The sequence below is a fragment of the Streptomyces sp. NPDC004065 genome, assembly GCF_044903565.1.
Lineage (GTDB): Bacteria > Actinomycetota > Actinomycetes > Streptomycetales > Streptomycetaceae > Streptomyces.
In genome coordinates, this window is sequence record NZ_JBJDQT010000022.1 from 1 (window position 1) to 56,120 (window position 56,120).

At 73.5% G+C, this 56,120-nt stretch carries 49 protein-coding genes, 1 tRNA gene and 2 riboswitches (1 of these 52 running past the window's edge); of the genes, 26 read left to right on the top strand and 24 right to left on the bottom strand.

The genetic code is table 11. The features are described 5' to 3' along the window. Positions 1-189: 189 nt before the first annotated feature. The 3 genes from ACI2LW_RS22305 to ACI2LW_RS22315 are packed head-to-tail and all read right to left on the bottom strand — an operon-like array spanning position 190 to position 3,508. The gene (locus ACI2LW_RS22305) at positions 190-1,260 is read right to left on the bottom strand and encodes a prenyltransferase/squalene oxidase repeat-containing protein (RefSeq protein ID WP_404732959.1); all 1,071 of its coding nucleotides are present in this window, start codon (positions 1,258-1,260) and stop codon (positions 190-192) included. Then, entirely contained in the window at positions 1,257-1,991 is a 735-nt protein-coding gene (locus tag ACI2LW_RS22310) for a methyltransferase domain-containing protein (protein ID WP_404732960.1), read from the bottom strand. Before ACI2LW_RS22310 ends, ACI2LW_RS22305 begins: the two co-directional genes overlap by 4 nt. Beyond that, positions 1,985-3,508: a glycosyltransferase family 4 protein gene (locus ACI2LW_RS22315; RefSeq protein WP_404732961.1), complete on the bottom strand. Its 1,524-nt coding sequence runs from the start codon at positions 3,506-3,508 to the stop codon at positions 1,985-1,987. Before ACI2LW_RS22315 ends, ACI2LW_RS22310 begins: the two co-directional genes overlap by 7 nt. Positions 3,509-3,716: 208 nt before the next feature. Between ACI2LW_RS22315 and ACI2LW_RS22320 the strand changes: the two genes are divergently transcribed. From ACI2LW_RS22320 to ACI2LW_RS22360, 9 genes are all read left to right on the top strand, one after another. Further along, positions 3,717-4,343 (top strand): TetR family transcriptional regulator, encoded by a 627-nt coding sequence (locus ACI2LW_RS22320; protein WP_404732962.1) that lies wholly within the window; start codon positions 3,717-3,719, stop codon positions 4,341-4,343. A gap of 97 nt (positions 4,344-4,440) precedes the next feature. After that, a riboswitch (TPP riboswitch) is annotated at positions 4,441-4,615 on the bottom strand. Between the two features lie 227 nt (positions 4,616-4,842). After that, a riboswitch (cobalamin riboswitch) is annotated at positions 4,843-4,913 on the top strand. A 123-nt stretch (positions 4,914-5,036) separates the two neighbouring features. Then, on the top strand, positions 5,037-6,272 hold the full coding sequence (locus tag ACI2LW_RS22325; protein ID WP_404732963.1) for a prenyltransferase/squalene oxidase repeat-containing protein: 1,236 nt from the start codon (positions 5,037-5,039) through the stop codon (positions 6,270-6,272). A gap of 92 nt (positions 6,273-6,364) precedes the next feature. Beyond that, positions 6,365-7,144: an SCO2322 family protein gene (locus ACI2LW_RS22330; RefSeq protein WP_404733067.1), complete on the top strand. Its 780-nt coding sequence runs from the start codon at positions 6,365-6,367 to the stop codon at positions 7,142-7,144. 200 nt (positions 7,145-7,344) lie between these two features. Further along, positions 7,345-8,529 carry an energy-coupling factor transporter transmembrane protein EcfT gene (locus ACI2LW_RS22335; RefSeq protein ID WP_404732964.1) on the top strand — a complete coding sequence of 395 codons (1,185 nt, stop codon included), beginning with the start codon at positions 7,345-7,347 and terminating at the stop codon, positions 8,527-8,529. Then, a complete protein-coding gene (locus ACI2LW_RS22340) occupies positions 8,526-10,265 on the top strand; it encodes an ABC transporter ATP-binding protein (protein WP_404732965.1) in 1,740 nt (579 codons plus the stop codon). The genes ACI2LW_RS22335 and ACI2LW_RS22340 overlap by 4 nt, the downstream gene beginning before the upstream one ends. Then, on the top strand, positions 10,262-11,266 hold the full coding sequence (locus tag ACI2LW_RS22345; RefSeq protein WP_404732966.1) for an ECF transporter S component: 1,005 nt from the start codon (positions 10,262-10,264) through the stop codon (positions 11,264-11,266). Before ACI2LW_RS22340 ends, ACI2LW_RS22345 begins: the two co-directional genes overlap by 4 nt. A 346-nt stretch (positions 11,267-11,612) precedes the next feature. Further along, complete coding sequence (locus tag ACI2LW_RS22350; protein ID WP_404732967.1) at positions 11,613-12,029, top strand: transglycosylase SLT domain-containing protein; 417 nt, start codon at positions 11,613-11,615, stop codon at positions 12,027-12,029. 589 nt (positions 12,030-12,618) lie between these two features. After that, complete coding sequence (gene proP / locus ACI2LW_RS22355; protein WP_404732968.1) at positions 12,619-13,953, top strand: glycine betaine/L-proline transporter ProP; 1,335 nt, start codon at positions 12,619-12,621, stop codon at positions 13,951-13,953. A gap of 204 nt (positions 13,954-14,157) precedes the next feature. Next, a complete protein-coding gene (locus ACI2LW_RS22360) occupies positions 14,158-14,832 on the top strand; it encodes an O-methyltransferase (protein WP_404732969.1) in 675 nt (224 codons plus the stop codon). A 73-nt stretch (positions 14,833-14,905) separates the two neighbouring features. Here the strand turns inward: ACI2LW_RS22360 and ACI2LW_RS22365 are convergent, their stop codons facing one another. Beyond that, a complete protein-coding gene (locus ACI2LW_RS22365) occupies positions 14,906-15,298 on the bottom strand; it encodes a hypothetical protein (RefSeq protein WP_404732970.1) in 393 nt (130 codons plus the stop codon). A gap of 103 nt (positions 15,299-15,401) precedes the next feature. Between ACI2LW_RS22365 and ACI2LW_RS22370 the strand changes: the two genes are divergently transcribed. After that, a complete protein-coding gene (locus tag ACI2LW_RS22370) occupies positions 15,402-15,848 on the top strand; it encodes a DUF1992 domain-containing protein (RefSeq protein WP_404732971.1) in 447 nt (148 codons plus the stop codon). Here the strand turns inward: ACI2LW_RS22370 and ACI2LW_RS22375 are convergent. Both ACI2LW_RS22375 and ACI2LW_RS22380 read right to left on the bottom strand, forming a co-directional pair. Next, on the bottom strand, positions 15,835-16,788 hold the full coding sequence (locus ACI2LW_RS22375) for a hypothetical protein (protein WP_404732972.1): 954 nt from the start codon (positions 16,786-16,788) through the stop codon (positions 15,835-15,837). The genes ACI2LW_RS22370 and ACI2LW_RS22375 overlap by 14 nt on opposite strands. 5 nt (positions 16,789-16,793) lie before the next feature. Beyond that, positions 16,794-17,450, bottom strand: a complete 657-nt coding sequence (locus ACI2LW_RS22380; protein WP_404732973.1) for a hypothetical protein — start codon at positions 17,448-17,450, stop codon at positions 16,794-16,796. 169 nt (positions 17,451-17,619) lie between these two features. Between ACI2LW_RS22380 and ACI2LW_RS22385 the strand changes: the two genes are divergently transcribed. Continuing rightward, positions 17,620-18,141 (top strand): GNAT family N-acetyltransferase, encoded by a 522-nt coding sequence (locus ACI2LW_RS22385; protein WP_404732974.1) that lies wholly within the window; start codon positions 17,620-17,622, stop codon positions 18,139-18,141. A gap of 122 nt (positions 18,142-18,263) precedes the next feature. Here ACI2LW_RS22385 and ACI2LW_RS22390 read toward each other — a convergent pair whose 3' ends face one another. After that, complete coding sequence (locus ACI2LW_RS22390; protein ID WP_404732975.1) at positions 18,264-20,363, bottom strand: DHA2 family efflux MFS transporter permease subunit; 2,100 nt, start codon at positions 20,361-20,363, stop codon at positions 18,264-18,266. Positions 20,364-20,573: 210 nt separating this feature from the next. Here ACI2LW_RS22390 and ACI2LW_RS22395 point away from each other — a divergent pair, with 210 nt between their 5' ends. Continuing rightward, a complete protein-coding gene (locus ACI2LW_RS22395; RefSeq protein WP_404732976.1) occupies positions 20,574-21,647 on the top strand; it encodes a peptidoglycan-binding protein in 1,074 nt (357 codons plus the stop codon). A gap of 177 nt (positions 21,648-21,824) precedes the next feature. Here ACI2LW_RS22395 and ACI2LW_RS22400 read toward each other — a convergent pair whose 3' ends face one another. After that, the gene (locus ACI2LW_RS22400; protein ID WP_404732977.1) at positions 21,825-22,487 is read right to left on the bottom strand and encodes an HAD-IA family hydrolase; all 663 of its coding nucleotides are present in this window, start codon (positions 22,485-22,487) and stop codon (positions 21,825-21,827) included. A 433-nt stretch (positions 22,488-22,920) separates the two neighbouring features. Between ACI2LW_RS22400 and ACI2LW_RS22405 the strand changes: the two genes are divergently transcribed. From ACI2LW_RS22405 to ACI2LW_RS22415, 3 genes are all read left to right on the top strand, one after another. Beyond that, positions 22,921-23,565 (top strand): HNH endonuclease family protein, encoded by a 645-nt coding sequence (locus tag ACI2LW_RS22405; protein WP_404732978.1) that lies wholly within the window; start codon positions 22,921-22,923, stop codon positions 23,563-23,565. A gap of 67 nt (positions 23,566-23,632) precedes the next feature. After that, positions 23,633-25,294, top strand: coding sequence for an alkaline phosphatase D family protein (locus ACI2LW_RS22410; protein WP_404732979.1), 1,662 nt, complete (start codon positions 23,633-23,635; stop codon positions 25,292-25,294). Positions 25,295-25,585: 291 nt separating this feature from the next. Then, positions 25,586-26,239, top strand: a complete 654-nt coding sequence (locus ACI2LW_RS22415) for a DedA family protein (RefSeq protein ID WP_404732980.1) — start codon at positions 25,586-25,588, stop codon at positions 26,237-26,239. Positions 26,240-26,338: 99 nt separating this feature from the next. On the opposite strand, the gene ACI2LW_RS22420 is transcribed toward ACI2LW_RS22415, so the two are convergent. Further along, positions 26,339-26,563, bottom strand: a complete 225-nt coding sequence (locus tag ACI2LW_RS22420) for a DUF2277 domain-containing protein (protein ID WP_404732981.1) — start codon at positions 26,561-26,563, stop codon at positions 26,339-26,341. Between the two features lie 64 nt (positions 26,564-26,627). Between ACI2LW_RS22420 and ACI2LW_RS22425 the strand changes: the two genes are divergently transcribed. Beyond that, positions 26,628-27,398 carry an MBL fold metallo-hydrolase gene (locus ACI2LW_RS22425; protein WP_404732982.1) on the top strand — a complete coding sequence of 257 codons (771 nt, stop codon included), beginning with the start codon at positions 26,628-26,630 and terminating at the stop codon, positions 27,396-27,398. 79 nt (positions 27,399-27,477) lie between these two features. On the opposite strand, the gene ACI2LW_RS22430 is transcribed toward ACI2LW_RS22425, so the two are convergent. Continuing rightward, positions 27,478-27,987 (bottom strand): GNAT family N-acetyltransferase, encoded by a 510-nt coding sequence (locus tag ACI2LW_RS22430; RefSeq protein ID WP_404732983.1) that lies wholly within the window; start codon positions 27,985-27,987, stop codon positions 27,478-27,480. Between the two features lie 115 nt (positions 27,988-28,102). Here ACI2LW_RS22430 and ACI2LW_RS22435 point away from each other — a divergent pair, with 115 nt between their 5' ends. From ACI2LW_RS22435 to ACI2LW_RS22450, 4 genes are all read left to right on the top strand, one after another. After that, the gene (locus ACI2LW_RS22435; protein ID WP_404732984.1) at positions 28,103-28,453 is read left to right on the top strand and encodes a hypothetical protein; all 351 of its coding nucleotides are present in this window, start codon (positions 28,103-28,105) and stop codon (positions 28,451-28,453) included. A 155-nt stretch (positions 28,454-28,608) separates the two neighbouring features. Next, positions 28,609-28,683 (top strand) — tRNA-Val (locus ACI2LW_RS22440). A 198-nt stretch (positions 28,684-28,881) separates the two neighbouring features. After that, positions 28,882-29,655 (top strand): DUF4097 family beta strand repeat-containing protein, encoded by a 774-nt coding sequence (locus ACI2LW_RS22445; RefSeq protein ID WP_404732985.1) that lies wholly within the window; start codon positions 28,882-28,884, stop codon positions 29,653-29,655. Between the two features lie 75 nt (positions 29,656-29,730). Beyond that, positions 29,731-31,215 carry a hypothetical protein gene (locus ACI2LW_RS22450; RefSeq protein ID WP_404732986.1) on the top strand — a complete coding sequence of 495 codons (1,485 nt, stop codon included), beginning with the start codon at positions 29,731-29,733 and terminating at the stop codon, positions 31,213-31,215. Positions 31,216-31,248: 33 nt separating this feature from the next. Here the strand turns inward: ACI2LW_RS22450 and ACI2LW_RS22455 are convergent, their stop codons facing one another. From ACI2LW_RS22455 to ACI2LW_RS22465, 3 genes are all read right to left on the bottom strand, one after another. Beyond that, a complete protein-coding gene (locus ACI2LW_RS22455) occupies positions 31,249-32,364 on the bottom strand; it encodes an amidase domain-containing protein (RefSeq protein WP_404733068.1) in 1,116 nt (371 codons plus the stop codon). A 176-nt stretch (positions 32,365-32,540) separates the two neighbouring features. Continuing rightward, entirely contained in the window at positions 32,541-33,824 is a 1,284-nt protein-coding gene (locus ACI2LW_RS22460; protein ID WP_404732987.1) for a hypothetical protein, read from the bottom strand. Between the two features lie 66 nt (positions 33,825-33,890). After that, a complete protein-coding gene (locus ACI2LW_RS22465; RefSeq protein WP_404733069.1) occupies positions 33,891-36,185 on the bottom strand; it encodes a transglycosylase domain-containing protein in 2,295 nt (764 codons plus the stop codon). 722 nt (positions 36,186-36,907) lie between these two features. Between ACI2LW_RS22465 and ACI2LW_RS22470 the strand changes: the two genes are divergently transcribed. After that, positions 36,908-37,132 (top strand): zinc ribbon domain-containing protein, encoded by a 225-nt coding sequence (locus tag ACI2LW_RS22470; protein WP_404732988.1) that lies wholly within the window; start codon positions 36,908-36,910, stop codon positions 37,130-37,132. Between the two features lie 119 nt (positions 37,133-37,251). On the opposite strand, the gene ACI2LW_RS22475 is transcribed toward ACI2LW_RS22470, so the two are convergent. The 3 genes from ACI2LW_RS22475 to ACI2LW_RS22485 are packed head-to-tail and all read right to left on the bottom strand — an operon-like array spanning position 37,252 to position 41,833. After that, entirely contained in the window at positions 37,252-38,085 is an 834-nt protein-coding gene (locus ACI2LW_RS22475) for an HAD family hydrolase (RefSeq protein WP_404732989.1), read from the bottom strand. After that, complete coding sequence (locus ACI2LW_RS22480; protein WP_404732990.1) at positions 38,085-40,616, bottom strand: phosphoribosyltransferase; 2,532 nt, start codon at positions 40,614-40,616, stop codon at positions 38,085-38,087. Before ACI2LW_RS22480 ends, ACI2LW_RS22475 begins: the two co-directional genes overlap by 1 nt. A 50-nt stretch (positions 40,617-40,666) precedes the next feature. Next, positions 40,667-41,833, bottom strand: coding sequence for an HpcH/HpaI aldolase/citrate lyase family protein (locus ACI2LW_RS22485; protein WP_404732991.1), 1,167 nt, complete (start codon positions 41,831-41,833; stop codon positions 40,667-40,669). A 210-nt stretch (positions 41,834-42,043) separates the two neighbouring features. Between ACI2LW_RS22485 and ACI2LW_RS22490 the strand changes: the two genes are divergently transcribed. Further along, positions 42,044-42,832 carry a TerD family protein gene (locus tag ACI2LW_RS22490; RefSeq protein ID WP_404732992.1) on the top strand — a complete coding sequence of 263 codons (789 nt, stop codon included), beginning with the start codon at positions 42,044-42,046 and terminating at the stop codon, positions 42,830-42,832. A 102-nt stretch (positions 42,833-42,934) separates the two neighbouring features. Here the strand turns inward: ACI2LW_RS22490 and ACI2LW_RS22495 are convergent, their stop codons facing one another. The 6 genes from ACI2LW_RS22495 to ACI2LW_RS22520 form a co-directional block, all read right to left on the bottom strand. Beyond that, positions 42,935-43,669 (bottom strand): Tellurium resistance, encoded by a 735-nt coding sequence (locus ACI2LW_RS22495; RefSeq protein WP_404732993.1) that lies wholly within the window; start codon positions 43,667-43,669, stop codon positions 42,935-42,937. A gap of 133 nt (positions 43,670-43,802) precedes the next feature. Next, positions 43,803-44,948 carry a DUF475 domain-containing protein gene (locus tag ACI2LW_RS22500; RefSeq protein ID WP_404732994.1) on the bottom strand — a complete coding sequence of 382 codons (1,146 nt, stop codon included), beginning with the start codon at positions 44,946-44,948 and terminating at the stop codon, positions 43,803-43,805. 75 nt (positions 44,949-45,023) lie between these two features. Then, a complete protein-coding gene (locus tag ACI2LW_RS22505) occupies positions 45,024-45,602 on the bottom strand; it encodes a TerD family protein (protein ID WP_404732995.1) in 579 nt (192 codons plus the stop codon). Positions 45,603-45,777: 175 nt separating this feature from the next. Next, complete coding sequence (locus tag ACI2LW_RS22510) at positions 45,778-46,353, bottom strand: TerD family protein (protein WP_404732996.1); 576 nt, start codon at positions 46,351-46,353, stop codon at positions 45,778-45,780. Between the two features lie 113 nt (positions 46,354-46,466). Next, positions 46,467-46,925: a peroxiredoxin gene (locus ACI2LW_RS22515; protein WP_404732997.1), complete on the bottom strand. Its 459-nt coding sequence runs from the start codon at positions 46,923-46,925 to the stop codon at positions 46,467-46,469. A gap of 267 nt (positions 46,926-47,192) precedes the next feature. Next, a complete protein-coding gene (locus tag ACI2LW_RS22520; protein ID WP_404732998.1) occupies positions 47,193-47,630 on the bottom strand; it encodes a DUF3052 domain-containing protein in 438 nt (145 codons plus the stop codon). A 389-nt stretch (positions 47,631-48,019) separates the two neighbouring features. Here ACI2LW_RS22520 and aceE point away from each other — a divergent pair, with 389 nt between their 5' ends. After that, on the top strand, positions 48,020-50,767 hold the full coding sequence (gene aceE, locus ACI2LW_RS22525) for a pyruvate dehydrogenase (acetyl-transferring), homodimeric type (RefSeq protein ID WP_404732999.1): 2,748 nt from the start codon (positions 48,020-48,022) through the stop codon (positions 50,765-50,767). A 311-nt stretch (positions 50,768-51,078) separates the two neighbouring features. Here aceE and ACI2LW_RS22530 read toward each other — a convergent pair whose 3' ends face one another. Beyond that, positions 51,079-51,423 (bottom strand): small hydrophobic protein, encoded by a 345-nt coding sequence (locus tag ACI2LW_RS22530; RefSeq protein WP_404733000.1) that lies wholly within the window; start codon positions 51,421-51,423, stop codon positions 51,079-51,081. A gap of 320 nt (positions 51,424-51,743) precedes the next feature. Then, positions 51,744-53,363, bottom strand: a complete 1,620-nt coding sequence (locus ACI2LW_RS22535; protein WP_404733001.1) for an MFS transporter — start codon at positions 53,361-53,363, stop codon at positions 51,744-51,746. Positions 53,364-53,514: 151 nt separating this feature from the next. Here ACI2LW_RS22535 and ACI2LW_RS22540 point away from each other — a divergent pair, with 151 nt between their 5' ends. The 3 genes from ACI2LW_RS22540 to ACI2LW_RS22550 form a co-directional block, all read left to right on the top strand. Further along, entirely contained in the window at positions 53,515-54,177 is a 663-nt protein-coding gene (locus tag ACI2LW_RS22540) for a TetR family transcriptional regulator (protein WP_404733002.1), read from the top strand. A gap of 241 nt (positions 54,178-54,418) precedes the next feature. Next, the gene (locus tag ACI2LW_RS22545) at positions 54,419-55,618 is read left to right on the top strand and encodes an alpha/beta hydrolase (protein ID WP_404733003.1); all 1,200 of its coding nucleotides are present in this window, start codon (positions 54,419-54,421) and stop codon (positions 55,616-55,618) included. Positions 55,619-55,701: 83 nt separating this feature from the next. Then, positions 55,702-56,120 carry the 5' end (the start) of a DUF4429 domain-containing protein gene (locus tag ACI2LW_RS22550; RefSeq protein WP_404733004.1) on the top strand. 445 nt of this gene lie beyond the right edge of the window, so the window shows 419 of its 864 coding nt (coding positions 1-419); the start codon lies at positions 55,702-55,704; the stop codon falls past the right edge of the window.

A 56,120-nucleotide genomic window follows, 5' to 3' on the forward strand; every position in this document is an offset into this window, starting at 1 on the left:
GCGGTACATCGCCCGAGAGATCTACCAGCTCATCACTGCTTCAACCACGAATGGCCGTCAGCTCACAACTGCCGCTTGACATCCATAAGAGCATCCCCCGCGGGAGCCGGTCGCACAGCCGGGACGGCTCCCACCGGCTCCGGCGGGACGGCCCCGCGGGAGCCGGTGGGGGCCGTCCCGGCGGCGGGTTCAGGCGCAGCAGTCCGGGTCCAGGCCCCTGGGCAGGCGGTCGCCGGCGAAGACGGTGCAGGTGGGTTCGTGGCCGCCCAGCGCGGCCACGGCCAGGAGCAGGGAGCCGGCCGTCCAGGTGGTCAGCTCGCGCGGCCATATGGCGTCGTCCTCGAAGACGTAGCCCGTCCAGTACAGGCCGGTCTCCGCGTCGCGCAGGTGCTGGATGGACTTCAGGACCTCCAGCGCGCGGTCGGACTCGCCCACCGCCCACAGGGTCAGGGCGAGTTCGGCCGACTCGCCGCCGGTGACCCACGGGTTGGGCACCACGCAGCGCACGCCCAGGCCGGGCACGACGAAGCGGTCCCAGTCCTCCTCGATGCGGGCCTTGGCCTCCGCGCCGGTCAGCGCGCCGCCGAGGACCGGGTAGTACCAGTCCATCGAGTAGCGGTCCTTGTCCAGGAACCGCTCGGGGTGGCGCCGGATCGCGTGCCGCAGCGCGCCCACCGCCAGCTCCCAGTCGGGCTGGGGCTCCTCGCGCTGCTCGGCGATCGCCAGCGCGCAGCACAGCGCGTGGTGGATCGACGAGGAGCCGGTCAGCAGGGCGTCCGCGGTCGCCGTGCCGTCGTCCTCGCGCTTCCAGCCGATCTGCCCGCCCGGCTGCTGCAGCCGCAGCACGAACTCGACCGCCGCGTACACCACGGGCCACATGCGGTCCAGGAAGGTGTCGTCGCCGGTGGACAGGTAGTGGTGCCAGACGCCCACGGCCACGTAGGCGACGAAGTTCGTCTCGCGGCCGGGGTCGGTGACGTCGTCGTGCGCGCCGTCGGCGTAGGCGGCGTGCCAGGAGCCGTCCGGCAGCTGGTGGCGGGCCAGCCACGCGTACGCCCGCTCGGCCGCCTCGTGCTCGCCGGCCGCGTCCAGCGCCATGGCCGCCTCGACGTGGTCCCAGGGGTCGAGGTGGTGCCCGCGGAACCACGGGATCGCCCCGTCCTCCCGCTGTGCGGCCAGGATGCCGCGCACGGTGGCGGCGGCCTGCCCGGCGGTGAGGACCCCGGGCAGGACCAGGTGTTCTGTCCGGGGAGTGGTCACTTGGCGGCCGCCCGCGGCAGGTGGGGCTTGGTCGCGTAGGCCACGAAGCTCTTGCCGATCAGCGGGTTCAGCGCCCGCTCGGCCACCCGGGTGGCCAGCGGCTTCTTCATGATGTCCCAGACCAGCAGCTTGTGGTACGCCCGCACCGGCAGCGCCTTGTCGTTGTCGACGCCGAAGGCGCACTTGAGCCACCAGTACGGCGAGTGCAGGGCGTGCGCGTGGTGGGTGCCGTACGGCCTCAGGCCCGCCTCGCGGATCCGGGCGAGCAGCTCGTCCGCGCGGTAGATGCGGATGTGGCCGCCCTCGACCTCGTGGTAGGCGTCGGACAGCGCCCAGCAGACCTTCTCGGGGCCGTAGCGCGGCACGGTGACGGCGATGCGGCCGCCCGGCTTGAGCACCCGGACCATCTCGGCGAGGACGCCCTTGTCGTCGGGGATGTGCTCCATCACCTCGGAGATGATGACCACGTCGAAGGACTCGTCGGGGAAGGGCAGCGCGAGGGCGTCGCCCTCCATGGCGGTCGCGGTGGCGCCCGCGGGGGCCTCACCCGCCTCCTTCATCGCGGCGAACCACCTGGCGACCTCGCGGATCTCCTCGCCGTTGCGGTCCAGGGCCACGACCCGCGCTCCGCGCCGGTAGCACTCGAACGCGTGCCGGCCGGCACCGCAGCCGAGGTCCAGGACGCGGTCGCCCGGGGCGAGCGGGAACCGGGAGAAGTCGACGGTCAGCACGTGGTCCTGCTTTCGGAATAGACAGCCTCTGAGGCCGCGGGGCGGCCGGTGTCCGGGCCCGCGGCGGCGGTCCCCTCGCCCGCGGGGAGGGAACGGTCGCCGGCCGCGGCCGCGGGAAGGCGGCCGGGGCCGGGGGCCTGGGGGCGGCCCGTGGCCGCGGGGCGGCGGGCGGCGTCTGCCGTCCCGGACCGGCGGGGGGCGCGGGCCGCGGCGCGGGCGATGGCCTCGCGGTAGCGGGCCACCGTGCCCTCGGCGGCGCGGGCCCAGGTGAAGTGCCGCAGCACCCGCTCGCGCCCGGCCGCGCCGAGCCGGGCGCGCAGCCCGGAGTCCCCCAGCAGCCGGCCCAGCGCGGCGGCCAGCGCGCCCGCGTCGCCCGGGGGCACCGCCAGGCAGGTCTCGCCGTCGCGCCCGGCGACCTCGGGGATGGCCCCGCCGGTGGTGGCCACCAGCGGCGTGCCCGTGGCCATGGCCTCGGCGGCCGGCAGCGAGAAGCCCTCGTACAGCGACGGCACGCACGCGACCTCGGCCGAGCGCACCAGGCCGACCAGTTCGGCGTCCGAGATGCCCTTGACGAACTCGACGGCGCCCTCCAGGCCGTACCGCTCGATGGCCTGCGCGACCGGCCCGTCCTCGGCCCGCTTGCCGACGACGACGAGGTGCGCCCCGGGGTGCTCGGTGCGCACCTTCGCCAGCGCCTCGACCAGGAAGACCAGGCCCTTGAGCGGCACGTCCGCGCTGGAGGTGGTGACGATCCGGCCGGGCACCCGCGCCACGGACGGATCGGGTGAGAACAGCTCGGTGTCGGCGCCGATGTGCACGACGTGCAGCCGGTCCGGCCGTACGCCCAGGTGGTCGACGATCTCCTGCCGGGAGGTCCCGGAGACGGTGAGCACGGACGGCAGCCGGCGCGCGACGCGCTTCTGCATCCGGGTGAAGGCGTACCAGCGCCGTACGGACAGGCGCCGCTGCCGGCTCCCGGCGGCGTCCAGTTCGAGCTGCCGGTCCACGGTGATGGGGTGGTGGATGGTGGTCACCAGCGGCGCGCCGATGTCGCCCAGCAGGCCGTACCCGAGGGTCTGGTTGTCGTGCACGACGTCGAACTCGCCGCGCCGGGCGCGCAGATGGCGGCGGGCGCGCAGGGAGAACGTCAGCGGCTCGGGGAAGCCGCCGGTCCACATGGTGGCGACCTCGAGCGCGTCGATCCAGTCGCGGTACTCCTCGCGGCGGGGCGTGCGGAAGGGGTCCGGCTGGCGGTACAGGTCGAGGCTCGGCAGCTCCGTCAGGCTCAGGCGGTCGCCCAGGTCCGCGCCCTCGTCCAGGACGGGATACGGCTGTGCGCCGATCACCTCGACCCGGTGTCCGAGGCGGGCCAGCTCGCGCGAGAGGTGGCGGACGTAGACGCCCTGGCCGCCGCAGAACGGGTTCCCCTTGTAGGTGAGGAGCGCGATCCTGAGCGGTCGCTCGCCGTCTGCGGCGAGGTCGGTCGGGGACCCGGCCCGACTGGCCTCAGCGGTCACTTAGGGCCCCCTTCTGACTGCACGGTCCCGCGAGATTACGCCGGGACGCTAATCTGGAACAAGTTTCAGACTTGATCGTTCAGGAGGCTCCGAATCTACCGGCAGGTAGCCCCGCTGTGAGAAGTGGATCAGGTGATTCACGCCACGGCCGCGGCGCCACGCTGCCGTCCGATCACACGGCCTCACCGACTGTCACGGAGCGGGACCCATGGATGCGGAAGCCAAGCCGGCGGCCGGCGCCGCGCGCCCGGCCGTGCCGCCCCTGACCGAGCGGCAGGAGGCCCGGCGCCGCCGCATCCTGCGCGCGAGCGCCCGGCTGGCGGGCCGGGGCGGTTTCGACGCCGTGCAGATGCGGGAGGTCGCGGAGTCCTCGCAGGTCGCGCTGGGCACCCTCTACCGCTACTTCCCCTCCAAGGTGCATCTGCTGGTGGCCACGATGCAGGACCAGCTGGAGCATCTGCACGGCACGCTGCGGAAGAACCCGCCGGCGGGCGAGAGCGCGGCCGAACGGGTGGCGCAGACCCTGATGCGCGCCTTCCGCGCCCTGCAGCGCGAGCCCCAGCTGGCCGAGGCGATGGTACGGGCGCTGACCTTCGCGGACCGCAGTGTGAGCCCCGAGGTGGACCAGGTCTCCCGGCAGACGACGGCGATCATCCTGGACGCGATGGGCCTGGACGGCGAGCCGACGGCCGGGCAGCTGTCCGCGGTCCGGGTCATCGGGCACACCTGGCACTCGGCCCTGATCACCTGGCTCTCGGGCCGCGCCTCGATCGCCCAGGTGAAGACCGACATAGAGACCGCCTGCCGGCTGATCGACGTGACGGCGGACGAGTAGCGCGGCGGGCTGGTGGCGCCGCGGGCGCGGGCCGCCCGGGGCGCGAGCCGTTCGGGCACGAGGTGGCCGGAGGGGCGCGAGGGGCCGGGGCACGAAAAGACCTACGAGACGGGTTCCCTTCGCCGGTATTACCCGGATCAGGTATTAGGGGTCGCCTTCCGGTCTTACGACCTTCCGGCCTCTCAGTCCTACCGTCGACGTCGGCCTCAGCGGATGCGCGAAGCGTCACGCTGGAAGTCGGCTACGCCGGTCGAACTCCCTCACTCGCCTCGTAGGCACTTCCAGAATAACCCCTTTCGCCCTTTTTCAACCCCCCGTGGCAGGGCAATTCCTCGCCACTTCCGCTCCACCCACCGGCACCGCACGGATGCCGTACGGATGCCGCACGGATGCCGCACCGACCCCGCACGAGCACCGAACGAGCACCGAACGAGGACCGGCCCCCCGCTGCTTTCCTACGTGCCGGTACAGTGGCCGGGTCGTCATCACACCCGTACGGGGGGAAGCCGGTGGAAGTCCGGCGCTGACCCGCAACCGTGAGCCGCCGCGAGGCGGCGAGCCGGAATGCCCCGGGCGGGATCGTGACCGGCTCACGTGCGTCGGCGGTCCGCCGGCGTACGGCACCGTCGAGGGATACGGAGCCGAGCCGCCGGGGTGTCCCGTGCTGTCCGGCTCCCTCAGGGAGAGGCACCCATGAACGTCCGCCGCACCGCCGCGGCCCTGGCCGCCGTCGCGATGATCGGCACCGCGGCCCCCGCCGTCGCCGCAGACTCGTCCCCCTCCCCGTCGCCGTCCACGGCGCTCCCCTCCGGGCTCTACGGCAGCACGGACCCCAAGTACGACGGCGTCTGGCGCCAGTCCCTCGCCCTGCTCGCGCAGGACACGGTGGGTGTGCGGCCCGCCGCGGCGGCCGTGGGCTGGCTGACGGGACAGCAGTGCGCGAACGGCGCGTTCGCCGCGTTCCGCGCCGATCCCGGCCGCGCCTGCGACGCCAAGGTGATGGTGGACACCAACAGCACGGCCGCCGCCGTCCAGGCGCTCGCCGCGCTCGGCGGCCACGACGCCGCCACGGACAAGGCCGTGACCTGGCTGAAGTCGGTGCAGAACAAGGACGGCGGCTGGGGATACACGCCGGGCGGGCCCAGCGACGCCAACTCCACCTCCGTCGTCGTCGGCGCCCTCGCCGCCACCGGCCGGAAGCCCGCGGCCGTGCTGAAGGACGGCAAGTCCCCCTACGACGCCCTGCTGAAGCTCGCGCTGCCGTGCGAGGGCGAGGGCGCGGGCGCCTTCGCCTACCAGCCCGACAAGAAGGGCCGGCTCACCGCCAACGCGGACGCCACCGCCGCCGGCGTCGTCGCCGCTCTCGGCCAGGGCCTGGCCGCCAAGGGCGCCGGCGCGTCCGGCGGCGCGCCGCACTGCACCGACTCCGGCGAGGCGACCCCGGCCCGCGCCGCCGCCAACGGGGCGGCCCACCTCGCCGGCGCCGTCGCCAAGAACGGCTACCTCACCTCCGTGCTCCCCGGCTCCACCGACCAGCCCGACTACGGCAACACCGCCGACGCGGTCGTGGCGCTCGCCGCGCAGGGCGGGGCCGGGCAGGCGGCCAAGCCGCTGCGCTGGCTGGAGCGGCACGCCGCGGCCTGGGCCCAGCAGTCCGGCCCGGCCGCCTACGCCCAGCTCGTCTTCGCCGCGCACGCCACCGGCACCGACCCGCGCGACTTCGGCGGCACCGACCTCGTCGCCAAGCTCAACGCCACCGGCCCGGCCCCCCAGTCGGCCACGGGCGCCGAGACCGACGACAAGAGGGCGGACAGCGCGAAGGACGACTCCTCCGGGTTCGGCGTCTGGTGGATCGTCGGTGTCTTCCTCGTCGCCGGCATCGGTATCGGCTTCCTGCTCAGCGGCCGGAAGAACGGGCGGCAGCCGTGATAGGCGGGGCGGTCCGCGCGAGGCGCGACGACCGAGCCATCAGCGGGGGCCCCGCGGTGAGCGGCGGCCGCGCGATGAGCGGCGGCCGCGCGATGAGCGGGTGCCGTACGCGGCGCACGGTCCGCGCCCGGCGCCGGCGCCGCGCGCTGCCGGTGCTGCTGCTGTCCGCGCTGCTGCCGGCCGTGCTCCTGGTGGTGGCCGTGCTCCTGGTGGTGGCCGGGGCCGGCGGGGCGGAGGCGGCCGGGTACCGGTACTGGTCGTTCTGGAACCTCGACGGCGGCCACTGGACGTACGCCACCGAGGGCCCGTCGACGGCGCGGCCCTCCGACGGCGACGTCCAGGGCTTCCGCTTCGCGGTCAGCGCCGACTCGCAGGACGCGAGCAAGCCGCGCGGCACGGCCGGCTTCGCCGCGATCTGCGGAAAGACGCCCGCCCGGCACGGCGCCAAGCGCGTCGCACTGGTCCTCGACTTCGGCACGCGCGCGGACGCCCCGTCCGGCGAGACCCCGCCGGCGGCGCGCACCGCCTGCGCGCGGGTGCCCGCCGACGCCACCACCGCGGAGGCCCTGGCGGCGGTCGCCAAGCCGCTGCGCTACGACACCAACGCCCTGCTGTGCGCCATCGCCGGGTACCCGGCGAAGGGCTGCGGCGAGCAGGTCACGGCGGACGGCGGCGGCGCGAAGGCGAACGGCGGGGGCACCGGCGGGAAGACGGCCGCCGGGAGCGACGGGCAGGACGGCGGATCGCAGGGCGGTTCGCGGAGCGGTTCGGACGGCGGCGGTCCGTCGCTGGGGCTGCTCGCGGGTGGCGCCGTGGTCGCCGTCGTGGCCGCGGGCGCGGTCTGGCAGGCCCGGCGGCGCCGGCATGGGTGACCGCCGCGGCACCGGCCCGGGACCGCACGGGTCCGGCCCGGGGCCGCACGCGCCCGGCCCGGGGCCGGCGGTGCCTCGCCGTTCCGGCACGGACGGCGCCCGCCGCTGCTCCGGCCTGCGCGGCTTCCCTCGCGGCGGGCCGCGTGGCCGCCGGTGTGCCGGCCCGCGCGCGCCTCGCCGTTCCGGCGCGTGCGACCGTCATGCGTAGGGCGCCGGCCGCCGCGGGGCCGGGCCGCCGGGCGCCCGGTGTCCACCCGGGCGCCTGGTGGCTGTGGGCCCTCGCGCTCGGCACCGCCGCCACCCGCACCACCAACCCCCTCCTGCTCGCCCTGCTGCTCGCCGTCTCCGCGCATGTCGTGACGGCCTGCCGCGCCGACACGCCCGCCGCCCGCTCCTACACCGCCTTCCTGCGGCTGGCCGTCGCCGTCCTGGTCGTCCGGCTGGTCTTCGCCGTCCTGCTCGGCTCCCCCATCCCCGGCACCCATGTGCTCGCCACCCTGCCCGAAGTGCCCCTGCCGCACTGGGCGCAGGGCATCCGCGTCGGCGGCCGGGTGACGGCCGAGTCCGTGGTCTTCGCCCTGTACGACGGTCTGAAGCTGGCCACCCTGCTGATCTGCGTCGGCGCCGCCAACGCCCTGGCCGCCCCGGCCCGGCTGCTGAAGTCCCTGCCCGGCGCGCTGTACGAGACGGGTGTCGCCGTCGTCGTCGCCCTCACCTTCGCCCCGCACCTGATCGCGGACGGCCGCCGGCTGCGGGCCGCGCGCCGGCTGCGCGGCCGGCCCGACCGCGGCCTGCGCGGCCTGCTGCACGTGGGACTGCCCGTCCTGGAGGGCGCCCTGGAACGTTCCGTGGCGCTCGCCGCCGCGATGGACGCCCGCGGCTACGGCCGCACCGCCGAGGTCGCGCCCGCGGTGCGCCGCACCACCGCCGCACTCACCCTGGGCGGCCTGCTGGGCGTGTGCGCCGGGACGTACGGGCTGCTCACCGCCGAGGGCGGCGACTACGGACTGCCGGTGCTGCTCGCCGGAGTCGCGGCCGCCCTCGCCGGGCTGTGGCTGGGCGGCCGCCGCTCCCCGCGCACCCGCTACCGGCCCGACACCTGGAACCCCCGCTCGTGGCTGGTGGCCGGATCGGGCGCCGCGGTCGCGGCCCTGCTGACCGCCGCCGCCTCCCGGGACCCCGCCGCCCTGCACCCCGGCGTGGTCCCCCTGGTCGCCCCCGCGCTTCCCCTGTGGCCCGCGGCGGCCGTCCTCCTCGGCATGCTCCCGGCCTTCGCCGCCCCGGCCGCCCGCACCACCCCACGGGACCCCGCCGCCCCGGCCGCCCGCACCACCCCACGGGACCCCGCCGCCCCGGCACGTCACCCGCGCAAGGAGTCGTCGTGATCCGCTTCGAAGATGTCTCCGTGACCTACGACGGGGCCGCCGGACCCACCCTCTGCGGCGTCGACCTCGAGGTGCCCGAGGGCGAACTGGTACTGGTCGTCGGGCCGTCCGGCGTCGGCAAGTCCACCCTGCTCGGCGCGGTGAGCGGACTGGTGCCGCACTTCACCGGCGGCACCCTGCGCGGCCGGGTCACCGTGGCCGGCCGCGACACGCGCACGCACAAGCCGCGCCAGCTCGCCGACGTGGTGGGCACCGTCGGCCAGGACCCGCTGTCGCACTTCGTGACGGACACCGTGGAGGACGAACTCGCCTACGGCATGGAGTCGCTGGGGCTCGCCCCCGACGTCATGCGGCGGCGCGTGGAGGAGACCCTGGACCTGCTGGGCCTCGCGCCGCTGCGGGACCGTCCCATCGCCACACTGTCCGGCGGCCAGCGGCAGCGGGTGGCCATCGGCTCGGTCCTCACCCCGCATCCGCGGGTCCTGGTCCTGGACGAGCCCACCTCCGCGCTGGACCCGGCCGCCGCCGAGGAGGTGCTCGCCGTCCTGCAGCGGCTGGTGCACGACCTGGGCACGACGGTCCTCATGGCCGAGCACCGCCTGGAACGGGTCGTCCAGTACGCCGACCAGGTCCTCCTCCTGGCCGCTCCGGGCACGGCCCCGCGCCTCGGCGCCCCGGCCGAGGTGATGGCGGACTCCCCGGTGTGCCCGCCGGTGGTGGACCTGGGCCGGCTGGCGGGCTGGTCGCCGCTCCCGCTGACCGTCCGCGACGCCCGCCGCCGCGCCGCCGGCCTGCGCGAACGCCTGACCGGCCACGAACCCGCGCCCGGAACCGGAACCGCAACCGCACCCGCACCCGCCGCACCCCGGGAACAGGCACCGGTACCTGTACCGCCCCCCGCGTCCGCCGCCCCGCGCCCGGCCGCCCGCCGGCGACTGTTCCGGCGCGCCGCCCCGAGGACCGACGCCCCCGGCGGCACGTCCCCCGACGTGGCCGAGGTCGACTCGCTCGCCGTCCGCCGGGACGGCGTCCAGGCGCTGCGCCGCGTCGACCTCACCGTCGCCCCCGGCGAGACCGTCGCCCTGATGGGCCGCAACGGCGCCGGGAAGTCCACGCTGCTCGGCTCGCTGGTCGGGCTGGTCCAGCCGTCCGCCGGGCAGGTCCGGGCCGGCGGCGTGGTCCCGCACCGCACCCCGCCCCGCGACCTCGTGCGCCGCGTCGGCCTCGTCCCGCAGGAGCCGCGCGACCTGCTCTACGCCGACACGGTGGCCGCCGAGTGCGCGGCCGCCGACCGGGACGCGCAGGCCGCGCCCGGGACCTGCCGGGCCCTGGTCCAGGAGCTGCTGCCGGGGGTGCGCGACGAGACGCACCCGCGCGACCTGTCCGAGGGGCAGCGGCTCGCGCTGGCGCTCGCCGTCGTGCTCACCGCGCGCCCGCCCCTGCTGCTCCTGGACGAGCCGACCCGCGGCCTGGACTACGGCGCGAAGGCCCGCCTGGTCGCGGTGGTGCGCGCGCTCGCCGCCGACGGGCACGCGATCGTGCTGGCCACGCACGACGTGGAGCTGGCCGCCGAGCTGGCCCACCGGGTGGTGCTGCTGGCCGAGGGCGAGGTGATCGCCGACGGTCCGACGGCCGAGGTCGTGGTGTCCTCCCCGTCCTTCGCCCCCCAGGTCACCAAGATCCTGGCCCCACAGCGGTGGCTCACGGTCGCCCAGGTCCGAAAGGCGCTGTCATGACCGCCGACCACCCCGTCGGCACCGACGCCCCCGCCGCACACCACCGGCCCCAGCCGCGGACCGGTGAGCACCCCGGAACCCGCCCCCGGCCCGGTGAGCACCCCGGAACCCGCTCCCGGACCGGAGGGGCCGCTCCCCACCCCCGGCCCGCCGGGGACCCCCGGCCCGCCGGCACCCCCCGGTCCCAGGCGCGGGCACGGGCGGTCCGCCTCGGGCCCCGTTCCCTCGCCGCCCTGGTCCTGGTCGGCGCCGTGGGCGTGGCCGCCTTCACCTGGCCCTTCCTCGCACCGCCGGACTCGCGGCTCGCCGCGCACGCGCAGGACGCGCCCTGGCTCTTCGCGGGCCTGCTGGTGCTGCTGGTCGCCGTGGTGGCCGCGACGATCTCCGAGTCCGGTCTCGGCCCGAAGGCGGTGGCGATGCTCGGGGTGCTGGCCGCGACGGGAGCCGCCCTGCGCCCGATCGGGGCGGGGACCGCCGGGCTGGAGCCGATGTTCTTCCTGATGGTGCTGAGCGGACGGGTGCTCGGGCCCGGGTTCGGGTACGTGCTCGGCTCGGTGACGATGTTCGCCTCCGCGCTGCTCACCGGGGGTGTGGGGCCGTGGATGCCGTTCCAGATGCTGGCCATGGGCTGGTTCACCATGGGCGCGGGCCTGCTGCCGGGTCCGGACCGGCTGCGCGGCCGTGCGGAACTCGCCCTGCTGGCGCTGTACGGCTTTCTGGGCTCCTTCGCCTACGGCACCGTGATGAACCTGGCGGGCTGGCCCTTCATGGGCACCCTCGCCTCCTCCATCGCCTTCGACCCGCACGCCGGGGTGCCGTCCAACCTGGCCCGCTTCCTCGCGTACTGCCTGGCCACCTCGCTCGGCTGGGATCTCGGACGCGCCGTCGTCACGGTCGTGCTGACCCTCGTCGTCGGCCCGGCGGTGCTGCGGGCGCTGCGCCGGGCCACCCGCCGGGCGGCCTTCGAGGCGCCCGTCACATTCGAGGGTCCCGGGGCCTGACCTCTGCGTGAGCCCGCCCGTGCCGAGGGTGACCGGCGCGGTGAGGCCGCCCACATGACGCGGATCACCTACGAAGGCGGGTAGGAGTCCGCCGAGCGTGGCATGCGCACGCCATTGCCCGCGCCGACCTGCGCTTTGAGAGCCGGCTCACACCGGCGACTTCCGTCCCGAATGCGACCACAACTAGTAAAAGGGGTGTTTGCGGACAGATTTCCCGCCTGCTTGTCTGGACGACGTCGCCGGGAGCCGACGGCCCCCACGGGTCACGGTTCCGGGGCACGCCTCCACCGCCTCCGCGTGGTTCCGGCTGCCCGCGACCCCCTGTCCCCGACGCAAGAGGTTCTACGTGTCCGTCTCCTTCATCCGCCGCATCGCCGCCCCCAAGAAGGCCCTCACCACCGCCGCCGTGGCCGTCGCCGCCGCCGGCGTGGCGCTGTCCCCGGCCCCGGCCCACGCCGCCGGCACGAACTCCGCCACCGAGGCCAAGGCGATCGCGCACAAGATGATCCCGGACTCCGCCCAGTTCGACGCCTTCAGCCACATCGTGGAGCGCGAGAGCGGCTGGAACGTCAACGCCACCAACCCCTCCTCCGGCGCCTACGGCCTGGTCCAGGCCCTGCCGGGCTCCAAGATGGCCTCGGCCGGCGCCGACTGGAGGACCAACGCCGAGACCCAGATCAAGTGGGGCCTGGACTACATGAAGTCCCGCTACGGCAGCCCCGTCGGCGCCTGGAAGTTCTGGCAGGCCAACGGCTGGTACTGAGCCGAGCCCGACGACGGGCACGGCCCGACGCCGGTGACACCGGTCTGAGCCACCTCACGGCACTCGTGGAGGCGGCGGTCCCCGATCCCCTGGGCCGCCGCCTTCGCCGCCTCCGCACGCACTCCCGCCCCGTTCGGTTGCACTCCGGGGGCGCGACAAGGATCACACCGCGAAGGCGTGAAGCGGCCGGCGAGCGGGACAGACGTACCTGCGTATCCAGCATTTAGGTGCAGTATGCATCCGGTTGCGCACCGCACGTAAGGGCCCTCTGCCCTCGTATGGTCGATTTCCGGCCCGCCGGTGCGGCGGGTCGCCTCCGGCCCGCCGCTCGCGGGCCACCCGGTCCGCCCGGCGCGGACCCCGGTCCGCCCGGCGCGGGCCGCCCGGTCCGCCCGACGCGGACCCGGCCCGCCGCTCGCGGGCCGCCGACCCGCCCGGCGCGGGTCCCTCCCGGCCCGCCTCCGTGCGGGCGACTGTCCGGCCCGCTCGCCGATGCCGCCGCGTGGGTCGCGTCCCTGTCCCCTGCGAAAGGTAGGCGAGCGAGACCTTGTCGGCTCTCACAGTCACCGCCCCCCGGCCCGTACCCCGCGTGTCCCTCACCAAGACCCGCGACTCCGCCACCGTCACCGACCCGGCGCTCGTCAAGCGCGCCGTGAAGGCCGCCGCGCTCGGCAACGCCATGGAATGGTTCGACTTCGGCGTGTACAGCTACATCGCGGTGACGCTGGGCAAGGTGTTCTTCCCGTCCGGCAACCCGACGGCGCAGCTGCTGTCGACGTTCGGCGCCTTCGCCGCGGCCTTCCTGGTCCGCCCGCTCGGCGGCATGGTGTTCGGCCCGCTCGGCGACCGCGTCGGCCGGCAGAAGGTGCTCGCCGTCACCATGATCATGATGGCCGTCGGCACCTTCGCCATCGGCCTGATCCCGTCCTACGGGACGATCGGCGTCGGCGCGCCGCTGCTGCTGCTCGCGGCCCGGCTGGTGCAGGGCTTCTCCACCGGCGGCGAGTACGCGGGCGCCTCCACCTTCATCGCCGAGTACGCCCCCGACAAGCGGCGCGGCTTCCTCGGCAGCTGGCTGGAGTTCGGCACGCTGGCCGGCTACATCGGCGGCGCCGGCCTGGTCACGCTGATGACGGCGCTGCTGTCCGACGCCGACCTGCTGTCCTGGGGCTGGCGCGTCCCGTTCCTGATCGCCGGTCCGATGGGCGTCATCGGCCTGTATCTGCGGATGCGGCTGGAGGAGACCCCGGCGTTCGCCGCCGAGGTCGAGAAGGCCGAGACGAACCGCCCGAAGGTGCCGCTGCGCGAGATGATCGCCGGCCAGTGGAGGGCGCTGCTGCTGTGCGTGGGCCTGGTGCTGGTCTTCAATGTCACCGACTACATGCTGCTGTCGTACATGCCGAGCTACCTGACCAGTGAGCTGCACTACGACGAGACGCACGGCCTGCTCGTCGTGCTCGGCGTGATGGCCCTGATGATGATCGTCCAGCCGTTCGCCGGTGCGCTGACCGACCGGGTCGGCCGCCGCCCGGTGATCGCGGCGGGCTGCGCGGGCTTCCTGTTCCTGTCGGTCCCGGCCCTGCTGCTGATCCGCCAGGGCAGCCTGGCCGCCGTCGGCCTGGGCATGGGCGCGCTGGGGCTGCTGCTGGTCTGCTTCACGGCCGCGATGCCGGCCGCCCTGCCGGCGCTGTTCCCGACCCGGGTCCGCTACGGCTCGCTGTCGATCGGCTTCAACGTCTCCGTGTCGCTGTTCGGCGGCACCACCCCGCTGGTGGTCACGGCCCTGATCGGGGCCACCGGCAACATGATGATGCCCGCCTACTACATGATGGCGGCGGCGGTGATCGGCGGCTTCGCGGTGTGGCGCATGGCGGAGACGGCGGGCCGCCCGCTGCCGGGCTCGGCACCGTCGCTGGAGTCGTAGGACCACCGCGGCGCGCCCCCGGGCACGTCGCGGACCAACGCGACACGGCCCCCGGGGGCACGTCGTGGACCACCGCGGCGCGCCCCGGGGGCGCGCCGCCCGCCGTACGGCGGCGATTGCCTGACAGCGCTCATGCGCCGGGCTATATTCGTTAGCGCAGCTAGTTAGAAGACCTAACTATCACGCATACGAAAGGCTTGGCGCATGAGCGACTCGAAGCTCTGGGACGACGTGGACGACTACTTCACCGGCCTGCTCGCCCCGGAGGACGAACCGCTGCGGGCCGCCCTGCGCGACAGCGACGCCGAGGGCCTGCCGCACATCAACGTCGCCCCGCCCCAGGGCAAGCTGCTGCAGCTCCTCGCGCAGATCCAGGGCGCCCGCACCGTTCTGGAGATCGGCACGCTCGGCGGCTACAGCACCATCTGGCTGGCCCGTGCGCTGCCCGCCGACGGCGGCCGGCTGGTCTCCCTGGAGTACGACGCCCACCACGCCGACGTCGCCCGCCGCAATCTCGCGCGCGCCGGCCTCGACCGGATCACCGAGGTGCGCGTGGGCCCGGCCCTGGAGTCGCTGCCCAAGCTGGCGGACGAGAACCCGCCCCCCTTCGACCTGGTCTTCATCGACGCCGACAAGGTCAACAACCCGCACTACGTGGAGTGGGCGCTGAGGCTGACCCGCACCGGCAGCCTGATCATCCTGGACAACGTCGTACGCGGCGGCGCCGTCACCGACCCCACGAGCACCGACCCCAGTGTGCGCGGCACCCGCGAGGCCCTGGAGCTCATCGCCGGGCACCCGCGCCTGACGGGCACGGCGATCCAGACGGTGGGCTCCAAGGGCTACGACGGCTTCGCGCTGGCCCGGGTGACGGACTGACCGCGCGACCTGGCCGCGTACCGCCGCGACCGGGGCCGGCCCGCCCGCTCGCACGACGGGGCCGGCCCCGCGCTCACACCTCGTGGTAGAAGCCCACGTTGACGCTGCGCGGGCTGGTGCGGTCCTGCACCACGATCTCCCCGGCGCCGCCCCGGGGCAGCGCGACCGTGCCGCCGTAGACGAGGGGCTGGGTGTGCTCGCCGACGGTCAGCCGGACCTCGGAGGACGGGTCCGGCTGCGAGCCGCGCAGCCAGGTCACGTGCCACGTCCCGTCGGGACCGCACACGAACTCCAGGTGCGCCCGGGAGACGAACAGCCAGTCGTCGGGCGTCACCAGGCGGCACACGGCCCGGTCCCGTCCCACCCGCAGCACGGCACCCGGTTCGCTGGGCGCGTCGGCCATCAGCATGCCGGCCGTGGCGCCCGCGTCCGTCCCGGAGACGGAGGCCATGGTCAGTTCGAGCACGTGCGTTCCCCCTGTGGCGTCGCTGTGCGATGGCCGGCCCGAGTGCCGCACCGCCGCCGCATGATAAAACGCCCGGCCGTGTCGCGTCCGGCACAATGGACGCATGACCGAGCGAAAGCCACCGGGTGTTCCGTTCGAGTCCTGGGCCGACAAGCAGATCCGCGATGCGCAGGCGCGCGGCGACTTCGACCGGCTGCCGGGGGCGGGCAAGCCGCTGCCGGGCGACATGACCTACGAGGAACTGTGGTGGGTCAAGCGCAAGCTGGCCCGCGAGCACCTGTCCGTGCTGCCGCCGACGCTGGCGCTGCGCAAGGAGGCCGAGGACGCGCTCGCCGCGGCGTACGCGGCGCCCTCCGAAGCGGCCGTGCGCAGGATCGTCGCGGACATCAACACGAAGATCCTCGACATGATGGTCAAGCCGCCGCCCGGGCCCCCGCTGGGCCTGAAACGGTACGACGTCGAAGAGGTCGTCCGGGTGTGGCGGGAGCGCCGGGCGGCGGCCGGACAGGCGGTCGTGGGACCGGAGGCCTCACGCCTCACAGGCGGGTGAGCCGGTCGGCGAGTTCGCGGTAGTCGCGCAGCGCCAGCCGCAGCCGCTCGGTGTCGGTGCCGGCCTCCTGCCAGGCCGAGCGCAGGGTACGGCGCCGCTGGGTGAGCGCCTCGGTGAACCGGGTGACGTACTCCCCCACCACCCGGTCCGCCTCCTCCACGGAGTCCCGGGGCCCGTCGATGAACCCGGTCACCACCTCGCGCAGCCGTGCTTCGTACGTGTCGCACTCCTCGCGGGGGAGCACCGGGGCGGCGGAGGTGGCATCGGTGCCAGGGGCGGCGCCCGGGCCCGCCGTGTCCGCGCCGGGCGGCGCCTCACGGCTGCGGGCCGCCGCGCCCCGGCCCTCGGCCGCCTCGGCCGGCTCGGCCGGCTCCGGTCCCTTGTCCAGGCCGGCGGCCGTACCGCCCGCCTCCACGTCGGCGCGGATCCCCGTGCCGCGCGGGTCGTCCCCGGCGGCCTCACGGGCCGCGGCGGTCTCGCGGTTCGTCCGGGTCTCGCGGCCCGGCTCGGCGCCGAGGCCCGGCTCGGTCCCGCGGCCCCCGGCCGTACCGGACGTCACGCCGGTCCCGGACACCTCGTCCCGGCCGGAGACCTCCCCGCGTCCGAACGCCTCGTCGCGTCCGCGCGCCTCGTCCCGTCCGCGCGGCTCGTCCGATACGGAGGCCGTGTCGCGTCCGCGCGGCTCGTCCCATGCGGAGGCCGTGTCGCGTCCGAACGCCGTGTCCCGGCCGGAGGTTGTGCCGGTCCCGGACGCGGTGTCCCGGCCGGAGGCCGCGCCGGTCCCGGACGTCGTGTCCTGGCCGGAGGCCGTGTCCCGCGCGGGGGCCGTGTCCGCACCCGTCTCCGTTCCCCTGCCCGTGTCCGTCCCTGTGGTGTGCGGAGGCATGGTCCTCTCCTGCTCCGCGGCGCGCTCCTGGCGCTCCGGTGTCGTGTCGGCCATGTCGGTCAGCTCTCCCGCACGTGGCGCCGGCCCAGGCCCCACGGCATGTGCGAGGCGCGGCCCGTGGCGGCTTTGGTGCTGCCGTCGCGCCCGCCGTCCGCGGGTGCGGAGGTCAGCAGGTCCTCGAAGAGGTCGCGGGCCTCGACCATGGCCGCGCGCAGCTCCTCGGTGCTCGTACGGCCCTCCGTGCCGTCCGCCGTGCCCTGCGCGGCGCGGTGCACCCGGCGGTAGCCGTGGACGTGGTGGCCGTGGTGCACGGACAGCGCGTCCAACTGGTCCTCGTACTGCCCGTCGTGGGGGAAGCCGCGCGCCCCGGCCAGCTCGGCCAGCAGCCGGTCCGCCTCGGCCACCGCCTCCCGCGGCGAGTCGACGAACCGCTCCTGCGCGGCCGTCCAGCGGGCCTCGAAGCGCTCCCGCTCGGCCGGGTCCAGCGACCGCGGCCGCAGGTCGCCGTGGCGTTCCACGCGCGCCGCCAGTTCCCGCTCGGCGGCCTTGGTGTCGCCGTCGTGCCGGGCCACCGTCCGGTCGTACTCCGGACCGAAGCGCCTCTTGAGCCCGCGCCGTCCGCCGCCGTGGCCGCGGGCGCGGGATGTCAGGACGGCCGCCACCACGACGACGGCCGCCACGATCACGATCAGAGCGATGATCATGCCTGTGGACATGGGTGCCTTCCGGATGTGATCGGCCCAACCGGCCGGTTCTCCGTGCGGGTTGCCCGGAAGGTGACCGGTAAACGGTCCGTCGAGCCGGACGGGTTCCGCTCGCGCGGAGACGCCTCGCGCGGGGATATTCGGTTGCACCGCCCCGGCGCCGGTCGCCGACAATGCCGGCATGTCCGCCGCACGCTCGTCCGTCGTCAACTGGTCCGTGGCTCCGGAGCCGTACGACTCGCCCGTCGCCGCCGCGCTGTGGCGGGCGTACTACACGGAGGTCAGCGACCGCTGGTACCTGCTGTACGAGGGGCACCGCACCGACCCCGACGAGCTGGAGCGGGAGATCGCCGCCCGCTCGGGCGCCGAACTGTCCCCGCCGCGCGGGCAGTTGCTGCTCGCCCGGTACGACGGGGCGCCCGCCGGCACCGCGGGCGTACGGCTGCTGGACGCGGAGACGGCCGAGCTCACCCGGGTCTTTCTGCGCCCGGAGGTGCGCGGCAGGGGCGGGGCGGCGCTGCTGGTCGGCGCCGCCGAGGACGCGGCCCGGGCGCTCGGTGCCCGGCGGATGATCCTCGACACCCGGAGCGACCTGGTGGAGGCGCGGGCCCTGTACGGCCGGCTCGGGTACCGGGAGACCGGACGGCACAACGACGACCCCTACGCCGAGCACTGGTTCACCAAGAGCCTCGCCGCCGGCTGAGCAGCGGGCCGGCGGGCACAGGCGTCTCGACGGGTGGGCAGGGCCGACGAGGCGCCCGCGGCCGACGAGGAACCCGCGGCCGACGAGGAACCCGCGGCCGTCTGAGGCGGCGCCGCCCCGCCTCAGACGAGGCGGGTGACCGGGCGCTCCTCGTGCGGGCGTTCCGCGTCGGAGCCGCACAGTTCCGACGTCAGCTCGCTGACGAGCTGGGTCAGGTCGGTGGGCCGGTCCGGCGACCACCAGTCGCCGAGCAGTTCGGCCAGGGACTCCTCGCGGGCGTGCGCCAGCCGCTCGGCCACCTCGCGGCCGCGGGGGGTCAGCACGAGGTCCAGGCCCTGGCGCTCGCCCAGCCGCCGCTCCTCCACCTGGCGGGCGGCCTCGATGATGGCGGCCAGCGGGACGGAGCTGCGCTCGGCCAGCACGGCCGGCTCCACCCAGCCGTACTTCTTCATCCGCAGCAGCAGCCAGCTCGCGGCCGGCTTGAGGTCGTAGCCCGCCCGCTCGGTGATCGTGCGGTACACCTCGCGCCGTCCCTCACGCGTGCCCAGCACCGACAGCGCCCGGCACACCTCGTCGTAGGAGGACCGTTCGACGGGGTTGGTGGCGTAGGTCTCGGAGACGTCCGGGGCGGTGACGGAGCCGCGCAGCCGGTCCTCCTTGAGGAACCACGCCAGCACGAAGCCGAGCAGGGCGACCGGGGCGGCGTAGAGGAAGACGTCGGTGATGGCGGAGGCGTAGGCGTGCAGGGCCGCCGGGCGCAGCGCGGCGGGCAGGGCGGCGATGCCGCGCGGGTCGGCCTTCAGCGCGTCCGCCGAGGCGCCGGGCGGCAGCGGGACGCCCCGGAAGGCGGCGGCGAGCTCGTCGCCGAGGCGGCTCGCGAAGACCGTGCCGAAGATGGCCACGCCGAAGGAGGCGCCGATGGAGCGGAAGAAGGTGGCGCCGGAGGTGGCCACGCCCAGGTCCTCGTAGCTGACGGCGTTCTGCACGATGAGCACCAGCACCTGCATGACCAGGCCGAGGCCCAGGCCGAAGACGAAGAAGTAGAGGCTCGTCTCGGCGGTGGGGCTGTGCTCGTCGAGCCGGTGCAGCAGGAGCAGGCCGACGGCGGTGACGGCGGTGCCCGCGAGGGGGAACACCTTCCAGCGGCCGGTCCGGCTGACGATCTGCCCGGAGCCGGTGGAGGCCAGCAGCATGCCGAACACCATCGGCAGCATGTGCACACCCGACAGGGTCGGGGACACGCCGTGCACCACCTGGAGGAACGTCGGCAGATAGGTCATCGCGCCGAACATGGCGAAGCCGACGATGAAGCTGATGACGGCGGAGAGCGTGAAGGTGCGGATGCGGAACAGCTTCAGCGGCAGCACGGGCTCCGCCGCCCCGCGCTCCACCGCCACGAACGCCACCGCGAGCAGCACGCCCGCCACCGCCAGGCCGATGATCTGCGGCGAGCCCCAGCCCCAGGTGGTGCCGCCGAGGGAGGCGACCAGGACCAGGCAGGTGGCGACCGAGGCGATGAGGAACGTGCCCAGGTAGTCGATCACGTGCCGCTGCGACCGGCGCGGGATGTGCAGCGCGGCGGCGATCACGGCGAGCGCGACGATGCCGACGGGCAGGTTGACGTAGAACACCCAGCGCCAGCTCAGGTGCTCGGTGAACAGCCCGCCGAGCAGCGGCCCGAGCACGCTGGTCGCGCCGAAGACCGCCCCGAACAGGCCCTGGTAGCGGCCCCGCCTGCGGGGTGAGACCACATCGCCGACGATCGCCATGGACAGCACGATCAGCCCGCCGCCGCCCAGGCCCTGCAGCGCGCGGAAGCCGATCAGCTGGGGCATGTCGCGTGCCGTCCCGCACAGCGCGGAGCCGATCAGGAAGATGACGATCGCGGTCTGGAACAGCTTCTTGCGCCCGTACTGGTCACCGAGCTTGCCCCACAGCGGGGTGGCCGCGGTGGACGCGAGGAGATAGGCGGTGACCACCCAGGACAGGTGCTCCAGCCCGCCGAGGTCGCTGACGATGGTGGGCAGCGCGGTGGACACGATCGTCTGGTCGAGCGCCGCCAGCAGCAGGCCGAGGAGCAGCGCGCCGATCGAGACGAGTACGTTCCCGGTCACCTGGTCGGGCTCGGCGGCCGTGGCCCCGTGCAGGGGCGGAGGGGCGGACGGCGGCCGCGGTCCGGGCGCCGCGCCCGTCGTCCCGGTGCTGCCGTGCTCCCCGGACATGGAGACCTCCCGAGACTCTCGTGACACCTTCCATCGTCATCGGTGTGACCCGTAATGGCCTGTCGAGTCCTCCTGGACGCGGCCATTCCGGGGGTTCGGGGAGACGGTGTGGAGAGGATCTGCATAATCCTTGGAGTTCGCACGGGAGGGGACCCACGCGTGGAGGAGCCGAGGGGGCGCACCTGCCCGGAGTGCGGGGCGCCCCGGAGCATGGACAACACGCCGTCGTGCGCCTGCGGCCGGCGGGCGGCCGACGCCCTGCGCGACACGCGCAGCGCGGAGGCGGCAGCGGCGGAGGACTTCGACCCGCTGCGGATACGTCCCTACGTGACCTTCGAGGCGGGCACGGGGGAGCCGGCCGACGGCGGTACGGGGGAGCCGGCCGATGGCGGTACGGCGGAGGCAGTCGGCGGCGGTACGCCGGAAGTGGGCGGCGGTACGGCGGAAGCGGGCGACGACGGTACGCCAGAAGTGGGCGGCGGTACGGCGGAAGCGGCCGGCAGCGGGGAAGCGGCCGGCACCGGCACGGCGGAGGGGGCCGGCACCGGCACCGCGCTCGCGGGCCCGGGGCTGGACGCCGCCCCGGGCCCGGACCCGGACGCCGGGGACGGGACTCCGGTGGGGGCCGGGGCGGGGCCGAGGGCGGGGACCCGGGCCGGTGACGCCCGTCGCCGCCGGCCCGTCGCCGTGTTCGCCGTGTCCGGGGCGGTGGTCGCGGTCGCCGCGGCGGCCGGGTTCGCGGGCGGACTGTTCTCCTACCACTCCCCGGCCCGGGACGGCGCCGCTCCCACGGGGGTACGGCAGGGCGTGCCGGACGGGGGCACCACGAACCCGCCCTCCGCGTCCGCGCCGGAGGCCGCCGCCTCGCCGTCCGCGGCGCCCCAGGCCGAGAGCCGGTCACCGTCGGCGAGCCCGAGCACCGGGCCGTCCCCGTCCGCCTCGCCCTCGGACGCGTCGCCGTCGCCGTCCCCCTCCCCGACGGACGGCGGACGGACCGCGGCCCCGGCGACGCCGACCGGGACCGCGCCGACCACGCCCGCCGCTCCCACGCCCACCGCGCCCCCGGTCCTGCGCCGCGGCGACCGCGGTCCCGAGGTGACGGAACTCCAGCAGCGTCTGGCCCAGCTGAACCTGTACGTCGGCCGGAGCGACGGCGTCTACGACTCCCGGGTCGAGGGCTCGGTACGCACCTACCAGTGGGCCCGGGGCATCGACGCGGACGACCCCGGCGTCTACGGCCCGGCCACCCGCGCCCGCCTGGAAGCGGAGACGTCACAGCCCTGACCGGCGCTTCCGCGCCGTCCGGGACCGCGACACACAGCCCGCCCCCGGACGGCCCGCCAGGGGCAGAGCCCACCCCGGCCACCCGCGCCCGCCTGGAATCGGAGACGTCACAGCCCTGACCGGCGCGGACACCGACACACCCCACCCCGGACCGCGAGGGCAGACCCCCGGCTCCCCCTACTGGCGCACGGACAGCCGCACGCCGCCGTCCCCCGTGGGCTCCACCCGCACGTGGGTCAGGTCGGGCACCACCGCGTCGGGGTGGTGGTGGGCGGCGCGCGGGCCGACGCCGATCACCCGCATCCCGGCTGCGCGGCCCGCGGCGATGCCCGCGCCGGAGTCCTCGAGGACCACGCAGTCGGCGGGCCGTACGCCCAGTTCGGCGGCGCCCTTCAGGAAGCCCTCGGGGTCGGGCTTGCTCGCGCCGACCGACTCGGCGGTGACGCGCACGTCCGGCAGGGGCAGGCCGGCCGCGGCCATCCGGGCCGTGGACAGGCCCACGTCGGCCGAGGTCACCAGCGCGTGCGGGAGCCCGCGCAGCGCGGCCATGAACTCCGGCGCGCCGGGCACCGGCACCACGCCGTCCATGTCGGAGGTCTCCGCGGCCAGCATGCGCGCGTTGTCGGCGAGGTTCTGCTCCATGGGCCGGCCGGGCAGCAGCAGCGCCATCGAGGCGTGCCCCTGGCGGCCGTGGACGACCTTCATCACCTCGTCGCCGTCCAGCCCGTGCCGGCCGGCCCAGCGGCGCCAGATCCGTTCGACGACGGCGTCGGAGTTGACGAGCGTGCCGTCCATGTCCAGCAGGAGGGCGCGGGCGGTGAACACGGCGGTGGCCGTCATCGGCAGCTCCAAGGCGGCAGAGCGGGTGGAGGGCGCGCACGGCGCCCGCGGGACAAGGCGGCCCCGCCCGCCGGTCAGGGGAAACGGGCGGGAGCCACTTTGTTTCTCCACGGTACAAAACCAGCCGGGCATCCCGCCACCGGCCCCCGCGAAACGTCACCGGCCGTTCATCCGGGCCCTTCCGTGACCCGTACGGACCCTTACGGACCCATACAGGCCCATACGGACCCATACAGACCCGTACGGACCCCGCCCGCCGGACAAGGCCTGGGCGGCGGGCCGGCCGGCGCGGACACGAAAGTTCGGTCCTGAACCTTGTCGTGTCATGCGCACGTCATTAGCTTCTTACCGGACACACACCTCCCGGCAACGCGGCGCCGCGAACATGTCCTCGCCCGCGCCCAACACCCCCACCCCACAAGGGAGTTCGCACATGCCGAAGTTCTACGCGCGTCGACGGCTGAGCATACTCGCCGCGCTCACCGCGCTGACAGCCTCCGTCGCACTCTTCAACTCCCCGAGCGCCTCCGCCGCCCTGCCCACCCCGGTCAGCGCTGCCACCGCCCGCGGCTACCTCGCCCAGCTCACCGTCGCCACCGAGAACCGCACCGGCTACGACCGCGACCTCTTCCCGCACTGGATCACCGTCAGCGGCGCCTGCAACACCCGCGAGACGGTCCTCAAGCGCGACGGCACCAACGTCGTCACCGACTCCTCCTGCGCGGCCACCAGCGGCAGCTGGTACTCCCCCTACGACGGCGCCACCTGGACCGCCGCCTCCGACCTCGACATCGACCACCTCGTGCCGCTTGCCGAGGCCTGGGACTCCGGCGCGGGCAAGTGGACCACCTCCCGGCGCCAGGCGTTCGCCAACGACCTCACCCGCCCGCAGCTCATCGCCGTCACCGACAACGTCAACCAGGCCAAGGGCGACCAGGACCCCGCCACCTGGATGCCCTCCCGCTCCGCCTACCGGTGCACCTACGTGCGCGCCTGGGTCCAGGTGAAGTACTACTACGGCCTGTCCGTCGACTCGGCCGAGAAGAGCGCGCTGCAGGGCTACCTCGCCAACTGCTGATCGCCGGGATCTGTCCGCCCTCCCCCGTCGTTCAATACCGTACGTTCGACGGAGGAGGGTGATCACCTTGGCCGGACTGCGCCTGGGACCACTGCTGAGGTACGCCGACGGCGCGTCCGCGACCATCTGGGTCGAGACGACCCGGCCCTGCACCGCTCGGGTCCGCTGCTCCGACGGCGCCGGCGGCACCGCGCACACCTTCCAGATCGAGGGCCACCACTACGCCCTCGTCCCCGTGACCGGCCTGACGCCCGGCACCTCCCCGTCCTACGAGGTGCTCCTCGACGGCGCCCCCGTCTGGCCCCCGCCGGGCTCCCGCTTCCCGCCCTCCGTCATCACCGCGCCCGCCGGCGACGGCGAGGGCGTACGCGTCGCCTTCGGCTCCTGCCGCTGGGCCGCACCCCCGGCCGGCGGCCACGACCCGGTCGGCCCCGACGCCCTCGACACCCTGGCCGCGCGGATCGCCGCCGGCGGCGAACGCCCGGACGTCCTGCTGCTCCTCGGCGACCAGGTGTACGCCGACGAGACCTCCGCGGACACCCGGCGCTGGCTGGCCGCCCGCCGGGGCCTGGCCGACGCCCCCGGCAGCCAGGTCGCCGACTACGAGGAGTACACCCGGCTCTACTACGAGTCCTGGCTCGACCCGGAGGTGCGCTGGCTGCTGTCCACCGTGCCCAGCTGCATGATCTTCGACGACCACGACGTCGTCGACGACTGGAACACCTCCGCTTCCTGGCTCGCCGACATGCGGGCCACCGACTGGTGGCAGGAACGCCTGCTGAGCGGCCTGATGTCGTACTGGGTGCACCAGCACCTGGGCAACCTCTCCCCCACCGCCCTGGCCGAGGACCCGCTCTACGCCGCCGTACGCGCCACCCCCGACGGCACCGACGTGCTGCGTGCCTTCGCCGCCCGGGCCGACGCCGACCCCGCCTCGGTGCACTGGAGCTACCGGCGCGACTTCGGCCGGGTCCGGCTGCTGATGGTCGACTCACGCGCCGCCCGCGTCCTCGACGAGGACCGCCGGGCGATGCTGCACCCCGCGGAGGCCGACTGGCTGCGCACCCAGGCGCTGGAGGACCCCGAAGGCCGCGACCACCTGCTGATCGGCACCTCGCTGCCCTGGCTGCTGCCGCACCTGGTGCACCACGCCGAGGCCTGGGACGCCGCGCTGTGCCGCGGCGGACGCGGCGCCCGGTGGGCCCGGATCGGGGAACGGCTGCGACGGGGCGCCGACCTGGAGCACTGGCCGGCCTTCCCGGAATCCTTCGCGGCGCTGGCCGACCTGCTCGGCGAGGCCGCCTCCGGACCGGCGGCCCCCGCGACCGTCGCCGTGCTCTCCGGGGACGTCCACCACGCCTACATCGCCGAACCGGCATGGCGCGCCCGGTCCGTGGACGCCCGGGTGCTGCAGCTCACCTGCTCCCCCGTCCACAACTCGGTGCCGCTGTCGATCCGGCTCGGCTTCCGCTTCGGCTGGAGCGCACCGGCCCGGGCGCTCGGCCGGCTGCTCGCCCGGCACGGGCGCTGCGCCCGGCCGCCGGTGAGCTGGCGCCGGACGGGCGGCCCCTGGTTCGGCAACCAGCTCATGACCCTGACGCTGCGCGGCCGTTCGGCCCGGCTGCGGCTGGAGCGCGCCCGGGCGGACAAGGGCGGCCGGACCCTCCTGGAGACGGTCACGGACCGGGACCTCACCCCGCCGCCGGCGGACGGCAGTGGCGCGACGTGACGGCCGGGCGGGGCGGCGGCCGGGCGTGGCGTCAGGAGCGCGCGGTGCACTTGAGGGGACGTCAGCGACGGGCGCGGGTACGGGAGTTGTCGTGCGGGAGTCGCCGTACCGGGGTCGCCGTACGGACGTCTCCTACGGTGCGTGAGGGAGCGTGACGAACACGTGAGCCCCCCGTGAATCACCCGTCACTCCCCCGGCGTACGCTGTATGGCTGTTCACAGGCCGCTCCTGCCGCTCCCCCGCGACACCGCGGCGTTCGGTACGGCCACGGGGGGAGTCAAGGGAGTTCGCGTGCTGGAAAGCGTGGAGAGGGTGGCCTCGGCCTCGGTCACCAGCGCTCCATGGATCTATGGCGTGGTGGCCCTGTCCGTGCTGCTCGACGTGTTCCTGCCGGTCCTGCCGAGCGGTGTCCTGATCGTCACCGCGGCCACGGCGGCGGCAGCGGGCTCGGCGGCCGGTTCGGGGGTCGCGACCGGGCAGGTGCCGCACGACGTCCCCGACATCCTGGCGCTGATCCTGTGCGCGGCCACGGCGTCCGTGCTCGGCGACCTCGTCGCCTACCGGCTGGCCCGGCGCGGCGGCGGCCGGCTGGACCGCGCGATCTCCCGCTCGCGCCGGCTGAGCACCGCGCAGGAACGACTCGGCGCGGCCCTGTCCAGGAACGGCGGCGGTGCGCTGGTCGTGCTGGCCCGGTTCGCCCCGGCCGGCCGCTCGGTCGTCTCCTTCAGCGCCGGCGCCACCCACCGCCGCGTCCGCGAGTTCCTGCCCTGGTCCGCCCTGGCCGGCCTGGCCTGGGCGACGTACAGCGTGGCCCTCGGCTACTTCGGCACCCGCTGGCTGGGCGCGGCGTGGCTGGCCACGGCGGTGTCGGTGGCGGCGCTGTTCGGCGCGGGGGCGGGAGCGACGTACCTGATGCGCCGGGAGCCCAGGCCCCGCCAGGCCTGAGGACACGGCGCGCCCGCGGCGGGCCCTCACCGCCCGGGGCACGGCGCCACCGCGCACCCGGCGCCCGGTCCCGCCACCGCCGCACCCGGCCGCGTCACCTCACCCGGCCTTGCGGGCCCCCCGCACCTCCAGCCCGGCCAGGAGCTCGCCCGTGGCCCGGGCGATCGTGTCGACCGCCCGGTCGAAGACCTCCCGGTTGTGCGCGGCGGGCGCCCGGAACCCCGAGACCTTCCGCACGAACTGCAGCGCCGCCGCCCGGATCTCCTCCTCCGTCGCCTCCTCGGGCAACGCGGGCGGGCGCAGTGTCCTGATACTCCGGCACATGACCCCAGTCTCTCCCGTTCTCCCCGGAGGGAATAGCTCCGTTCCCGATCCCCTTGGACCGGCCATGACCACCGTGCAGATCACCTACGTCGGCGGCCCCACCGCCGTGATCGAACTCGCCGGCCTGCGCCTGCTCACCGATCCCACCTTCGACGCCCCCGGCGAGTACCCGGTCGGCAGCCGCAAGCTGGTCAAGACGGCCGGCCCGGCCCTCGCGCCCGCCGCCGTCGGACCGGTGGACGCCGTACTGCTCTCCCACGACCAGCACCCGGACAACCTCGACGGCGCCGGCCGCGCCCACCTCGCGCAGGCTCCCCTCGTGCTGTCCACCCCCGCCGCCGGCGCCCGCCTCGGCGCCCCGGTGCGGGCCCTGTCCCCCTGGCAGCACACCGACCTCCCGCTTCCGGCCGGCGGCACCCTGCGCGTCACCGCCGCACCCGCCCTGCACGGCCCGTCCGGCTCGGAACCCCTGGTCGGCGAGGTCACCGGGTTTGTACTGAGCGGCGAGGGCCTGCCCAGGATCTATGTCAGCGGCGACAACGCCTCGCTCGGCCTGGTGCGCGAGATCGCCGGCCGCCACGGCCCGTTCGACATCGCCGTGCTGTTCGCCGGCGCGGCCCGCACCCCCCTCGTGCCGGACGCCCCGCTGACCCTCACCAGCGAGCAGGCCGCCGAGGCGGCACGCCTCCTCGGCGCCCGTCACGTCGTACCGCTGCACTTCGAGCACTGGGGGCACTTCACGGAGGACGGCGAGTCGCTGACGAAGGCCTTCGCCGCGGCCGGGCTCGCCGAACGCCTGCACCTGCTCGCACCCGGCGCCTCGGTCCGCCTGTGACCGTCCCGCCCGGGCGCACCAACGCCCGGGCGCACCGCCGCACGCCCCCGCACCCTCACCCGAGCAGCCGCACATGCCCTCAGCCCCCGAGGTCGGCCCGCCAGTCGTTCGATCTGATCCAGTTGCCCTTCGGATACTCGAAGTCCACCGGCCCGAGCAGGGTGAACCCGGCACGGCGGCACACCCCGTTCGACGCGGCGTGCTCCAGCTTCGGGAAGGCGTGCACGTACCGGTGGGCACCGGCGGTCCGCGCCTCGGCCAGCACGGCCCGGGCCGCCCGCCCCGCGACGCCCCGCCCCTGGAAGCCCGGCGAGACCGCCCAGCCGGTCTCCCACACCGTCCCCTCCCGCCACTCGCGCTCCCAGAACCCGATCGCCCCCGCGCTCTCCCCTCCGTCGGCGAGGACGATCCGGAACATCCGCCCCGCGGACAGCTCCAGATAGCGCCGGTGCCGCGCCGCGAGCTGCCCCTCGGTCTCCGGGCCGCCCAGATGCGCCGTCATCCCGGGACTGTTGTGCAGCCGCAGCAGCCAGAAGTCGTCCTGGGACCACGGTTCGAGCCGTACGCCGTCCACCCCTGTCTCGTCCATGGAAGCCACCGTAGGACAGGGGTCCGACAATCCGGCCCGCCGTCCGGCTCGCTCGAACGCATGAACCCTCCTGCGGAACTCGCCCCACAAATTCGAACAGGCGTAGCATTGCCGCGTGGCTACGACCTATGACTTCCCGAGTGACCTCCTCGCCGGTCAGGAGGAGCTGCATCAGGTCCGGGCCGAGCTGTCGGCCCTGCTCAAACGGCTGCCCTGGTCGGTCGAGCCGCTGGACGGCTTCAGCGACGACGGCGGCTGGCGCAAGGTCGAGCGCCCCGCCTCACCGGGCTGGACCGCCGACGAACAGGCGGAGGTGGAGAAGCTCCGCCGGCGCGAGCACGAACTCGCGGTGTTCGTCACCACCCACCGGTACTGGTCGCAGTTCACCGGCCCGGACGGCATAGAGGCCCGCAGCCGCCTCAAGCACGCCCACGAATCACCACCGAGCGGGGACGAGGACGCGTGAGCGGGGACGAGGCCCATGACGGGCACCTGGAGCGCGACGCCGGGTGATCGACCAGCGGCTGTCACCCGTGTCGCGCACGTCCACTCCGGCCCCGGGGACCGGGCAACGGGTTTGCGGGGCACTCCCCGAGGCAAGGTAGGCTGTCGACTCGCCGCGGGTGCGTAGCTCAGGGGTAGAGCGCCTGCCTTACAAGCAGGATGTCGGCGGTTCGAAACCGTCCGCGCCCACCAGTCGAAGGCCGCACGCAGGGCCCGGGTTCGTGGAGAGGGAATCCACGGACCCGGGCCTTCGTCGTGCCGGAACGCCGCCTGCGGGGGCTAACCCCACCATGGGCCGGGGAGTGGTCCGGATTCCCCGGTGGGGGCGGGGGTTCGTACGGTCGGAGGGAGCCGGGAAGGGCTCTTCGTCCGTCACAGGGGGAGACCGTCATGATCCGCCGTTCCGTTGCCGTTCGCTCCGCCGCCGTCGCCGGGGTCGTGCTGGCCGTCGTGGGCGCGGTCTCCGCGTGCGGGGCCTCCGCCGGGGACGACAAGGACCCCGACCACCGGTCCTTCGCGCTGCGCGGGACCACGCTGACCGTGGACTCCGACGACTCGGCTCTGGAGATCGTCGCCGCCGACGGCAACCGGGCGGGGACCGTGCGGGTGACCCGGTGGTTCCAGGGGAGGGTGGTGGCCGGCGGGGAGCCCCGGGTGACGTGGGCGATGAAGGACGACCGGCTGGTGCTGCGGACGAAGTGCTCGGGGATCGTCGCCGACTGCTCGGCCCGGCACCGGATCGAGGTCCCGCCCGGGGTCGCCGTGAAGGTCGAGGAGGAGGACGGAAGCGTGCGGGCGCGCGGGTTCCGGGACGCGCTGAGCGTCCGTACGTCCGACGGGTCCGTGCACGTCACGGACACCACCGGGCCGCTGGAGCTGCGCTCGGGCGACGGGTCCGTGCGGGCGGAGGTCGCCTCACGGCGGGTGCGGGCCACCACGGCGGACGGTTCGGTGCGGCTCCAACTCGGTGCCGTGCCGGACCTGGTGGAGGCGCGCTCCGGGGACGGCTCGGTGACGGTGGCGCTGCCGCGTGCCGCGTATCGCGTGACCACGCGGACCGGTGACGGCTCCGCGCAGGTGTCGGTGCCGCGCGACGACGGCAGCCGGCACGTGGTGTCCGCCCGGACCGGCGACGGGAACATCACGGTGCGTACGGCGAACTGACCGGCCCGTGTGTTCGTCCTGTACGAATGGGAGAATGTTTCCCACGCAGGGCGGATTACGGCACGGGAGAGACATGTGACGGCGACACCGGCGACACGGGCGACAGCTGCGCGGCCGTACTCGCCGTGGCCGGTGCCGCGAGCGGGGCGACCGCGGCCGTGGGGAGCCCGGCGCGGCGGCGGGCGGGTCCGGAGCGACGGCGGGCGGGTCCGGAGTGGCGGGGGCGCCGGGTCCGGGCTGAGGGCCGCTCGTGACGTGCTGGTGCTGGTGGCCCTGCCGGTGGTCGCCGTCCTGGTGGTGCCGGGCGCGTTCGCCGGGGGCGGCACGCGGCGCTGGTTCGGGGGGCGGGCGGAGAGTCAGCGGGCCGAGGCGCAGGCGGCGAAGGACGCCGCGGCCGCCGCGTTCTACGAACTGGACACCGCCCAGCGTGATCTGCGGATCTCGATGGAGACCATCACGGCGGTCGACGACTCGCCCGCCGCGCGCCGCGCGGTCGCCGACTTCGAGGCGCTGGGCCGGCGGATCGACGAGGCCAGTTCGCGCTACATCGACGCGGTGGACGCCCAGGACCTGGACCGGGACGACCTGGAGGCGGCGGCGGCCGCGCGGGCGCGCGCCGAGCTGACCCGGGCGAAGGACGAGCTGGAGAACGTCAAGCGGGAGCTGGACCGTTTCAGCGGTGGTCTGGGGCCGTTGCTCGGCAAGGCCGAGACGCAGCTGGCGCGGCTGGCGCCCGCGGTGGAGCGGGCCCGGCAGGCGCTGCGGGGCGCGAGCGACGCGCTGGACGCGGTGCGCGGCTCCGGTCTGCGGGCGGACGATCTGGCGGCCCGGCTGGCGGCGCTGTCGCCGGAGCTGACGAAGCTGAACCAGGGTGCGGGGCAGCACGGTGTGCAGCCGACGCTGGAGCGTGCCGAGCGGGTGGCGCGGGAGGCGGAGGCGATCCGGGCGGAGGCGGGGCGGCTGCCGGAACGGGCGGCCGAGATCGATCACCGGCTGGTGTCGCTGCGGACCCGGGCGCAGGCGCTGACGACGCGGGCGGGGCAGGTGGAGCCGGTGCTGAGCGAGCTGCGGCGGCGGTTCACGGCGGCGTGCTGGCAGGATCTGCAGCAGGTGCCGCGGCAGGCCGCGGACAGTGTCCGGCAGGCCGAGGGGAAGCTTCAGGAGGCGCAGGCGGCGCGTCAGGCGCAGCGGTGGCCGGACGCCACGGCGCTGTTGTCGACGGTGCGGGCGCTGCTGAACGCGACGGACGAGGCGGTGTCGGCCGCCGGGGACCGGCTGGCGCGGCTGAACGCGGTGCAGAAGGATCCGCAGGCGGAGATCGAGCGGACGCGGTTCGCGGTGCGGGACGCGCAGCGGCTGGCGATGACGGGGCGTACGACGCCGGATCCGCGGCACGCGCGGCCGCTGGACGAGGCGGTGGCCCGGCTGGAGCGGGCGGTGGCGGGTCTGGAGGGCCGCCACCCGGACTACTGGCACTTCCTTACGGAGACCGAGGCGGTCCGGGCGACGGCGGCCCGGGTGGTCACGCAGATCCGCGAGGAGCGGGGAGCCGGTCACTGAGGTGGTGCCGGTCCCCGCTCGGCGGGTGACGCGTCAGGTGCGGTAGGCGTAGTACGCCGCGTTGGGGTAGGACGCGATGAGGCTCGCCACCGACCTGTTGTAGGTGTTGGTGGAGTGGTACGACACGTACGGCACGCCCTGCGGGCTGCGGTAGGTGACGATCATGGTGTGGTCCTTGGACCCGTCCTTGTTGAAGTCCATCTGCAGTACGTCACCGATGTCGGCCTGGTAGACGTAGGGCAGGCTGGTGACCCGCTTGGAGGACAGGGCGAACCAGGAGAACTCGTTCACACCGACGAACGAGTCGGACTGGATCTCGGAGTTGCCGAACCACTTGTGGAAGTCGTACGTGTAGCCGGGTACGTGCTTCCAGCCGCCGGCCTTGAGGGCCTGGCTGACGAAGTTGGTGCAGTCGCCGCCGGCTCCGTGGCCGTTGAAGTCCGGGTAGTCCGGGTTGTACTTGCTCCAGTACTTCTGCGCGTACGCGGCCATGGCCTTGTAGTCGTAGGTACCGGAGGTCAGGTTCTTCTTGTTGGCCGGGGCGTTGCTCGCGGTGGACGAGCGGGGCGCCTCGGGCGGGTTGTCGTCGTCGGGCGTGGCGGCGACCTGCGGGGCCGGCGCGGCGACCTGGTTGACGGCGACGCCGTCGTCGGTGTCGCGGATGCCGGTCAGCTGCCAGTTGCCGTGCGAGTCGGCGCGGAACGTCAGCTCGTGGTGGGCCTGGAAGCCGGTGGTCTTCGGCTCGGTGCCGCGCACCTTCTTGTAGGTCAGGGTGGTGCTCTCGGTGACGGCGACCTTGGCGTTGCGGCCCTTGACCTGGGTGGCGTCCAGCGTGACGGTGGTGTTGCCGGCGCTGTACTTCTCGCCCAGCTGTGCCAGGCGGGACTTGCGGCCGCGCAGCTGGGAGAGCGCGGAGCTCTCCACGTGGGTCTGGGTGCCGGACAGGCGGACCTTGCCGGAGAAGCCGGCGGTGCGGCGCTTGCCGTTCTTCGTGCTGCTGCCGTCGTCCACCAGGGCCTGGGTGCGGTCGGTGAAGACCGCGTCGGCGAGCTTCTGGAAGGTGGCCTTGGTCGCCGCGTCCACCGTCGGGTCGTCGGTGACGGCCGCGCCCGCGCTCCAGTTCGGCACGAGGGCCACGCCGGCCACCAGCGAGGCGGCGGCAGCCGACACTATGGCGACGCGGCGCCGCTTACGGCTCAATTTCCTTGATTTCAATCTACGTTCCCCTCTACGCCGGTACACCTACCGGGCTGTCGCATCTTCGCACGACGGCAGTGACCGTTGTGAAGAGGGTGTGCGCAAGTGGAATCAAGGGGTTATCCGCGTCACTTGACCACCTGGGACCAGTCGGGTTCCTGTGCCGGGTCGAGGGAGCGCAGGGCCTGCAGGGTCTCGGGTTTCTGCGCGTCGAGCCAGTCGGCGAGTTCCTTGAAGGACACGCACTTGACGCCCTGTTTGGTGCATACGTTCTTGACGACCTGGTCGATGGCCTTCATGTAGATTCCGCCGTTCCAGTCCTCGAAGTGGTTGCCGACGAACAGCGGTGCGCGGCTGCCGTAGTAGACGCGGTTGAAGCCGGCCATGTAGGAGGCGACGGTCTGCTGTTCCCACTGGGGGTACTGGGCGGGGTTGCCCTTGGTCTCGCCCTTGGACTGGTTGTAGAGGAAGTTGAAGTCCATGGACAGTCCCTGGTACTTGCCGTCCTCGTAGGGCAGCATCTGCAGCGGGAAGTCCCATATGCCGTTCTTCTTGGCCGGCCATATCTGGAAGTCGCCGGGCGAGGAGGCGTCGTAGCGCCAGCCGTAGCTCTTGATGGCCTTCAGCAGGTTGGGCTGGCCCTCGAGGCAGGGGGCGCGTCCGCCGGCGACCTCCTTGCGGAAGTCGAAGGGCAGCGGGGGGATGTCGGTGAAGCCGGTGTTGGTCTTCCACTTCTCGGCGAAGGAGAAGAACTGGTCGATCTCGCTCTTCCACTCCTGGACGCTCCAGTCGCCGCCGCCCTTGGCGTCGCAGAAGTGGCCGTTGAAGTGGGTGCCGATCTCGTTGCCCTGCTCGTAGGAGAGGCGGAGCTGTTCGAGGGTCTCCCGGATGTGCTCGTCGGTGGCGTAGTCGATGGCGGCGGCGCCCGGGGAGTGCATGGGCGGGTGGTAGAGGTTCTTCTTGTCCTTGGGCAGCAGGTAGATGCCGGTGAGGAAGAACGTCATGTGGGCGTTGTACTGCTCGGCCAGCTCGCGGTAGTGGGAGAAGAGGTGGTCGCTGCCCTCGAGGGCGCCGTCCCAGGAGAACACCACGAACTGCGGGGGCTTCTCACCCGGTTTGAGCGGTACGGGCTTCAATTGCCCTTTCTGCGGGCCGGTGTACGAGGTGGAGCCGTCCCCGAGCACATGGGTCTTCCCGTCCCACTCGGGTTCCTTGCTGGGCTTGGCCGTGGCGCCCTTGGAGCCGCCCTTGGCGCCGGCGGAGGCGGTGGGGGTGGTGGAGTCGGGCCGGGCCAGCGCCAGGAATCCGGCCACGACGGAGGCGACGGCGAGCAGCGCGGCCAGTGTGATGAACTCGGGGCGGGTGCTGCGGCGGGCGCGGGCCTTGCGGCGGCGGCCGGGTGCGGACTTCATGGGCGGCTCACAGGTGTGGGAGGTGGTGCGGGTGCGGGTGCGGGTGCGGCGCCGGGGTCGCCACGGTCAGCCGAGCGGGTCCATGGCCTTGGACCAGATGCCGTACGGAACGCTGTCGGCCGCGGTTCCCGCGATTCCCTTCAGCGGCAGCGGTTCCAGGCTCTTGGACAGGTCCATGCGGTAGACGACGACCGCGGTCGACACCGATTTCGCGGTGCCCACATACCAGGAGGCCGTGTCGTCCGCCGTGGTTCCGGCCTTGCCCGCCACCGGGGTGGTGCCGGCCGCGCCGGTGGGGTGGGCGGTGCGGAAGGCGTCCGCGAGCGCGTCGGTGACGGCCTGGGCGACGCGTGCGGAGACCGCGCGGTCGCGGGGCGGGGAGTCCAGTTTCACGGTGGCGCCGTTGCGGGTGACGCGCCGCACCGAGTACGGCTCGGTGTGCAGGCCGCCGGCGGCGAAGGTGGCGTAGCCGTTGGCCATGCGGATGGCGCTGGGCCTGGAGTTGCCCAGGGACAGCGCGGGCACCTGCGGGCCGATGCTGGAGGGCAGCAGCCCGGCGGCGGTGGCCGTCTGCTTGACGTTGGCGAGGCCGGTGTCCATGCCGAGCTGCATGAACGGGGTGTTCACGGACTCGGCCAGGGCCCTGCGCAGGCTGATCCGCCCCCAGGACTTGTTTCCGTCGTTGTGCGCGGCGACCTTGCGGCCGCTGCGGTCCCAGTAGGGCCCCTCGGGTGTGGTGACGGGCACGGCGTCGTCTCCGTTGTAGAGGGTCTCCGGTTCGACCGGCTCGGGGGCGGCGCCGCGCTGCTTGGTGACGCCGTGTTCCAGTCCGGCAGCGTAGACGAAGGGCAGGAAGGCCGAACCGGCCGGCACGGTCGTGGCGTTGGACTCGTTGAAGCCCTGGGTGCGGTGGTCGGGGCCGCCGTAGACGGCGAGGATGCGGCCGTCGGCGGCCACCGAGGCGGCTCCGTAGTGGGCGGTCCTGGCGTTTCCGGGGTCGGTCTGCTTGGCCTTCTTGCGGGCCTTGGTGACGGCGTCGGTGAGGGTGGCCTCCCGTTTGCGGTCGAACGTCGTGTAGATCTGCAGCCCGCCCATGTCGAACTCGCGGTCCGATATGTGCGCGGCCTTCTTCGCGTACTGGGAGGCCAGTTCGACCAGGTAGTCGCTCTGCCGGCCGGTGTCGTAGAGCGGATTGCGCCTGAGCGGCTCGGGGAAGGTCCGGTACTTGGCGCGCTCGTCCGGGGAGAGCTTGCCGATCTTGACCATGCGGTCGAGGATCCAGTCCCAGCGCTCGACGGCGCGGCGGTGGTTGGCCTGGTTGAGGGTGGGGTCGTACAGGCCGGCGCCCTTGAGCAGGGAGGCGAGGAAGGCGGCCTCGCTGGCGTTGAGCTTGCTGACGTCCTTACCGTAGTAGGCCTGGGCGGCGCGCTGGATGCCGTAGGTGCCGCGGCCGAACCAGCTGGTGTTGAGATAGCCCTCGAGGATCTGGTCCTTGCTCATCCGGTTGTCGAGCTTGAGGGCGATCATCGCCTCGGTGAATTTGCGGCCGACGGTCTGGTTCTGCGTCAAATAGACGTTCTTGACGTATTGCTGGGTAATGGTGGATCCGCCCTGGGTGTCGCCCTTGCCGACGGTGCGCCACAGGGCGCGGGTGAGGCCCTTGAAGGAGATCCCGGGATCGCTGTAGAAACTCTCGTTCTCCGCGGCGAGGACCGCCCAGCGGACGTCCTCGGGTATGTCCTTCAGCGGCATGGCCTGGCGCTGCACCCAGCCGGTACGGGCCATGGGGGTGCCGTCGGACCAGAAGTAGACGTTGTCCTGCTGGGTGGCGTAGGTGTTGAGGTTCTGCGGGATGTCGGTGGCGGCGTAGGCGACGGCCAGCAGGAGCGTGCTCAGGCCGATGGCCGAGAAGGCCGCCCCGAGCCACTGCCGCCAGGACGGCATCCAGCGGCGCCAGCCGGTGCGGCCGGGACGCGGGTAGAGGGGTTTCAGCTTCCGGGCGTACGGCGCGAGCACGGCGGTCAGGGGTGCCAGCCGGCGGGTGACCGGGGCGAGCCGCCGTGCGGCGGCGGCCCTGGCCCCGGCGAGGGCGCGGGGCAGCCAGGGGCCGCCGCGTGGCTTGCGGCGGTCGGCGCGCCGGCCGGCCGGACCGGTGGCCGATGTGGCCTGGAAGACGCGCAGCTGCATGGTCTCGTGCGGCTCGGGACCGGCCTTGTCGCGGGCCGCGGCGCCCTGGCCGGTCTTCTTGCGCAGCGCCTCCACGCTGAGCTGCATGGTCTCGTGCGGCTCGGGACCGGCCTTGTCGCCGGCCGCGGCGCCCTGGCCGGTCTTCTTGCGCAGCGCCTCCACGCTGAGCTGCATGGTCTCGTCGGGGCGGGGCGTGGCGGCGGGCCGGGGCCGCGGCGTGGCGGCGGCCTCGGGCCGCGGCGCCCGGTCACGGCCGCCCCGCACGCCGCGCCCGTCGCGCACGCCGTGCCCCTCACGCCCGTCGCGCACGCCGTGCCCCTCGCGTCCGTCGCGCGTCTCGCGCCCCTCGCGCTCGCCGGGCCCCGCGGGCCCGTCGCGGCCGTCCCGCTCGTCACGGCCGGTGTCGCGCCGGCCCGCGTACCCGCCGCCAGGGCTCTCGCCGGAACGCCCGCCGGGCCCGGCCGCGGGGCCTGGCCGGGCCTCGCGGCCGCCGGCGTGCCGGTCGTCGTGCTCGGCGCCGCGCGACTCGTCACGTCCGCGCAGCGCCTCGACGTTGAGCTGCATCGTCTCGTCCGCGGGCGGGCGGGCGCCCGGCACGCGTCCGGGCGTGGCCCGGTTGTCACGGGATCGGCGGCCCCCCTCCGGGCGGCCTTCCCCCTGCCGTTCCTCGGTCACGACTGCGTCTCCCTCCGCACTTCGTGGTGCTCGCGCGCGGGTTGACACAGCTGCCGCGATCGCGGCTGCCAGCCCCCTGTTCCCCAGCCGCCTCGCGGCCCTCGCGGCCCTACAAAATTATCAGCGATCTTTTCAATTTCTCCGCGCAGGAATGGGACAGAAACCAACACATGAGAAACCAGGGGGCCTGTGTGTCCGGTCACGGCGCTTAACCTGGGCGCATGCCACGTTACGAGTACCGCTGCCGGAGCTGCGGCGACACCTTCGAACTCAGCCGTCCCATGGCGGAGTCGTCCGCCCCCGCGACCTGCCCCGCGGGCCACGACGACACGGTCAAACTGCTGTCCACGGTCGCGGTGGGCGGCTCGGCGAGCGCCCCGGCCGCCCCGCGCCCCGCCGGGGGCGGCGGGGGCGGCTGCTGCGGCGGAGGCTGCTGCGGCGGCTGAGACGAGACCCTCCCCACCGCGGCCGGCGGGATCCGGCGGGTGGGTCGGGCCCCCTGCCGGGCCCTCGCCGACCCGCCGCCGGCCGCCTGCCGACCCCCGGCCGACCCCCCGCCGGCCCCCTACCTGGCCGCCTGAGCCGCCTGAGCCGCCGTCAGGAACTCGCGCAGGATGCGCTCCCCGGCGAGCACCCCGCGCTCGGGCAGCGCGGTGATGCCGGGGGCCGTCCAGTTGGTCTCGGCCAGTTCGCCGTGGCCCGGGCGCCAGCCGCGGTCCACGGCGAGCAGCAGGTCGGCGTCCAGCAGCGAGTCGCCCGCGCCCAGCACCAGGTCCGCGCCGGTGCGGCGGGCGACCTCGTGCACGGCGGCGCTCTTGGTGAGCGGCTGGGGCACGGCGTAGACCTTGCGGCCCTGCAGGGAGACCGTCCAGCCGCGGTTCTCGGCCCACGCCCCGAGCTCCTTGACCCAGTCCTCGGGGAGCAGTTCGCGCTCCACCACGAGGTAGGCGAACAGGTCCTCGGCGACCCGGTGCTTGCGCACCCAGACCGGGTCCGCGGTGCGCAGCAGATGCTCGCGCACCTCCTCCAGCGGCGCGCACTCGCCGGCCAGGCGGGCGGTGACCTTCCGGTGCCAGGTGTCGTCGGAGACGCCGTCCACCAGCAGATGGCCGCCGTTGGCGCAGATCGCGTACTTCGGCGGCGGGCCCGGCAGGCTGATCCGCAGGTACTGCTTGCGGGTGCGGGTGGTGGCCGGCACGAACTCCGCCCGGCCGGCCAGTTCCGTCAGCAGCCGGGACGCCGTCTCGGTCAGGTAGGACAGCGGCCTGCTCTCGTGCACCTCGACGCACAGCAGTCTGGGCGCCCGGGCGTCGGGCATGGTCAGCGCCAGGGCCGCCGCGGAATAGATGAGGGTGCGGTCGAGGTCGCTCGCCACCACGACCGGCGTCACGGCCCGCATCACCGGCTCACCGCCCGGCCGTCGGCGCCGGTGGCCCCGCGCGTGTACCTGGGGTGGATCAGCCCCACGCAGGTGTACGGCAGCCCGTCCACCTCCTCGACCGGAACGCCTCGCTGCTCGGCCAGCAGGCGTACGTGGTCCAGGTCGGCGCCGGCTCCCGCGCGCGCCAGGATGCGCCAGGGCACCCGGCGCAGCAGCACCCGCGTGGTCTCGCCGACGCCCGGCTTGACCAGGTTCACGTCGTGGATGCCGTACTCCTCGCTGATGCGCTCCACGGCCGCCCAGCCCTCCCAGGTGGGGGTGCGGTCGGTGGCGAGGAGTTCCTTGACCGCGGCGTCGACGCCGTCCGCGACGGCGGGGAAGCACGCGGAGACGGTGTCGAGGAAGACGTTCGAGACGTCCGCGCCGGCCAGCTCGCGGTAGTACTTGGCGCCGTGGTAGTCGTCCGGGCCGACGAGGTCGGCGCGCAGGACGGTGCGCGAGACCAGCCCGGAGACGGTCGAGTTGAGGCAGGCCGAGGGGATCAGGAAGTCCTCGCGGGTGCCGTACGTCCGCACGCACGAGCCCGGGTCGGCCAGCACCGCGATCTCCGGGTCGAAGCCGGCGGCCCCGCCCGCCTCCTCGAACCGTGTGATCGCCTGGGCGAGTTCGCGGGTGATGGCGCCCTTGCCGGTCCAGCCGTCGACGAAGACGACGTCGGACGGGTCGTGGTGGGCGGCCAGCCAGCGCAGCGCGTTGGCGTCGATGCCACGCCCGCGCACGATGGAGACGGCGTAGTGCGGCAGGTCCAGGCCGTGCCGGTACCGCGCCCAGCGGCGCATGAGCACCCCGACCGGGGTGCCGGCCCGGGCCAGCGAGACCAGCACGGGGCGGGGCGACCGCTCGGCGAGGACGGTGTCCGTGACCACCCCGACGGCCCGCGCGATACGGGCGGCGGAGGCCTCGAGCGCCGCGTGGAACAGCTCCTGGTACTGGTCGCTGGGCTGGTACTCCACCGGCAGCGACTCGGCGTAGTGGGCGCCGCCGCTCTGGATCGCCTCCTCGCGCTCCTCGGTCGGCGCCTCCAGCGTCACCTCCGACAGGTCCTGCAGCAGCCAGCCGACCTCGTCGGGCGCGTACGAGGAGAAGGCGGGGCCGCGCAGGGGCTCGGGCAGCATGAAGGGCCTTTCGTCGGCGTGCGGGGCGGCGGGGACGTACGACGGTACGACCGCGAGCAGGACGTGCGGGGTGTGTGCGGCGAGCCGGGCGAGCAGGCCGTCGGGCGCGTGCAGCGCGGGCGTGTCGGCGGCGGAGTCGACGACGGCGACCACGGCGTCGAAGCCGCCGCCCGCGACGTTGTAGGCGTAGCGGTCACCGGGGCCGTCGGCGGGGTCGTCGTGGGCGGGGAAGACCAGGCGGGTGCGGATCGCGTATCCGGGGTCGTCGACCGCGAGGACCGGCGAGCGGGTGGTGGTGGAGTACCGCACCTCGGCGCCGGCGATCTGCTCCAGTTCCCTGGCCAGCCGCAGCGGCGCGTACATCAGCTCCTCGAAGCCGAGGACCAGTACCCGGCGGGCGCCGGCGGGCAGCGACTCCGCCAGCCGTGCGGCCATGGCGGGCAGCGCGCGCTCCAGCCGCCGCCGGTGCGCGGGCAGGAACCCGTGTCGTCCGCCGTCCGGGACGCCGCGCGGCCACCGCAGGTCCACCCGCTCCACCCGGGCGCGCGGCCGCTGCGCGGGCACCCCGCCCGGCGCACCGCAGGCCGCACCGCCCGGCGCACCGCCCGCCGGGGCCGTCGCCGGGGCCGGGGCCGTCGCCGGGGCCGCGGCGGCGGCCTCGTGGCGGGCGACCAGTTCCCGGCCCCTGGCCAGGACGTCGGCGGGGAGCCGGACCGTGCCCGAGGCGGAGGCGACCAGGTCGACGCGGGCGCCGGTCCGGCGGGCGAAGTCGCTCAGCCGGTCCGCGTCGGCCGGGGAGCGCATGTCGACCAGGGCGACCACCACGTACCGGGTGCGCGGATGGCGGGCGTGCAGGTCGCCGAGGGTGTTGAGGACCGTGTTGCCGGTGGAGAACTCGTCGTCCACCAGGACCAGCGGCCCGTCCCCGGCGAGCAGGTTCGGGTCCTCGGGCAGCAGCAGGTGCGAGGTGGCGTGCGAGTGGGACTCCTCGAAGCCGCCGGCCGGCCGCACGCCGGGGACCGGGCGGCGGGTGGAGTGCAGGTAGGGGGCGAGGCCCAGGCCGTCGGCGACCGAGTGACCGAGGCCGGTGGCGGTCTCGGCGTACCCCAGGACGACCGCCCGGGCGGTCTCCCGCTCGCCGAGCAGTTCGCGCACCCGCCGGCCGAGCGCGAAGCCGTGCGCGTACACCACGGAGGGCGACTGGGGCACGTGCTTGCCGAGCACGTTGGACACGAGCAGGTGCGCCCGCTTGGGGTTGCGGCGCAGGGCCAGGCCGAGCATGCCCGTCAGCCCGTCGTCGCCGACGAGTTCGACGCCGAGCCGCTCGGCGACCCAGGTGCCGGACCAGACACCGTCGTTCACTGCGTTGTTCATGCGTTCCTCGGGTGAGCCCCTTGCGGGGAGGCGGGAGGCGGGGTGCGCGGTCAGCCGGGGACGCCGGCGGCGAGCAGTTCCACGAAGCCGACGTCCGCCCTGGCGACGCCGAACACCTCGGCCCGCAGCAGGGTCCGCTCCGCCCAGGCCCGGTGCGGCTTCACCTCGTTCATCTTGTTGGTGTACGCCGATCTCAGCACACCGCCGCCGTCGCGTTCCGGCCGCAGGATGTCCGCCGCGTCGCTGAACTCCTCGTGGCTGACCACGGACAGCGCGTGCACCGGCAGCACATGGGAGGGGTGGATGCAGGTCTTGCCGAGCAGGCCGTTGGCCTGGTCCAGGGAGATCTCCCGCAGCAGCCCGTCCATCGCGTGCTCGATCAGTGTCTCGCGCAGCCGGACCGCCTGCACCTGGGCGAACGGGCTCTGCCGCAGCTGCGGCTTGAACATGCGCTCCGGCACCCGGAAGTACTCCCACACCGGCCCGGTCACCGTGAACCCGGTGCCGTCGGCGCGGGCCAGCATGTTCACCACGTCCGCGATCACGGAGGCGACGACCTGGACGTCGTAGGCCGTCATGTCGGGCGACCGGCGCAGGCCGTAGGAGGAGCAGAAGTCGGTCACGCCCAGGCGCAGCGCGAGCACCCGGTCGCGGTACTTGTCGACGGCGCGGAAGATGCCCTCCAGGGTCTCCACCCGCGACTCCCGGTACAGCAGCTCGGGCGACTCCAGCACGGGCATCGCGAACAGCCGGCGTCCGCTCGCGGCCTCGGCCGCCTGCAGCGCCTCCAGGAACGGCAGGCCGCGCTCGGCGGTGAACTTCGGCAGCACGAAACCGGACAGCAGCCGGACGGTGGGGCCGAAGCGCCGCACCAGATCGGGTATCTGGCCGGGCTCACGGACCCGGATGAACAGCAGCGGCAGGTCCGCGCCGGGGCGTGCGGCGAGGCCGGCGAACTGGCGGACCAGGTTCTCCTCGCCGTGGGCCACGTCCGCGTCGTCTATGGAGTCCTCCAGGCACAGCACCATCGACACCACGCCGCGCGCGGCCTGCTTGACGATGTCGTCGGCCAGCCGGGGCCGGGTGGCCGGGCTGTACAGCGTGGCGCCCAGGGCGGCGGACAGCAGCCGGGCCGGGGAGTCGGCGGTGAACTCGCACGGCTCCTGATGGAACAGGCGCTGCCGCACCGTGGGTGCGAGGTGCCCGAAGTGACGCATGAACTCCCCCGTGGTGACGCGAGTGGCCGGTACAGAGCGGTGAAAAGGTGGCCGGTAATAGTACGTACAAATCCATGTCAGCAGTTCCCGCCGGGCATGAATTTCTGGTAACCGGGCCATGGCGGGATCTGTCCGGACAGTCGCGCACCACCGGCCGCCCGTCCACCCCCCGCGTTGTCGTGACCAGGACCGAGAAGGCAGGATGACCGCATGACGCACGCGATGCTGAAGGGGTCGAACATCCCGCTCGAGGCCGCCACGGTACGGGCCGTGCTGCGCTGGACGCCCGGACAGGGCGTACCGGACGTCGACGCCTCCGCGCTGCTGCTGGGCCCCGACGGCCGTGTGCGCTCCGACGAGGACTTCGTCTTCTACAACCAGCCCCGGCACCCCTCCGGGAAGGTCTGGCGGCTGGGCAAGAAGCGGGCCGCGGACGGCATGACCGACACGATCCAGACGGACCTCGCCGGGACCGAGTCCGGCGTCGGCCGGATCCTGCTGGTCGCCTCGGCGGACGGGGTGACCTTCGACCAGGTGCGGTCCCTGCGGATCTCGCTGTACGACGCGGCGGTCGCGGACGGGGAGCCGCTGGCCCACTTCGACATCAAGCCGGAGACGGGCCGGGAGACCGCGCTGATCTGCGGGGAGCTGTACCGGCGCGGGGACGGCTGGAAGTTCCGGGCGCTCGGCGAGGGCTACTCCAACGGTCTGAGGGGGCTCGCCACGGACTTCGGGATCTCGGTGGACGAGTCGGAGGAGGCCGCGGCGCAGGAGGGCGCGGCCGCGGGCACGGTGGCGCAGCCGCTGCCGCCCGAGCAGCCGGCGACGTACGGATACCCGCAGCAGCCCCAGCCGCAGCCGCAGCCCGCGGCGGCCCAGCCCGCCTACGGGTATCCGCAGCCGGCGTACGGCTATCCGCAGCCGGCCGCGGCCGTCCCGGCGGGGGTGCCGTCGGAGTTCCGCCTCCCGCCGCAGGGACCGCAGTTCATCGGCCGGTAGCGGCGGCGGGGCGGGCGACCGCACGGACCGCACGACCGCGCGGGCGGGGCGGCGGCCGGGCGGGCGACCGCACGACCCCATGACCCCCGCGCGTCCGTACACCTAGCGGTCGGCGGTCTTGTAGCCGCGCCCCCACTGCAGGCCCCAGCCGTAGAGGCGGTCCAGTTCGGCCTGGAAGCCGTAGACGAACTTGACCTCGCGGCGGACGACCAGTTCCCCCTTGACGTTCTCGATCAGGACGACCGCGCACGAGCGGGCCTGCGGCTGGCGCTCGTCCAGGCCGATCTCGATGCGCGGCCCGTTGCTCGGGTAGAGCGTGACGATCGCGTGGGTGCGGTCGAAGGCCGGGGTCTGGTCGTAGATGTAGACGAAGACCAGCAGGCGCTTGATGGCGTCCCGGTGGTCGAGGTTGACGTAGATCGTCTCGCCGGAGGCCGAGCCGAACCGGTCGTCGCCGCTGAGCTTGACGTACGGCGGCGCGTTGACGTCGCCGAGGAAGTTGCCCAGCGGCTGGACGACGCCCTTGGTGCCGTCGGCCAGCTCGTACAGGCAGCCCAGGTCCAGGTCGACGTTGACCATGGACTGGCTGTGGCCCACGACCTCGGGCGGCCTGAGCGCCTTGAAGGGGTGGCGCAGCAGGCTCTCCCGGGCCGAGCCGCCGATGTCGGAGGTGCGCATCCGCCAGGTGAGGTTGATCCGCAGATGGCCGGTGGCCGCGCCCTGCTTGGTCAGCGACACCTGGTGGTGCCGTTTGGTCAGCTCGATGGCGTTGGACGCGGCGCTGCCCGAGTCGAACTCGGCCGCGCGTCCGCCCAGCAGACCGTCGAAGAAACCCATCTCCCGCCCCCATGTCCTCCCCGTGCCGACTGCCCCCGCTCACGTACCGCGGGGCGGCCGGCCGAGGTCGCGGCCCGTATGGCCGTCGCCTCGTCGACCGCCCCGCACAGAGCGTTCCTCACCCGGAGGGCCGTCACACTTTGGAGGACACCTCGGTCTTCGCGTCCGAGCCCGCCGTCTCCTCGGCCGCCGCCAGCGCGCGGTTGCGGCGCACGGACGACCAGAAGGACCAGGCGATCAGGATGACGCCGACCAGGCCGGTGATCACCTCGTTGATCTCGTACTGGATGGTGACCATGAGGATCACGGCCAGCGCGCCGATCGCGTAGTGCGCGCCGTGCTCCAGGTAGACGTAGTCGTCCAGGGTGCCCTGGCGGACCAGGTAGACCGTGAGCGACCGGACGTACATGGCGCCGATGCCGAGGCCGAGCGCCATCAGGACGATGTCGTTGGTGATGGCGAAGGCGCCGATCACACCGTCGAACGAGAAGGACGCGTCCAGGACCTCCAGGTAGAGGAACATGAAGAACGCGGCCTGGCCGGCCAGCTTGACCGCCGAGCGTGGTTTCCCGCTGCGGGCGGCCGCTTCCTCCTCCTCGTGCTCGCGCTCTTCCTCCTCCTCGAGTCTGTCCTCGAAGTAGCCGGACAGACCGCCCACGACCATGTACGTGATCAGACCGGCGATGCCGGCGATCAGCACCGTCTGCGCCTTGTCGACGTGCGCGCCGCCGTGCTGGTGGGCGTGGGTGGCGAAGGTGAAGGAGGTGATCAGCAGAACGACCAGGGCGATGCAGACCGACAGCATGTCGACCTTGCCGAGCTTGGCCAGCGGCCGCTCGATCCAGCGCAGCCACTGGATGTCCCGGTCCTCGAAGATGAAGTCGAGGAAGATCATCAGCAGGAACATGCCACCGAAGGCGGCGATCGCCGGGTGGGCGTCGGTCACCAGCTCCTGGTAGCGGTCCTTGTTGTTGATGGCGAGGTCGACGGCCTCGATCGGGCCCATCTTGGCGCTGATGGCGACGATGACGACGGGGAAGACCAGCCGCATGCCGAAGACCGCGATCAGCACGCCGATGGTGAGGAAGATCTTCTGCCAGAAGGCATTCATCTTCTTCAGGATCCCGGCGTTGACCACCGCGTTGTCGAACGACAGCGAGATTTCCAGGACGGCGAGGATCGCCACGATGCCGAAGGCGGTCCACCCCCCGTAGAACGCCGCCGCGACCAGGCCGAGCGCGGTGATCGCGAACGACCAGCCGAAGGTTTTCAGAAGCACTGGCTACCCAATCCGTCCGTTGGGGGGTCCCCCCGGTGAAGCCTGGGGAGGATTTTCCCCCCGCTGTACCCGGCTTTACGAAACATTGACTCCGAAGTCTAGAGCGATGCCGCGCAGACCGGACGCGTACCCCTGTCCCACGGCCCGGAACTTCCACTCGCCCTGGTAGCGGTAGAGCTCGCCGAAGATCATCGCCGTCTCCGTGCTGGCGTCCTCGCTCAGGTCGTAGCGGGCGAGTTCCTGGCCGTCGGCCTGGTTGACCACACGGATGAAGGCGTTGGAGACCTGCCCGAAGGTCTGGCCGCGTTCGTCGGCCATGTGGATGGAGACCGGGAAGACGATCTTCTCGCAGTGCGGCGGCACCTTGCCCAGGTCCACCAGGATCGACTCGTCGTCGCCCTCGCCCTCACCGGTGAGGTTGTCACCGGTGTGCTCCACCGAGCCGTCGGGGCTCTTGAGCTGGTTGTAGAACACGAACCACTCGTCGCCCAGCACCCGGTTGCCGGCGCCGCACAGCAGCGCGCTCGCGTCCAGGTCGAAGGGGGCTCCGGTGGTGGAGCGCGCGTCCCAGCCGAGTCCGACCATGACGTTCGTCAGGTTGGGTGCGGCCTTGGACAGGGAGACGTTGCCTCCCTTGGCGAGCGTGACGCCCATGATGCTGGTCCTCCCCGAGATGGTGCCTGTGGTGTTGTCCTGCGCTCCCCCGGAGGGGGAGAAACCCCCGGCGCCGCACGGAAACCAGTGCGGCGCCGGACGGTCAGGCGTTCGGCCCGGCCGGGTGCGCCCCGGGCCGGGCGGTGGTGACTCGGACGTTCACGCCGGAGTTCGGTCAGACGTTCACGCCGAAGTCCTGGGCGATGCCGCGCAGGCCCGAGGCGTAGCCCTGGCCGATGGCGCGGAACTTCCACTCCGCGCCGTGGCGGTAGAGCTCGCCGAAGACCATGGCGGTCTCGGTGGAGGCGTCCTCCGACAGGTCGTAGCGGGCGATCTCCGCGCCGCCGGCCTGGTTGACCACGCGGATGTAGGCGTTGCGAACCTGGCCGAAGGACTGCTGGCGGTTCTCCGCCTCGTAGATGGAGACCGGGAAGACGATCTTCTCGACGTCCGCCGGGACCGCGGCGAGGTTGACCTTGATCACCTCGTCGTCGCCCTCGCCCTCACCGGTGAGGTTGTCGCCGGTGTGCTCGACCGAGCCGTCCGGGCTCTTGAGGTTGTTGAAGAAGACGAAGTTCTGGTCGTTGCCGACCTTGCCGGAGCTGTTCAGCAGCAGCGCGCTGGCGTCCAGGTCGAAGTCGGTGCCCGTGGTGGTACGGGCGTCCCAGCCCAGGCCGACGAGGACCGCGGTCAGGCCCGGGGCCTCCTTCGTCAGCGATACGTTGCCGCCCTTGCTGAGGCTGACTCCCACGAGTCCTCCATTGGTGTCCGGGGGCCGGGAGCCCCGTCGTGCATCGGATATGGGATCAACGTGTCGATCCTAGTGACGGGTTCCCGTGCCCCGCAGGCCCTGGAGCCGAACAATCACAGGGTGTCGAGCGCCTTGACGTAGTCGTTGAGGTCACGGGCGTCCGGGAGGTCGTTGACGACCGTCCACCGCACGACGCCCTCCTTGTCGATGATGAAGGTGCCGCGCACGGCGCAGCCCTTGTCCTCGGCGAAGACGCCGTAGGCGCGGGAGGTCTCGCCGTGCGGCCAGAAGTCGCTGAGCAGCGGGTACTCCAGGCCCTCCTGCTCGGCGAAGACGCGCAGGGTGGGCACGGAGTCGTTGGAGACGGCGAGCAGCTGGGTGTCGTCGTTGACGAACCTGGGCAGGTTGTCGCGCAGCGCGCACAGCTCGCCGGTGCACACGCCGGTGAAGGCGAACGGGTAGAAGAGCAGCACCACGTTCTTCTCGCCGCGGAAGTCGCTCAGCCGCACGGTCCGGCCGTGGTTGTCCTTGAGCTCGAAGTCGGGTGCCTTGTCGCCGGCCTGGATCGCCATCGTCCTGCTTCCCTCTCGGTGGGCTGTTCGGGTGGCCACCACCCTACGCAGCGATCACCGCGGGCCGGCGGACGGGCCGGTCCCGGGCCGGCCGCGGACCGGGGGCGGACCAGGGGGTGGACCGGCCGCGGACCAAGGGGCGGACCGGCCGCGGACCGGGGGCGGACCAGGGGGTGGACCGGCCGCGGACCAAGGGGCGGACCGGCCGCGGACCAGGGGCCGGCCCGGGCGGCCGGCCCGCCCGGTGTCCGGGCCGGCGGGCCGGAGCTACTTCTTCGACTTGGCCGCCTTCGGCGTCGCCAGCCGGCTGCCGCTCCAGTCCTTGCCCACGCTGACGCTCTTGCTGGCCGACAGACCCGCCGTCGTCGCCGATTCAGAGATGTCGCTCGGCTCCACGTAGCCCGTACGGCCGGTCTTCGGCGTCAGGAGCAGGATCGCGCCACCCTCTTCGATGTACGTGGTGGCGTCCACCAGCGCATCCGTGAGGTCGCCGTCCTCGTCGCGGAACCACAGCACCACGGCGTCGGCGACGTCGTCGTAGTCCTCGTCCACGAGCTCGCTGCCGATGGTGTCCTCGATGGATTCGCGGAGCTCCTGGTCGACGTCGTCGTCGTAGCCGATCTCCTGGACCACCTGCCCGGGCCGGAATCCCAGCCTTGCGGCCGGGTTCGTCCGCTCCTCCGCGTGGTCCGCGGTCGCGCTCACGGGTTGCCTCCTGATGGTGTTGCGATATGGGTCTTCAGCCACGCGCGTGCGCGAAGCATTGGCCGTAGTCCACACGGGCGGGCCCGATCGCGCAAGTACCCGGCGGTCCGGACCGCCGAAACGGTGACGATCCCGGCTGTGTCGCCGCAACTCCTGACACGGTATCGCGACCGCCCGTGGCGTACATCACACCCTTCTGCCCGCTTTGTCCGGGCCGGAACCGTCCGGATCGGGCCCTTTGGTCCCTGGTACCCCCTGTTACCCCACGGTAGAGATGACTTTGCCTGTTCCGAGGTACACGATGGGGATCGGTGCAGGCACAGGCAGAAAACCCAGGCAAACAGCAGACACAGCCCAAGAATCTCGCCCTCTGACAGGTAAGGAACAGCGTGGCTTCCGGATCCGATCGAAACCCGATCATCATTGGCGGCCTTCCGAGTCAGGTTCCTGACTTCGATCCCGAAGAGACCCAGGAGTGGCTCGACTCGCTCGACGCCGCCGTCGACGAGCGGGGCCGGGAGCGGGCCCGCTACCTCATGCTCCGGCTGATCGAACGCGCCCGCGAGAAGCGCGTGGCCGTGCCGGAGATGCGCAGTACGGACTACGTCAACACCATCCCCACCAAGAGCGAGCCGTTCTTCCCCGGCAACGAGGAGATCGAGCGCAAGATCCTCAACGCCACCCGCTGGAACGCCGCGGTGATGGTCTCCCGCGCCCAGCGCCCCGGGATCGGCGTCGGCGGCCACATCGCCACGTTCGCCTCCTCCGCCTCGCTCTACGACGTCGGCTTCAACCACTTCTTCCGCGGCAAGGACGACGGCCGCGGCGGCGACCAGGTCTTCTTCCAGGGCCACGCCTCCCCCGGCATCTACGCGCGCGCCTATCTGCTGGACCGCCTCACCGAACGCCACCTGGACGGCTTCCGCCAGGAGAAGTCCAAGGCGCCGTACGGGCTCTCCAGCTACCCGCACCCGCGCTCGATGCCGGACTTCTGGGAGTTCCCGACGGTCTCCATGGGCCTCGGCCCGATCGGCGCGATCTACCAGGCCCGGATGAACCGGTACATGCACGCGCGCGGGATCGCCGACACCTCCGCCTCGCACGTGTGGGCCTTCCTCGGCGACGGCGAGATGGACGAGCCCGAGTCGCTCGGCCAGCTGAGCATCGCCGCCCGCGAGGGCCTGGACAACCTGACCTTCGTGGTCAACTGCAACCTGCAGCGCCTGGACGGCCCGGTGCGCGGCAACGGCAAGATCATCCAGGAGCTGGAGTCCATCTTCCGCGGCGCCGGCTGGAACGTGATCAAGCTGATCTGGGACCGCTCCTGGGACCCGCTGCTCGCCCAGGACCGCGACGGCGTGCTGGTCAACAAGATGAACATCACGCCGGACGGCCAGTTCCAGACCTACGCCACCGAGTCGGGCGCCTACATCCGCGAGCACTTCTTCGGCGACGACCACCGGCTGCGCAAGATGGTCGAGAACATGACCGACCACCAGATCCTCATGCTCGGCCGCGGCGGCCACGACCACCGCAAGATCTACGCCGCCTACAAGGCCGCCCTGGAGCACAAGGGCCAGCCCACGGTGATCCTGGCCAAGACGATCAAGGGGTGGACGCTCGGCCCGAACTTCGAGGGCCGCAACGCCACCCACCAGATGAAGAAGCTGACAGTCGAGGACCTCAAGCGCTTCCGGGACCGCCTGCACCTGCCGATCTCCGACCGGGAGCTGGAGTCCGGCGCGCCGCCGTACTACCACCCGGGGCGCGACTCGGAGGAGATCCAGTACATGCACGACCGCCGCAAGCAGTGCGGCGGCTACGTGCCGACCCGGATCGTGCGCTCCAAGCCGCTCCCGCTGCCGGACGACAAGGCGTACGCGTCCGTGAAGAAGGGCTCGGGCCAGCAGTCCATCGCGACCACCATGGCCTTCGTGCGGCTGCTGAAGGACCTCATGCGGGACAAGGAGCTCGGCAGGCGGTTCGTGCTGATCGCGCCGGACGAGTACCGCACCTTCGGCATGGACTCCTTCTTCCCCAGCGCGAAGATCTACTCGCCGCTGGGCCAGCTCTACGAGTCGGTCGACCGCGACCTGCTGCTCGCCTACAAGGAGTCGCCGACCGGCCAGATGCTCCAGGACGGCATCTCCGAGGCGGGCTGCACGGCCTCGGCGATCGCCGCGGGCTCGGCCTACGCCACGCACGGCGAGCCGCTGATCCCGGTCTACGTCTTCTACTCGATGTTCGGTTTCCAGCGCACCGGCGACCAGTTCTGGCAGATGGCCGACCAGCTGGCGCGCGGTTTCATGCTGGGCGCGACCGCCGGCCGTACGACCCTGACCGGCGAGGGTCTGCAGCACGCCGACGGCCACTCGCAGCTGCTCGCCTCGACCAACCCGGCCTGCGTGGCCTACGACCCGGCGTACGCGTACGAGATCGCGCACATCGTCAAGGACGGCCTGCGCCGGATGTACGGCGCGGACGAGCAGCACCCGCACGGCGAGGACGTCTTCTACTACCTCACCGTCTACAACGAGCCCATCCAGCAGCCCGCCGAGCCCGCGGACGTCGACGTCGAGGGCATCCTCCAGGGCATGCACCGGATCTCGGCCGGCGCGGCGGGCGAGATCCCCGCGCAGATCATGGCCTCCGGCGTGGCGGTGCCCTGGGCGCTCGAGGCGCAGCGCATCCTCGCCGAGGAGTGGAACGTCCGGGCGGACGTCTGGTCGGCCACCTCCTGGAACGAGCTGCGGCGCGAGGCCGTGGCCTGCGAGGAGCACAACCTGCTGCACCCGGAGGAGGAGCAGCGGGTGCCGTGGGTGACCCGGAAGCTGAGCGGGTCCGAGGGGCCGTTCGTGGCCGTCTCCGACTGGATGCGCTCGGTGCCGGACCAGATCGCGCGGTGGGTCCCGGGCCCGTACCAGTCGCTGGGCGCCGACGGCTTCGGCTTCGCCGACACCCGCGGCGCGGCCCGCCGGTTCTTCCACATCGACGCGCAGTCGATCGTGGTGGCCGTGCTGACCGAGCTGGCCCGCGAGGGCCGCGTCGACCGCTCCCTGCTGAAGCAGGCCATCGACCGCTACCAGCTGCTCGACGTCACCGCGGCAGCCCCGGGCACGGCGGGCGGGGACGCGTAGCGCCGCGCCCGTCCGGGGCGGAACGGGGCCGTCCGGGGCGATCCGTGGCGTCCGGGCCGGTCCGGTCCGTCCGGAGGCGGTCCGGCGCGCCCGGTCCGTCCGGGGCGGCCCGGCCCGTCCAGGGCGGTAGGCCGTCGGGGCGGACCGGAGGCGGTGTGAGGTGTGAGGGGCGGTGCGGCCAGGGGCGTCAGGACCTGGCCGCACCGCCCCTCGTCGTCTCCGCGTGCCGGGGTGGGGCGCCCCGGGCACGGAGAAGGGCCCCCGGCGGGCCGCCGGAGGCCCCTCGTCGCGCGGCCCGGGGTCACCCGGGGTCAGAGGATGCCGTTGCCCCAGGTGGCCGCTCCCGCCAGCCAGACGATCGCCAGCAGGGTGTCGATGGCGCCCAGGACGAGGGCGACCAGTGCCGGCACCGAGCGCTGGGCGCCCGCCCAGCTGCGGCCCATCGCGAGCCATCCGCAGACGACCGCCACCGGGCCGAGAACGATGCCCAGCGCGAAGAATCCGGCGACCGCGCAGACGGTTCCGATGATCCCGAGCGTGGCGCTGTCCGGGCGTCCCGCGGTCTTCAACCAGCCCCGCCGGGTGGACCCGCGTCCCGACCACGGCCGGCCGTGCGAACCGGGGTGCCCATGTGTTCCGTTTCCGAAGCCCGCCATCATCAACTCCCTGGACCCCTTGTCGCGTTGGAGTCCTGTCGGGGTCCGGGTGTGCGGGTACCCCGGTTCCGGCCGGCAATTCCGGTGCCGTCGCGGGCACTTGTCCGCCCGGCGCGCCGCCCGGCACGCCGCCCGGGGTGCCGCATGGCGCGCTGCCCCCCTCCAGCAGCGCGCCGCAGCGGCCCGTCCCGCGTCCCCTGCGCAGGACGTGACCCACTGTTACCTGCGGGGCGCCACGGCGACCAGTGATCTTCAGCCGCGTCACCCTGATGGGCGAAACGGGCCCGGAAAACCTCCGGGCGGCCGGTAAGGTCCGCCGGTCAGATGTGGCCGACGCCCGCGCCCGCCTCGGCGTTCTGCCCGCGCTTGGTGAGCAGCGCGACCAGGACGGCCACCGCCGCGACCCCGGCGGCCACGAGCGAGGCGAGGCTCATACCGGAGATGAAGGTGTCGTGCGCGACGTCGGTGATCTTCGCGGCGAACGCCCCGGGCGTGCCCTTCGGGACCGGTGCGATGCCCTGCTGCACCGCCTGGGACGCCTGGTCGGCCTGGTCCGGAGTGAGCGCCGGCAGACCGGCGTCCTTCCAGTTGCCCGCCAGGTCGTTGTCGACCTTGGAGGCCATCACGGCGCCCAGCACGGCCGTGCCGAGGCTGCCGCCGATCTGCATGGCCGCCTGCTGCAGACCGCCGGCCACACCGGACAGCTCCAGCGGGGCGTTGCCGACGATGACCTCGGTGGCGCCCACCATGACGGGCGCGAGGCCGAGGCCGAGCAGGGCGAACCAGACGGACATCGTGGCGCTGCCGGTGTCCGTCTCCAGGGTGGACATGCCGTACATGGCGACGGCGGTGACGAGCATGCCGCCGGCCAGCGGGACGCGCGGACCGAGCTTGGTGATCAGCACGCCCGCGAGCGGCGAGCCGACGATCATCATGCCGGTGAGCGGCAGCAGGTGCAGGCCCGCGTCGATCGGGCTCATGCCGTGCACGTTCTGCAGATAGAAGGTGACGAAGAACAGGCCGCCCATGAAGGCGATGGCCATCAGGACCATCAGGACGACGCCGGCGGACAGCGGGACGGAGCGGAAGAGCCCCAGCGGGATCAGCGGCTCCCTCACCTTCGTCTCCCAGAAGGCGAAGAGGGCGAAGCCGAGGACGGACGCGGCGATGAACGCCCAGGTCCGGCCGTCGCCCCAGCCCCAGCTCGGCGCCTTGATCAGGGCCCAGACCAGGCAGAACATCGCGCCGGAGAGCAGCGCGATGCCGGGGAGGTCGAAGGAGCGCGGCGCGTTCTCGGCGCGGTGGTCCAGCAGGATGACCAGCCCGAGGACGAGGGCGAGGGCGCCGACGGGCGCGTTGATGAAGAACACCGACTGCCAGTTGACGTGCTCGACGAGGACGCCGCCGAGGATCGGGCCGCCCGCGGTGGAGGCGCCGATGACCATGCCCCAGATGCCGATCGCCATGTTCAGCTTCTCGGCCGGGAAGGTGGCCCGCAGCAGGCCGAGCGCGGCCGGCATCAGCAGCGCGCCGAACAGGCCCTGGAACACGCGGAAGGTGACGACCGCGGCGATGCTGTGGGACAGGCCGATCGCGCCGGAGGCGGCGGCGAAGCCGGTCACGCCGATCAGGAAGGTCTGCCGGTGCCCGAAGCGGTCACCGAGCTTGCCCGCGGTGATCAGGGAGACGGCGAGGGCGAGGAAGTAGGCGTTGGTGATCCACTGCAGCTGTGCCCAGCTGGCGTGGAGGTCCTTGCCGATGGCCGGGTTGGCGATGGCCACGATGGTGCCGTCCAGGGCCACCATCATGACCCCTACGGCGACGGTGATCAGGGTGAACCACGGGTGCCCGCGCAGCCCCGCGGCCGGCCCGGGGTCCGACGGGGCCGGTGACGCCTTGCCCCCCGGACCCGTCGTATCGATGGTGGTCTGACTAGTCATACCTTCGAGGCTAATGTCAGCGACTGACAAACGACAAACCGATTCACAAGTCGGTAACTGACAAGTCACACCCGTATAGTCTGAACTGCGGGAACTGTTCGCGGGACAGGTTCTCCCAGGACAGATTCCACGGGACGGATCCGGAGAGTTCATGGAAACGGCGGGGACCGCCGAGGCGGCGCCACGGCCGGGGCTGCGCGAGCGCAAGAAGCGGCGCACCCGGGACGCGCTGCTGCACGCCGCGCTCGCGCTGTTCACCACCAAGGGCTACGAGCGGACCACGGTCGACGAGATCGCGGAGGCCGTCGGCGTCTCGCAGCGCACCTTCTTCCGCTACTTCGGCGGCAAGGAGGACGCCGCCTTCGCCGTGCAGGAGATGGTGGAGGCGCACTTCGTCGAGTCGCTGCGCGCCCGCCCCGCCGGGGAGGCACCGCTGGACGCGCTGCGCCGGGCGGTGCTGGAGAGTTGGGACACCATCAACGACGCCGTGGTCAGCGTCGTACCGGTGGAGCTGTATCTGCGCATGTTCCGCGTGATCGAGTCCACTCCCGCCCTGCTCGCCGCGCACCTGCGCCGCTCGGCGGAGACCGAGGAGGAGATCGCCCGCCTGCTCGCCGCGCGCGAGGGCCTCGACGTGGACGCGGACCCGAGGCCGCGGCTGGCCGTGGCCGTCTTCGGCGCGGTGATGCGGGTGACGGGCCGTCAGTGGAGCACGGGCGAGGACTTCAGCCTCGAGGCGATGCGCACGCTCACGGCCACCTACCTCGACCACATAGGGCCGGCGCTGACCGGCAACTGGCGTACCACGCGCTGAACCGGCGCCGGCCGTCCCCAACCGCCGCCGGTCACCACTGGTTCCAGCGGATCACGGGTGGTGACCGCGGATGACATCCGACTGCCGCAAACCGGCACATACCGGACCGCTCCCGAACTCGCGTGCGGCCAGCCGATCTTGGACTGGCGTACGAACCGAGAGGGCGGTCACACCGGCCGAAACGTGATCCCTGTCACTCGGTTGACGCGAGACCGCCTCGTTCTCCTAGTGTGTCCTCCCAGTGACTTCCTTCGACACCTCCCCGCAACTCAACGTCTGGCGCGCGCTGCTCGCACTGGCCGTGGTCTTCGTGATGCTGGCGACCACCGGCTGGACCGCCGTACACAGCCGACGGGGGTCCGGCGCCCTGCAGGCGTCCCTGTCCGCGTGGGAGCACGGCCGGCTGCACGGGCGGCCGCTGCCGGACCCGGAGGCGGCCCCCGCCCGGCTGGCCCGCTTCTTCGCCTCGCTCACCGCGCACGACCGCGCCCGGCTGGCCGGCCGTTATCCGCTCGCGGTCGGCAACATGAACGGCGCCCCCGTCCAACTGCGGTACCGGGCCAACCGGATCGCGCTCGGCCAGGCCCGCAGGTCCGAGCTGGCCCGGATGCACGACAGCCGGCTCACGCCCGTCGGGCAGCAGGACGCGGGCCGCCGTATGCACCGCTTCTCCGCGCTGCTGGCGCGGGGCCGCCAGATCCTCGCCTTCGACCCCGCGGGCTCCGGCCGGGTGGCCGAGGTGTTCGGCGACCTCACCACGGCCGAGCGGGTCTCCGTCGTCGTACCCGGCGTCGACACCGACCTGTCCACCTTCCAGAAGACCAACCGCCCCTACTCCGCCCTGCACGGCATGGCCCGCTCGCTGTACGCGGCGGAGCGCACCGCGGCCCCCGACGCCCGCACGGCCGTGATCGCCTGGGCCGACTACACCGCGCCCAGCGGACTCGGGGTCGACGCGGCCACGGCGATGCGCGCGGAGGACGGCGCCGTACGGCTGAACGCGCTGCTGCGCGGGCTGCCCGGGCGCGCGCCCGTCGCGCTGTTCTGCCACAGCTACGGCTCCGTGGTGTGCGGCATCGCCGGGCGCTCGCTGCCGGACCGGGTGTCCGACGTGGCGGTGGCCGCGAGCCCCGGCATGCGCGTGCGCAAGGCGTCCCACCTGCACACCGACGCCCGCATCTGGGCGATGCGGGACGCCACCGACTGGGTCCAGGACGTGCCCTACCTGGAGCTCGGCGGCCTCGGTCACGGCGCCGACCCGGTCTCCCCCGCGTTCGGCGCCCGGGTGCTGTCGGCGCGGGGCGCGAAGGGACACGCCGGCTACTTCGAGCCGGGCACCGACAGTCTGACCAACTTCGCCGAGATCGGCGTCGGCGCCTACGGCTCGGTGCGCTGCGCCGGCGACGACGACGGCTGCCGGGCGGATCTGTCCGCAGGATGAAGGCCGGACGCGCGTAGAGACAGCAGGAACTGCGGTCCGCGCGGGGAGGGACGTAGAAGCTCGTGCCGCCTACGATGAGCCGCATGGGTGACGTACTGACCGGTTTTCACGCTGCCTGGGAGTTCGAGTCCGATTCCGTGCTCATCCGCTACGAACGGGGGATACGCACACCGAAGCTGTTCCAGGCCCTCGGCGTACGCCGGATTCCGCTGGCGGCGCTCGCCCGCGTGACGCTCGGCCCGGGCCGCCGCGGGACCGTGGTGCTGCGCGCCGAGCCCAGACCGGGCGCCGATCCGCTGATGGACGCCGCCGACGGGCAGCTCACGGAGGGCAACGACCCCTACCGCCTGGTGCTGCCCGCCGAGCAGGAGCCCCTGGCCGAGCGCCGCGCCGCCGAACTGAGCGCCCTGCTCACCGGGAGCGGCCCGTGCGACCGCCACCTGGTGGACCCGCCCGAGGCGCCGCTGCGGTTCAAGGCGTACGACGGCAAGGCGTCCTTCGA

Coding starts and splice junctions, on each gene's coding strand:
- ACI2LW_RS22485 (WP_404732991.1), bottom strand. CDS start 41,833: ATGCGTCACTTCGGGCACCTCGCACCCACGGTGCGGCAGCGCCTGTTC.
- ACI2LW_RS22530 (WP_404733000.1), bottom strand. CDS start 51,423: ATGGCGGGCTTCGGAAACGGAACACATGGGCACCCCGGTTCGCACGGC.
- ACI2LW_RS22385 (WP_404732974.1), top strand. CDS start 17,620: ATGTCCGCCGCACGCTCGTCCGTCGTCAACTGGTCCGTGGCTCCGGAG.
- ACI2LW_RS22405 (WP_404732978.1), top strand. CDS start 22,921: ATGCCGAAGTTCTACGCGCGTCGACGGCTGAGCATACTCGCCGCGCTC.
- ACI2LW_RS22490 (WP_404732992.1), top strand. CDS start 42,044: ATGACGCACGCGATGCTGAAGGGGTCGAACATCCCGCTCGAGGCCGCC.
- ACI2LW_RS22470 (WP_404732988.1), top strand. CDS start 36,908: ATGCCACGTTACGAGTACCGCTGCCGGAGCTGCGGCGACACCTTCGAA.
- ACI2LW_RS22380 (WP_404732973.1), bottom strand. CDS start 17,450: ATGTCCACAGGCATGATCATCGCTCTGATCGTGATCGTGGCGGCCGTC.
- ACI2LW_RS22390 (WP_404732975.1), bottom strand. CDS start 20,363: ATGTCCGGGGAGCACGGCAGCACCGGGACGACGGGCGCGGCGCCCGGA.
- ACI2LW_RS22320 (WP_404732962.1), top strand. CDS start 3,717: ATGGATGCGGAAGCCAAGCCGGCGGCCGGCGCCGCGCGCCCGGCCGTG.
- ACI2LW_RS22505 (WP_404732995.1), bottom strand. CDS start 45,602: ATGGGCGTCACGCTCGCCAAGGGAGGCAACGTCTCCCTGTCCAAGGCC.
- ACI2LW_RS22535 (WP_404733001.1), bottom strand. CDS start 53,363: ATGACTAGTCAGACCACCATCGATACGACGGGTCCGGGGGGCAAGGCG.
- ACI2LW_RS22420 (WP_404732981.1), bottom strand. CDS start 26,563: ATGTGCCGGAGTATCAGGACACTGCGCCCGCCCGCGTTGCCCGAGGAG.
- ACI2LW_RS22460 (WP_404732987.1), bottom strand. CDS start 33,824: ATGAAGTCCGCACCCGGCCGCCGCCGCAAGGCCCGCGCCCGCCGCAGC.
- ACI2LW_RS22360 (WP_404732969.1), top strand. CDS start 14,158: ATGAGCGACTCGAAGCTCTGGGACGACGTGGACGACTACTTCACCGGC.
- ACI2LW_RS22370 (WP_404732971.1), top strand. CDS start 15,402: ATGACCGAGCGAAAGCCACCGGGTGTTCCGTTCGAGTCCTGGGCCGAC.
- ACI2LW_RS22330 (WP_404733067.1), top strand. CDS start 6,365: ATGAGCGGGTGCCGTACGCGGCGCACGGTCCGCGCCCGGCGCCGGCGC.
- ACI2LW_RS22495 (WP_404732993.1), bottom strand. CDS start 43,669: ATGGGTTTCTTCGACGGTCTGCTGGGCGGACGCGCGGCCGAGTTCGAC.
- ACI2LW_RS22400 (WP_404732977.1), bottom strand. CDS start 22,487: ATGACGGCCACCGCCGTGTTCACCGCCCGCGCCCTCCTGCTGGACATG.
- ACI2LW_RS22425 (WP_404732982.1), top strand. CDS start 26,628: ATGACCACCGTGCAGATCACCTACGTCGGCGGCCCCACCGCCGTGATC.
- ACI2LW_RS22480 (WP_404732990.1), bottom strand. CDS start 40,616: ATGAACAACGCAGTGAACGACGGTGTCTGGTCCGGCACCTGGGTCGCC.
- ACI2LW_RS22540 (WP_404733002.1), top strand. CDS start 53,515: ATGGAAACGGCGGGGACCGCCGAGGCGGCGCCACGGCCGGGGCTGCGC.
- ACI2LW_RS22430 (WP_404732983.1), bottom strand. CDS start 27,987: ATGGACGAGACAGGGGTGGACGGCGTACGGCTCGAACCGTGGTCCCAG.
- ACI2LW_RS22475 (WP_404732989.1), bottom strand. CDS start 38,085: ATGCGGGCCGTGACGCCGGTCGTGGTGGCGAGCGACCTCGACCGCACC.
- ACI2LW_RS22445 (WP_404732985.1), top strand. CDS start 28,882: ATGATCCGCCGTTCCGTTGCCGTTCGCTCCGCCGCCGTCGCCGGGGTC.
- ACI2LW_RS22345 (WP_404732966.1), top strand. CDS start 10,262: ATGACCGCCGACCACCCCGTCGGCACCGACGCCCCCGCCGCACACCAC.
- ACI2LW_RS22375 (WP_404732972.1), bottom strand. CDS start 16,788: ATGGCCGACACGACACCGGAGCGCCAGGAGCGCGCCGCGGAGCAGGAG.
- ACI2LW_RS22395 (WP_404732976.1), top strand. CDS start 20,574: ATGGACAACACGCCGTCGTGCGCCTGCGGCCGGCGGGCGGCCGACGCC.
- ACI2LW_RS22465 (WP_404733069.1), bottom strand. CDS start 36,185: ATGCAGCTCAGCGTGGAGGCGCTGCGCAAGAAGACCGGCCAGGGCGCC.
- ACI2LW_RS22515 (WP_404732997.1), bottom strand. CDS start 46,925: ATGGCGATCCAGGCCGGCGACAAGGCACCCGACTTCGAGCTCAAGGAC.
- ACI2LW_RS22325 (WP_404732963.1), top strand. CDS start 5,037: ATGAACGTCCGCCGCACCGCCGCGGCCCTGGCCGCCGTCGCGATGATC.
- ACI2LW_RS22335 (WP_404732964.1), top strand. CDS start 7,345: ATGCGTAGGGCGCCGGCCGCCGCGGGGCCGGGCCGCCGGGCGCCCGGT.